Source organism: Oerskovia sp. USHLN155 (assembly GCF_037145535.1).
GTDB classification, from domain to species: domain Bacteria; phylum Actinomycetota; class Actinomycetes; order Actinomycetales; family Cellulomonadaceae; genus Oerskovia; species Oerskovia rustica.
Genome location: NZ_JBBCXG010000001.1, coordinates 57,672 through 114,936, shown reverse-complemented (window position 1 = coordinate 114,936; position 57,265 = coordinate 57,672). Strand labels below are relative to the sequence as shown.

General features: G+C 72.7%; 48 protein-coding genes, 1 pseudogene and 1 riboswitch (2 of these 50 only partly in view). Of the genes and pseudogenes, 26 read left to right on the top strand and 23 right to left on the bottom strand.

Annotated elements, in window-relative coordinates:
* A protein-coding gene (locus tag WFH32_RS00455) for a VOC family protein (RefSeq protein ID WP_336705897.1) crosses the window boundary here: on the top strand, positions 1–134 show its end. 349 nt of this gene lie to the left of the window's left edge; the window shows 134 of its 483 coding nt (coding positions 350–483); its start codon lies beyond the left edge, outside the window; its stop codon occupies positions 132–134.
* An 18-nt stretch (positions 135–152) separates the two neighbouring features.
* Here WFH32_RS00455 and WFH32_RS00450 read toward each other — a convergent pair whose 3' ends face one another.
* The 4 genes from WFH32_RS00450 to WFH32_RS00435 form a co-directional block, all read right to left on the bottom strand.
* Positions 153–1,934 (bottom strand): beta-N-acetylhexosaminidase, encoded by a 1,782-nt coding sequence (locus WFH32_RS00450; RefSeq protein ID WP_336705896.1) that lies wholly within the window; start codon positions 1,932–1,934, stop codon positions 153–155.
* Between the two features lie 242 nt (positions 1,935–2,176).
* Entirely contained in the window at positions 2,177–2,803 is a 627-nt protein-coding gene (locus WFH32_RS00445) for a MarC family protein (RefSeq protein ID WP_030150736.1), read from the bottom strand.
* Positions 2,804–2,822: 19 nt separating this feature from the next.
* Positions 2,823–3,662 carry a PHP domain-containing protein gene (locus WFH32_RS00440; protein WP_336705895.1) on the bottom strand — a complete coding sequence of 280 codons (840 nt, stop codon included), beginning with the start codon at positions 3,660–3,662 and terminating at the stop codon, positions 2,823–2,825.
* Positions 3,663–3,719: 57 nt separating this feature from the next.
* The gene (locus WFH32_RS00435) at positions 3,720–4,172 is read right to left on the bottom strand and encodes an Lrp/AsnC family transcriptional regulator (RefSeq protein WP_191795714.1); all 453 of its coding nucleotides are present in this window, start codon (positions 4,170–4,172) and stop codon (positions 3,720–3,722) included.
* Between the two features lie 118 nt (positions 4,173–4,290).
* Here WFH32_RS00435 and WFH32_RS00430 point away from each other — a divergent pair, with 118 nt between their 5' ends.
* Positions 4,291–4,908 (top strand): LysE family translocator, encoded by a 618-nt coding sequence (locus tag WFH32_RS00430; RefSeq protein WP_191795715.1) that lies wholly within the window; start codon positions 4,291–4,293, stop codon positions 4,906–4,908.
* A 74-nt stretch (positions 4,909–4,982) separates the two neighbouring features.
* On the opposite strand, the gene WFH32_RS00425 is transcribed toward WFH32_RS00430, so the two are convergent.
* Entirely contained in the window at positions 4,983–5,969 is a 987-nt protein-coding gene (locus WFH32_RS00425) for an aldo/keto reductase (RefSeq protein WP_336705894.1), read from the bottom strand.
* A gap of 239 nt (positions 5,970–6,208) precedes the next feature.
* Between WFH32_RS00425 and WFH32_RS00420 the strand changes: the two genes are divergently transcribed.
* Together WFH32_RS00420 and WFH32_RS00415 are read left to right on the top strand one after the other, a co-directional pair.
* Complete coding sequence (locus tag WFH32_RS00420) at positions 6,209–7,114, top strand: alpha/beta fold hydrolase (RefSeq protein ID WP_336705893.1); 906 nt, start codon at positions 6,209–6,211, stop codon at positions 7,112–7,114.
* Positions 7,115–7,211: 97 nt separating this feature from the next.
* On the top strand, positions 7,212–8,753 hold the full coding sequence (locus tag WFH32_RS00415; RefSeq protein ID WP_336705892.1) for an aminopeptidase P family protein: 1,542 nt from the start codon (positions 7,212–7,214) through the stop codon (positions 8,751–8,753).
* A 75-nt stretch (positions 8,754–8,828) separates the two neighbouring features.
* Here WFH32_RS00415 and WFH32_RS00410 read toward each other — a convergent pair whose 3' ends face one another.
* Positions 8,829–9,602 (bottom strand): class I SAM-dependent methyltransferase, encoded by a 774-nt coding sequence (locus WFH32_RS00410; RefSeq protein ID WP_336705891.1) that lies wholly within the window; start codon positions 9,600–9,602, stop codon positions 8,829–8,831.
* A 130-nt stretch (positions 9,603–9,732) separates the two neighbouring features.
* On the opposite strand from WFH32_RS00410, the gene WFH32_RS00405 reads away from it, so the two are divergent.
* The 3 genes from WFH32_RS00405 (at position 9,733) to WFH32_RS00395 (ending at position 12,656) form a co-directional block, all read left to right on the top strand.
* A complete protein-coding gene (locus WFH32_RS00405; RefSeq protein WP_191795720.1) occupies positions 9,733–10,740 on the top strand; it encodes an ATP-binding cassette domain-containing protein in 1,008 nt (335 codons plus the stop codon).
* On the top strand, positions 10,737–11,582 hold the full coding sequence (locus WFH32_RS00400; protein ID WP_191795721.1) for an ABC transporter permease: 846 nt from the start codon (positions 10,737–10,739) through the stop codon (positions 11,580–11,582). Before WFH32_RS00405 ends, WFH32_RS00400 begins: the two co-directional genes overlap by 4 nt.
* Before the next feature lie 81 nt (positions 11,583–11,663).
* Entirely contained in the window at positions 11,664–12,656 is a 993-nt protein-coding gene (locus WFH32_RS00395; protein ID WP_336705890.1) for a TetR/AcrR family transcriptional regulator C-terminal domain-containing protein, read from the top strand.
* A 1-nt stretch (position 12,657) separates the two neighbouring features.
* Here the strand turns inward: WFH32_RS00395 and WFH32_RS00390 are convergent, their stop codons facing one another.
* The 6 genes from WFH32_RS00390 to WFH32_RS00365 all read right to left on the bottom strand — a co-directional run bounded on the left by WFH32_RS00390 (position 12,658) and on the right by WFH32_RS00365 (position 18,407).
* Positions 12,658–13,527, bottom strand: a complete 870-nt coding sequence (locus WFH32_RS00390) for a general stress protein (protein ID WP_191795723.1) — start codon at positions 13,525–13,527, stop codon at positions 12,658–12,660.
* 146 nt (positions 13,528–13,673) lie between these two features.
* On the bottom strand, positions 13,674–14,510 hold the full coding sequence (locus tag WFH32_RS00385) for a class II fructose-bisphosphate aldolase (protein ID WP_191795724.1): 837 nt from the start codon (positions 14,508–14,510) through the stop codon (positions 13,674–13,676).
* Complete coding sequence (locus WFH32_RS00380) at positions 14,511–15,482, bottom strand: 1-phosphofructokinase family hexose kinase (protein WP_336705889.1); 972 nt, start codon at positions 15,480–15,482, stop codon at positions 14,511–14,513.
* Positions 15,479–16,555: an ROK family protein gene (locus tag WFH32_RS00375; protein ID WP_336705888.1), complete on the bottom strand. Its 1,077-nt coding sequence runs from the start codon at positions 16,553–16,555 to the stop codon at positions 15,479–15,481. Before WFH32_RS00375 ends, WFH32_RS00380 begins: the two co-directional genes overlap by 4 nt.
* On the bottom strand, positions 16,552–17,448 hold the full coding sequence (locus WFH32_RS00370; RefSeq protein ID WP_336705887.1) for an SIS domain-containing protein: 897 nt from the start codon (positions 17,446–17,448) through the stop codon (positions 16,552–16,554). The genes WFH32_RS00375 and WFH32_RS00370 overlap by 4 nt, the downstream gene beginning before the upstream one ends.
* 59 nt (positions 17,449–17,507) lie before the next feature.
* Positions 17,508–18,407 carry a DeoR/GlpR family DNA-binding transcription regulator gene (locus tag WFH32_RS00365; protein WP_191795728.1) on the bottom strand — a complete coding sequence of 300 codons (900 nt, stop codon included), beginning with the start codon at positions 18,405–18,407 and terminating at the stop codon, positions 17,508–17,510.
* Between the two features lie 249 nt (positions 18,408–18,656).
* Here WFH32_RS00365 and WFH32_RS00360 point away from each other — a divergent pair, with 249 nt between their 5' ends.
* Entirely contained in the window at positions 18,657–19,979 is a 1,323-nt protein-coding gene (locus WFH32_RS00360) for a magnesium transporter MgtE N-terminal domain-containing protein (RefSeq protein ID WP_138825306.1), read from the top strand.
* Positions 19,972–20,628: a DUF1003 domain-containing protein gene (locus tag WFH32_RS00355; RefSeq protein WP_191795729.1), complete on the top strand. Its 657-nt coding sequence runs from the start codon at positions 19,972–19,974 to the stop codon at positions 20,626–20,628. Before WFH32_RS00360 ends, WFH32_RS00355 begins: the two co-directional genes overlap by 8 nt.
* Before the next feature lie 22 nt (positions 20,629–20,650).
* On the opposite strand, the gene WFH32_RS00350 is transcribed toward WFH32_RS00355, so the two are convergent.
* Positions 20,651–21,448 (bottom strand): maleylpyruvate isomerase N-terminal domain-containing protein, encoded by a 798-nt coding sequence (locus WFH32_RS00350; RefSeq protein ID WP_191795730.1) that lies wholly within the window; start codon positions 21,446–21,448, stop codon positions 20,651–20,653.
* Between the two features lie 34 nt (positions 21,449–21,482).
* Between WFH32_RS00350 and WFH32_RS00345 the strand changes: the two genes are divergently transcribed.
* The 12 genes and pseudogenes from WFH32_RS00345 (at position 21,483) to galK (ending at position 34,907) form a co-directional block, all read left to right on the top strand.
* On the top strand, positions 21,483–22,646 hold the full coding sequence (locus tag WFH32_RS00345; protein WP_191795731.1) for an Mrp/NBP35 family ATP-binding protein: 1,164 nt from the start codon (positions 21,483–21,485) through the stop codon (positions 22,644–22,646).
* 390 nt (positions 22,647–23,036) lie between these two features.
* On the top strand, positions 23,037–24,062 hold the full coding sequence (locus WFH32_RS00340; protein ID WP_191795732.1) for an efflux RND transporter periplasmic adaptor subunit: 1,026 nt from the start codon (positions 23,037–23,039) through the stop codon (positions 24,060–24,062).
* Entirely contained in the window at positions 24,059–24,946 is an 888-nt protein-coding gene (locus tag WFH32_RS00335; protein WP_336705886.1) for an ABC transporter ATP-binding protein, read from the top strand. Before WFH32_RS00340 ends, WFH32_RS00335 begins: the two co-directional genes overlap by 4 nt.
* Complete coding sequence (locus WFH32_RS00330) at positions 24,943–26,142, top strand: ABC transporter permease (protein ID WP_336705885.1); 1,200 nt, start codon at positions 24,943–24,945, stop codon at positions 26,140–26,142. The genes WFH32_RS00335 and WFH32_RS00330 overlap by 4 nt, the downstream gene beginning before the upstream one ends.
* 118 nt (positions 26,143–26,260) lie before the next feature.
* Positions 26,261–26,605 carry a hypothetical protein gene (locus WFH32_RS00325; protein WP_191795735.1) on the top strand — a complete coding sequence of 115 codons (345 nt, stop codon included), beginning with the start codon at positions 26,261–26,263 and terminating at the stop codon, positions 26,603–26,605.
* Positions 26,606–26,685: 80 nt separating this feature from the next.
* Complete coding sequence (locus tag WFH32_RS00320; protein WP_191795736.1) at positions 26,686–27,663, top strand: hypothetical protein; 978 nt, start codon at positions 26,686–26,688, stop codon at positions 27,661–27,663.
* Complete coding sequence (locus tag WFH32_RS00315) at positions 27,660–29,306, top strand: hypothetical protein (RefSeq protein WP_336705884.1); 1,647 nt, start codon at positions 27,660–27,662, stop codon at positions 29,304–29,306. Before WFH32_RS00320 ends, WFH32_RS00315 begins: the two co-directional genes overlap by 4 nt.
* Positions 29,307–29,458: 152 nt before the next feature.
* Positions 29,459–30,115: an ABC transporter ATP-binding protein gene (locus tag WFH32_RS00310; RefSeq protein WP_246857901.1), complete on the top strand. Its 657-nt coding sequence runs from the start codon at positions 29,459–29,461 to the stop codon at positions 30,113–30,115.
* On the top strand, positions 30,112–31,401 hold the full coding sequence (locus WFH32_RS00305; protein ID WP_191795737.1) for an ABC transporter permease: 1,290 nt from the start codon (positions 30,112–30,114) through the stop codon (positions 31,399–31,401). Before WFH32_RS00310 ends, WFH32_RS00305 begins: the two co-directional genes overlap by 4 nt.
* Positions 31,402–31,560: 159 nt before the next feature.
* On the top strand, positions 31,561–32,415 hold the full coding sequence (locus tag WFH32_RS00300; RefSeq protein WP_225227910.1) for a DeoR/GlpR family DNA-binding transcription regulator: 855 nt from the start codon (positions 31,561–31,563) through the stop codon (positions 32,413–32,415).
* Positions 32,412–33,605: pseudogene (gene galT / locus WFH32_RS00295) on the top strand (galactose-1-phosphate uridylyltransferase); the annotation flags it as partial. The gene WFH32_RS00300 and the pseudogene galT, both read left to right, overlap by 4 nt.
* Positions 33,606–33,617: 12 nt before the next feature.
* The gene (gene galK / locus WFH32_RS00290; RefSeq protein WP_336706165.1) at positions 33,618–34,907 is read left to right on the top strand and encodes a galactokinase; all 1,290 of its coding nucleotides are present in this window, start codon (positions 33,618–33,620) and stop codon (positions 34,905–34,907) included.
* Here the strand turns inward: galK and WFH32_RS00285 are convergent.
* From WFH32_RS00285 to WFH32_RS00275, 3 genes are all read right to left on the bottom strand, one after another.
* Positions 34,884–37,073, bottom strand: a complete 2,190-nt coding sequence (locus WFH32_RS00285) for an MMPL family transporter (RefSeq protein ID WP_336705883.1) — start codon at positions 37,071–37,073, stop codon at positions 34,884–34,886. The two genes, galK and WFH32_RS00285, sit on opposite strands and share 24 nt — an antisense overlap.
* Positions 37,074–37,250: 177 nt before the next feature.
* The gene (locus WFH32_RS00280) at positions 37,251–40,550 is read right to left on the bottom strand and encodes a family 16 glycoside hydrolase (RefSeq protein WP_336705882.1); all 3,300 of its coding nucleotides are present in this window, start codon (positions 40,548–40,550) and stop codon (positions 37,251–37,253) included.
* A gap of 229 nt (positions 40,551–40,779) precedes the next feature.
* Positions 40,780–41,400, bottom strand: coding sequence for an ArsR/SmtB family transcription factor (locus WFH32_RS00275; protein WP_336705881.1), 621 nt, complete (start codon positions 41,398–41,400; stop codon positions 40,780–40,782).
* Positions 41,401–41,453: 53 nt separating this feature from the next.
* On the opposite strand from WFH32_RS00275, the gene WFH32_RS00270 reads away from it, so the two are divergent.
* Positions 41,454–42,749, top strand: a complete 1,296-nt coding sequence (locus WFH32_RS00270) for an MFS transporter (RefSeq protein WP_336705880.1) — start codon at positions 41,454–41,456, stop codon at positions 42,747–42,749.
* A gap of 72 nt (positions 42,750–42,821) precedes the next feature.
* On the opposite strand, the gene WFH32_RS00265 is transcribed toward WFH32_RS00270, so the two are convergent.
* From WFH32_RS00265 to chvE, 7 genes are all read right to left on the bottom strand, one after another.
* The gene (locus tag WFH32_RS00265) at positions 42,822–43,625 is read right to left on the bottom strand and encodes an exodeoxyribonuclease III (RefSeq protein ID WP_191795743.1); all 804 of its coding nucleotides are present in this window, start codon (positions 43,623–43,625) and stop codon (positions 42,822–42,824) included.
* 121 nt (positions 43,626–43,746) lie between these two features.
* Positions 43,747–45,195 carry an MFS transporter gene (locus tag WFH32_RS00260; protein WP_336705879.1) on the bottom strand — a complete coding sequence of 483 codons (1,449 nt, stop codon included), beginning with the start codon at positions 45,193–45,195 and terminating at the stop codon, positions 43,747–43,749.
* 97 nt (positions 45,196–45,292) lie between these two features.
* Positions 45,293–46,186: a bifunctional methylenetetrahydrofolate dehydrogenase/methenyltetrahydrofolate cyclohydrolase gene (locus WFH32_RS00255; protein WP_138825336.1), complete on the bottom strand. Its 894-nt coding sequence runs from the start codon at positions 46,184–46,186 to the stop codon at positions 45,293–45,295.
* Between the two features lie 111 nt (positions 46,187–46,297).
* Positions 46,298–47,581 (bottom strand): serine hydroxymethyltransferase, encoded by a 1,284-nt coding sequence (gene glyA, locus WFH32_RS00250; protein ID WP_191795745.1) that lies wholly within the window; start codon positions 47,579–47,581, stop codon positions 46,298–46,300.
* A gap of 79 nt (positions 47,582–47,660) precedes the next feature.
* A riboswitch (ZMP/ZTP riboswitch) is annotated at positions 47,661–47,751 on the bottom strand.
* A 307-nt stretch (positions 47,752–48,058) separates the two neighbouring features.
* The gene (mmsB, locus tag WFH32_RS00245) at positions 48,059–49,231 is read right to left on the bottom strand and encodes a multiple monosaccharide ABC transporter permease (protein ID WP_138825340.1); all 1,173 of its coding nucleotides are present in this window, start codon (positions 49,229–49,231) and stop codon (positions 48,059–48,061) included.
* Entirely contained in the window at positions 49,228–50,778 is a 1,551-nt protein-coding gene (gene mmsA, locus WFH32_RS00240) for a multiple monosaccharide ABC transporter ATP-binding protein (RefSeq protein ID WP_191795746.1), read from the bottom strand. Before mmsA ends, mmsB begins: the two co-directional genes overlap by 4 nt.
* A gap of 143 nt (positions 50,779–50,921) precedes the next feature.
* Positions 50,922–52,049: a multiple monosaccharide ABC transporter substrate-binding protein gene (gene chvE, locus WFH32_RS00235; protein WP_225227924.1), complete on the bottom strand. Its 1,128-nt coding sequence runs from the start codon at positions 52,047–52,049 to the stop codon at positions 50,922–50,924.
* 273 nt (positions 52,050–52,322) lie between these two features.
* Here chvE and WFH32_RS00230 point away from each other — a divergent pair, with 273 nt between their 5' ends.
* The 4 genes from WFH32_RS00230 to WFH32_RS00215 form a co-directional block, all read left to right on the top strand.
* Complete coding sequence (locus tag WFH32_RS00230) at positions 52,323–53,576, top strand: ROK family transcriptional regulator (protein ID WP_191795748.1); 1,254 nt, start codon at positions 52,323–52,325, stop codon at positions 53,574–53,576.
* 85 nt (positions 53,577–53,661) lie between these two features.
* Positions 53,662–54,429 (top strand): ATP-binding cassette domain-containing protein, encoded by a 768-nt coding sequence (locus tag WFH32_RS00225; protein ID WP_138825348.1) that lies wholly within the window; start codon positions 53,662–53,664, stop codon positions 54,427–54,429.
* 451 nt (positions 54,430–54,880) lie between these two features.
* Positions 54,881–56,944, top strand: a complete 2,064-nt coding sequence (locus tag WFH32_RS00220) for a glycosyltransferase family 2 protein (protein ID WP_336705878.1) — start codon at positions 54,881–54,883, stop codon at positions 56,942–56,944.
* Positions 56,908–57,265, top strand: the 5' portion of a protein-coding gene (locus tag WFH32_RS00215; RefSeq protein WP_191795750.1) for an STAS domain-containing protein. The gene runs 11 nt beyond the window's last position; 358 of the gene's 369 nt are visible here — the first part of the coding sequence; the start codon lies at positions 56,908–56,910; the stop codon falls past the right edge of the window. The genes WFH32_RS00220 and WFH32_RS00215 overlap by 37 nt, the downstream gene beginning before the upstream one ends.

Sequence of the window (57,265 nt, the reverse complement as noted above, 5' to 3'; positions counted from 1 at the left end):
GGGGCGGCTACTCGGGGTACTTCGCGGACCCGGACGGGTTCCGCTGGGAGGTCGCGCACAACCCGGGCCTCGTGGTGTCCGACGACGGACGGGTCACCTTCGTCGCGCCGGAACCCGACCCCGGGGCCTGGTAGGACCCGGGGTCGGTCTCCTCACGGGGTCCAGTCCACGTCCGAGACCTCGTTCCACCCGATGCCCGCCGCGGTCCAGCGGGAGGACACCTGGACGAGCCGGTCGCGGAAGTCCGGGTAGCTGCGATCGGCCTGGTCGGACCACGCGACCTCGGCCGTCGCGGGCAGGCGCGGGAAGAGCATGAGGTCGGCGTACTGGTCGACGGGCACGAACTCGTCGAGGCTCTGCGGGACGTCGGTGAGGCTGTCGGGGTAGGAGCGGTCGGACCACAGCAGCACCTCGACGCCGGCCATGTCGGACTCGTCGGCCAGGACGCTCTTGCCGTCCGGCGAGGTGAGCTCGGTCGCGGGGTCCCAGTCGTACGCCTCCTCGAGCGTGATCTGCGCGGCCCACTCCAGGCCGTACGGGGTGTCCTGGTCGTACTTCATGTCGAGGTAGGTGCGGTCGGCCGGGGACATGATCAGCCGCGCGCCCAGGTCGAGGGCATCCTGCACGTCGACCAGGTCGGCGTTCGTCGCCTCCCCGCCGATGATCGGGCGCAGCCGCTCCCCCACCCCCCAGTACTGGATGAGCGTGCCCGGCGGCAGCGCCTCGGCTCCGCCCCACTGGTGCCAACCGATCACGGTCTTGCCGTGGCCGGTCGCGATCTCGTTCGCGGCCTCGGCGTAGTTCTCGTACCAGCCGGGCGGGCTGGGCGCCTCGTCGCCGCCCAGGTGCAGGTACGGTCCGGGGTTCTGCCCCGCGACGGACGCGAGGACGGTCTGGAGGAAGGCCCGGACGTTGCTCATGTTCTCGTCGCTCGAGCAGACCACGGGGTTGTTGACCTCGGGCCCCCAGTACTGCGCCGTGGGGACGCCGTCGCACGTCAGCGAGCCGAGCGACGCCTGGGCCGCGAGCGTGTGCCCCGGGCCGTCGATCTCCGGGACGACCGTCATGAACTTCTCGCCCGCGTAGGCGACGATCTCCGCGTACTCCTCGGCGGTGTAGTACCAGCGTTCGCCCTCGCCGCTGCCCGGCTCCCACCACTCCTGCGTCGTGGAGCCGATCTCGGTGAGCTCGGGCAGGGCGTCGACGGCGATGCGCCAGCCCTGGTCGTCCGTCAGGTGCAGGTGCAGGGCGTTGAGCTTGTAGGTCGAGGCGTGGTCGATGAATCGCTTGACGGACTCGACCGGGTAGAAGCGGCGGGCCACGTCGAGCATCGCGCCGCGATAGGCGAACCGGGGCTCGTCGGTGATCGTGACGGCCGGGGCGGTCCAGCCGCCCGCGGGGGCCTCCTGGACCGTGGCCGACTCGATCTCCGGCGGGAAGAGCTGGCGCAGCGTCTGGACGCCGCGGAACAGGCCGGGGGGCGCGGCCGCCTTCAGGACGACCTGGTCGTCGTCGACCGTGAGCTCGTACGCGTCGACCGCCGGGTCGTCGAGCAGCCCGTTCCTGTCCCAGGCGACCTCGGCGTCCGGGACGAGCTCGATCCGGATCTCGCCCGCCGCGCCGTCGACGGCGGGGCCGAGCGGCAGCTCGAAGCCCGTCGCCGTCCCGAGGTACGCGGCGAGCTCCTCGCCGACGTGGTGGACGTCAGGGGCCATGTCCTCGGGGGTGACCAGGGCGATCGTCGAGTCCGCGGTGAGGGCGAACGCCTCGCCCTCGTCGACGCTCACGTCGCTCGGCACCGGTACGAGCCCGAGGCCGAGCGACGGGACCGTGCCCTCCTCGGCCGTGCAGGCCGTGAGCAGCGTGGCAGCGAGGGCCGTGGCGACGATCCCCGCGGTGAGGGTGACCGGTCGACGGCGACCTGGCGAGTTCATCAGCACTCCTTCGTAACTCATGACCGGAGAAGGCCACGCCCGCTCCTGACGTCCACCCTAGGGGCGGCCAGGGGTGCGACGAGGCGGGTCAGCCGTCTCGATGAGGTAACGAATCCGGTGGGATCGGTCCCATGGCGTCCGGCAGACCGTACCGCTGCCGGAGCGCGCCCCGCGGCCCGACAGCACGACGCCCGCGAGACCCGAAGGTCTCGCGGGCGCCGGAGCCGCGACGAGTACGAGCGTCAACCCGCCATCTGCACGAACGCCGTGACGGCGTCCGCGACGAGCTGCACCGCGATGGCCGCGAGCAGCAGGCCCGCGATGCGGGTCACGAGGATCGTGCCCGAGTCCCCCAGGACGCGGTGGATGACGTTCGCGAAGCGCATCGCCAGGAACAGCGTGAGGTGCACGGCGACGACGCCGGCCGCGATCGCGACCCAGTCGGCCGCGGACCCGTCGGCGCGCTGGACGAAGACCATGGTCGCGACGATCGCACCGGGCCCTGCCAGGAGCGGGGTGCCGAGCGGGACGAGGGCGACGTTGACTCCCTTGTTGCCCGACGGCGTCGGCTCCTCCATCTTTCCGGTCAGCAGCTCCATCGCGACCAGCAGGAGCAGGAGGCCACCGGACGCCTTGAGCGCCGGGAGCGAGATGCCCATGTAGTTGAGGATCTGCTGGCCGAAGACCGCGAACGACACGATCACGCCGAACGCGACGAGGATCGCCGTCCGGGCGGCCTGGTTGCGTTGCTTGGCGCCCATGGCGCTGGTCAGTCCCAGGAAGATGGGGACCGTCCCGGGAGGGTCCATGATCACGAACAGCGTGATGAACACCTCGGTGAAGAGGCGCAGGTCCATGATGTCGTTCACGACACCACCGCCCGCGCCGTCATCGGATCACGTCCAACGTGCCTAGCTCCTCGATCGTCTCCAGCACTCGTGGTGCTGTCGTGTTCTCGCCGAGCCGGTTCGGTTTGCCGGCCCCGTGGTAGTCGCTCGAACCCGTCACGAGGAGGCCCAGGGTGTGGGCGATGTCCTCGAGGCGGGCAACCTGCCGTGCGCTGTGGTCGCGGTGGTGCACCTCGAGCCCCAGCAGTCCTGCGTCGGTCATCTGCTCGATGACCACGTCCGGCACCACGCGTCCTCGTCCGTCGGCGCCCGGGTGGGCGAAGACGGGCACGCCGCCCGCCGCGCGCACCGCGCGCACGGCGTCCAGGACGTCGGGTGCGTAGTGCGGCACGTAGTAGCCGGTGCCGGGGTGCAGGATCGTGGCGAATGCCGCCGAGCGGTCGCTGACGTGGCCGGTGGCCACCAGGGCGTCCGCGATGTGCGGCCGCCCGATCGTGGTCCCCTCCTCCGTCTGCGACAGGACATCTTCCCACGTGAGCGGGTAGTCCTCGCCGATCCGCTCGACCATGCGCCGGGCGCGCGAGACGCGGTCCTCGCGCGTGCGCTCGGTCTCGGCCAGGAGGTCGGGGTGGGTGGGGTCGTGCAGGTAGCTCAGGAGGTGCACGGAGACGTGCCCGGAGCGGGCGGAGATCTCGGCGCCGCGCACCAGGGCGATGCCGTGGCGCCGTGCGGACTCGGCGGCGTCGGCCCAGCCGGCGGTCGTGTCGTGGTCGGTCAGGGCGACGACGTCGAGCCCTGCGGCGGCTGCGTCCGCCACGACCCGCGCCGGGGCGTCGGTCCCGTCTGACGCCGTGGAGTGGGTGTGGAGGTCGATGCGCACCGTCTCAGGATAGTGAGGGCGCGCGTCGCGGCCCGTCGTGCCGGGCGGCGCGAGCGCCTACAGCGGCAGCGCCCTGTCCTCGACGACGCTCTTCATGACGAGGGTCGAGCTGAGGCGCATCACGCCGGGCAGGGTCGAGAGCCGCTCGTCGTAGAGCACCTGGAAGCCCTGGAGGTCGCTCGCGACGACGCGCAGCAGGTAGTCGGGGTCGCCGAAGAGTCGCTGGGCCTGCAGGACGTTGGGGACCTCGACGACCGCGGTCTCGAAGGCCTCGAGCGTGTCCCGGGTCGCGGACTGCATGGTCACGAACAGGAGCGCCTCGAAGGTCAGCCCGACCGAGGCTGCGTCGAGGTGCGCGCGGTAGCCGCTGATGACCCCGGAGCGTTCGAGCGCCCGGAGCCGACGGTGGCACGGCGAGACGCTGAGGCGGACCCGTTCGGCGAGCTCGGTGAGCGTGAGGCGACCGTCCTGCTGCAGCTCGGCAAGGATCTGCCGGTCGATGTCGTCCATGCGCAAGATCCTTCCACCCGGGCGTGATCCGGGGCAAGAAGTTGGAAGCACCTTTGGCCGCTTCCGACCTAGCGTTTCTCTCGCGCCGGACGTCGGCGCCCACGCCCCGGGAGGAAGCATGTCCGTCGCCACGATCGCCGCGTTCTGGGCGGTGTCGCTGCTCTTCGTCGTGACCCCCGGCGCCGACTGGGCGTACGCGATCACGGCCGGCCTGCGGCACCGGTCCGTCCTGCCCGCGGTGGGCGGGATGCTGGTCGGCCACCTCGCGACCGCGCTCGTGGTCGCGGCGGGGGTCGGGGTGCTGGTGTCCCGTTCGCCGACCCTCCTCACGGTCCTGACGTTGCTGGGCGCGGCGTACATCGGGTGGCTCGGCGTGACCATGCTCGCCCGTCCGGGCGGTCCCGTTACGGCGGGGGACGACGTCGCCGGGTCGTGGGTGCGTCAGGCCGCGAAGGGGCTCGGGACGAGCGGGCTCAACCCCAAGGTCCTCCTGCTGTTCCTGGCGCTGCTGCCGCAGTTCACCGACCCGGCGGGTCGCTGGCCGGTCGGCGCTCAGATCGCGGTGCTGGGCGCCGTGCACATGGTCGGCTGCACGGTGGTCTACCTGCTCGTGGCGTTCGGGGCGCGGCGCGTCCTGCGCTCCCGACCGGACGCCTCGCGGGTCGTCACGCGGTTCTCGGGCGTCGCGATGATCCTCATCGGCGCCGCGCTGGTCCTCGAGCAGGTGGTGGGATGACCCGACGGCGCCGCGCGCCCCGCGCGTGACCCCTCGCCCGGGTGCACAACCCGGGCGAGGGTGGGCACCACGGGTCAGAGGCCGGTCATCTTCTGCATGGCCTCGTTGTAGCGGTCCCCGGCGACCCCGAGGCGGGCTGCGGCCTCCCCGAGGGACGTGAGGTCGGCCGCGGTGAGGTCGAGCGTGGTCGCACCGAGGTTCTCCTCGATGCGGGACAGCCTCCGGGTGCCCGGGATCGGGACGAGGTCCGGCCGCTGGGCGAGCAGCCAGGCGAGGGCGACGTGGGCGGGGGTCGCCCGGTACGCGGTCGCGACCTCGGTGACGAGGTCGACGAGCGCCTGGTTCGCGGCCCGGTTCTCCTCGGTGAAGCGGGGGATGAGGGTCCGGACGTCCCCGTCGGTGAACTCGGTCGAGGCGTCCACGGTGCCCGTGAGGAACCCCTTGCCGAGCGGGCTGAACGGCACGAGCGAGATCCCGAGCTCGTCGAGGGTCGGCAGGATCTCGCGCTCGATCTCCCGGGTCCACAGCGAGTACTCGCTCTGCAGCGCGGTCACGGGATGGACCGCGTGGGCCCGGCGGATGGTGCCCGCGCCCGCCTCGGAGAGCCCGAAGTGGGCCACCTTGCCCTCGGCGACGAGCTCGGCGACCGTGCCTGCGACGTCCTCGACGGGCACGGCCGGGTCCACCCGGTGCTGGTAGAACAGGTCGATCCGGTCGGTACGCAGCCGCTGGAGCGACGCCTCGGCGACACGGCGGATCTGCTCGGGGCGGCTGTCCACACCGACCGACCTCCCGTCGCGGATGTCGAAGCCGAACTTCGTCGCGAGGACCACCTGGTCGCGCAGCGGTTCGAGCGCCTCGCCCACGAGCTCCTCGTTGACGTACGGGCCGTACACCTCGGCGGTGTCGAAGAACGTCACACCGCGCTCGACCGCCCCGCGCAGCACCGCGATCATCTCGTCCCGGTCGCCCGGGTTGGGTCCGTAGCTCTGGCTCATGCCCATGCATCCCAGCCCGAGGGCCGAGACCTCGAGCCCTCGTCCGAGCGTCCGTGTCTTCATGCGAGCCTCCTGTGGTGTCGTGGGGGTGGGGTCGCGACGGCGGGCGCCTCGCACCGCCGCGTCGACGCCGCACAGCCGACGTTACGTCCGACGACCCGCCGCAGGCAGGGTCCAGCAGTACCTTCCTCGGCAGGTCACCCCGCGGCGGCCGACCGTCCCCAAGGCCCGCACAGGACGTTCACGTGAGCAGCGCCGGGCTTTCGCAGTGCTCCCAGGTGGCGCTGGCAGCATCCGAAGAGATGCGTAAGAGCCAGCCCGCCCTCCGGGCAACCGCCGTCCCGTCCGCCCCGTCGATCGACCTCCTCCCGAGCCTCGCGCAGGCGTCCGCGGCGGGGTCGCCTGCCGCCGTCGTGTTCGTGCACGGGGTGCGCACGTCGAACGCGATCTGGGGTCGTCAGCTCGCCCACGTGCGCGAGGCGGGACACCTCGCGGTCGCGGTCGACCTGCCGGGGCACGGCGAGCGCAGCGGCGAGCGGTTCACGCTCGCACGGGCCTTCGAGATCCTGGACGACGCGGTCGCGTCCTTCCCCGACGACGTCCCGGTCGTCGTGGTGGGCATGTCGCTCGGCGGGTACACGTCGCTCGCGTACGCGGCGAGCCACCCCGAGCGCCTGGCCGGGGTCGTGGCGTGCGCGTGCAGCGCCGACCCGCGCGGGAAGCCGGTCGCGCTGTTCCGCGAGGCTGCCGCCCTCGTGGACGCCGCAGGCGCCGCGACCCGCCGCGCCCTGGGGCGTGTGCAGGGCGTGCTGCGCGCCGGGCGTTCGCTGCCCGGCGGCGCCCGGGCTTCGGCACAGCTCACGGGCGCCGGGTCGTTCGCGGACCCGCAGCTCCCCGGCAGGCCGGCGTGGCAGGTCGTGACCGACGTGCTGCACGAGCTCGCGGGCCGCTCGTCGCGCGCGGACCTGAGCTCCGCGAAGGTGCCGGTGTGGCTCATCAACGGTCAGCGCGACCACCTGCGCGTCGACGAGAAGCGCTACCTCGACACGGCGCCGGGCACCGCGCTCGTGGTCGTGCCGCGGGCCGGCCACGACGTGAACCTGGACGCCCCCGACGCCTTCAACGCGGCGCTGACCCGAGCGCTCGGAGACCTCACGAGCCGCTGGTCCCCCGCGCGCGAGCAGACGCTCGTCGGCGCGGCCGCCTGACCGGGCGGCCACCCGCCCGCCGCGGCCGATGCCCGAGGGCGGGCGCCGCCGTCGGGCCGCACGCCCCTTCCCCGACACCGATGGGAGACTGGTACCCATGAGCAACGACACCACCCCTGTCAGCGCGCCGGCCGCGGAGTCCGAGCAGGAGATCGCCGCCCGGAACGACAACCGGTCGCACCGGCCCGACTCCGAGGCCTTCAAGGCGTTCATCACGAGCGGCTGGGCGCCGCGCGCGAGCAGCGACGTCGAGGCCGGCGTCGCCGCGCCGTACACCGCGGCACGCCGCGCCGAGCTCTCCGCGGGCTTCCCCGGTGCACGCCTCGTGATCCCCGCCGGGCCGCTCAAGGTCCGCTCGAACGACACCGACTACCGGTTCCGCCCGCACTCGGCGTTCGCGCACCTCACGGGCTTCGGCACGGACCAGGAGCCCGACGCCGTCCTGGTCCTGCACCCCGTCGAGCCCGGCACGGGCGACGACGGCTCGAACCACCACGCCGTCCTGTACGTGCGCCCCCTCGCGGCGCGCGACACCCAGGAGTTCTACGCCGACTCGCGCTACGGCGAGTTCTGGGTCGGCGCCCGCCCGAGCCTCGACGACGTCACCACCGTGACGGGCATCGAGGCCGCGCACATCGACGAGCTGCGCGACGCGCTCGCCAAGGACGTCGGCGAGCACGTCGTCCTGCTGGTCGTCACGGGGGCCGACGAGAACATCGAGGCCCTGGTCGAGGCCATCCGCCTCGAGAACGGCCAGACCGACGACGCCGCGGCGGACGCCACGCTCGTCGAGGCCGCCTCGGAGCTGCGCCTCGTCAAGGACGCGCTCGAGATCGTGCACATGCGCGAGGCCGTCGACGCGACGATCGAGGGCTTCGCCGAGGTCGTGCGCAACCTTCCCCGTGCGACCGAGCACCGTCGCGGCGAGCGCGTCATCGAGACGACGTTCGACGCGCACGCCCGCCTCGAGGGCAACACGGTCGGCTACGAGACCATCGCGGCCGCGGGCGAGCACGCCACGACGCTGCACTGGATCCGCAACGACGGCCAGGTCCGCGCGGGCGAGCTCGTCCTGCTCGACGCGGGCGTCGAGGTCGACTCGCTCTACACGGCCGACGTCACGCGCACCCTGCCCGTCGACGGCACCTACACCGACGTCCAGCGCCGCATCTACACCGCGGTGCTCGACGCCGCCGACGCAGCCTTCGCGGTCGCCGTCCCGGGTGCCCGCTTCCGCGACATCCACGCCGCCGCGATGGAGGTCATCGCCGAGCGCCTCGCCGAGTGGGGCCTGCTGCCCGCGACGGCCGAGGAGTCCCTGGCGCCCGAGGGCCAGTTCCACCGCCGCTGGATGGTGCACGGCACGAGCCACCACCTGGGCCTCGACGTGCACGACTGCGCGCAGGCGCGGCGCGACCTCTACGTCGACGGCGTCCTGGAGCCCGGCATGGTCTTCACGATCGAGCCCGGCCTGTACTTCAAGAGCGACGACCTCACGGTCCCCGCGGAGTACCGAGGGATCGGCGTCCGCATCGAGGACGACGTCCTGATCACCCAGGACGGGAACGAGAACCTCTCGGCGGCGCTTCCCCGCCGCCCCGAGGACATCGAGGCCTGGATGGCGTCGCTGCGCGACTGACCAAGCCCCTCAGCACCACGAAGGCGGCGGCCCCGAGGACACTCCTCGGGACCGCCGCCTTCGTCGTGCCCGGGGTCAGACGGCGCGCGCCACGACGAGCAGCTCTCCGGCGCCCTCTCCCACGGGCTCGCACCTCCACCCGCCGAAGACCTGCTCGAGGGCGAACCCCGCCGCCTCGACGCTCGCGCGCACCTCGTCCTCGGGGCGGAACCGGAGCGTCGCGGTGGACAAGAGCTCGTCCCCCTCGGGCATCTCGTAGCCGAGCGTGAAGTCGACGACGCCGTCGCGCTCACCCGTGATCTCGCACCAGGTCTGGACGACGCGCGCTTCGCCCGGCCGATCGCCCGGCGGGTCGCTCAGGACGACCGGGTCTCGCTCGTCGGGCGTGTGCCACGACTCCCACGCACGGTCGCGGGGGTCGCGGGTGTCGAACACGAGGATCCCGCCGGGGACGAGGGCCGCGCGGAGGTCCGCGAGGACGCCCGCCCACTCGTCGTCGGCGACGAAGAACTGGGCGACGTGGCTCGTCATGAGGGCGACGTCGAACGCGCCTGCGGGCGCGTCGGCGGACGTCCCGTGGACCCAGGTCACGGCCTCGGCACCGGGCCGGCGCCGGGCCGCGTCGAGCGACGCGTCGGCTGGATCGATGCCCGTCACGTGGTGCCCCGCGGCGGCCAGCGCCACGGTCAGCCGTCCTGTGCCGCACCCGAGGTCGAGCACACGCGGGCCCGGCCCCTCGGTCGCGCGGGCGAGGAAGTAGTCGTCGTCGGGACCCCAGGTGTTCTGGGCGTCGTAGACCTCGACGAGGCGGGCCTCACGGAACTCGGCCTGGTGCGTGGCGGTGTGCATGCCGGTCACGCTAACCGGCCACCTCGCGGGCGGTCACGAGAATTCCCTTCTTGTGTACGCCACACACAGTGCGTATGGTCTACACAGTGTAGGGAGTACACAACAGTCTGCGACGCACACGGAGGTAGCGATGCCCGACCCCATGATCGACGTCCGGGGGCTCACCAAGGCCTACGGATCCCACGCCGTCCTGCAGGGCGTGGACCTGACCGTCCGACGCGGCGAGATCTACGCGCTGCTCGGCCCCAACGGCGCGGGCAAGACCACCGCCGTCAACATCCTCACGACCCTCGTCCGGCCGGACGCCGGGACCGCGAGCATCGCGGGCCACGACGTCGTCCGCCAGGCCGCGAAGGTCCGCGAGGTCATCGCCCTGACCGGCCAGTACGCCTCGGTCGACGGGTTCCAGACGGGCGAGGAGAACCTCGCGATGATGGCCACGCTCGCCCACCTGCCCCGCGCCGTCGTCGCGGCCCGCACGGCCGAGCTGCTCGACCGCTTCGACCTGACCGACGCCGCCCGGCGCCGCGTCGAGACCTACTCGGGCGGCATGCGCCGCCGCCTCGACCTGGCGATCAGCCTCGTCGCGGACCCCCAGGTCCTGATCCTCGACGAGCCCACCACCGGCCTCGACCCGCAGTCGCGCACCGAGCTGTGGGACGTCGTCCGCGAGCTCGCCGCCGACGGCATCACGGTCCTCCTCACGACCCAGTACCTCGAGGAGGCCGACCGGCTCGCCGACACCATCGCGGTCCTCGACGGCGGGCGCATCGTGGCTCGTGGCACCGCGAGCGAGCTCAAGGCGCTCGTCCCCGGCCAGCACGTGCGGGTCGACGTCGAGGACCCCCGCGCCCTCGCAGCCGTCCAGGACCTCGGGCTCGAGATCTCCGGGATCGACCAGAAGGACCTCGCGGCCATGGTCCCCACGACCGACCCCCTCCGCACGGTCCGCGACGTCCTGGCGCTGGCCGACGAGCGCGGCATCCCCGTGACCGGGGTCAGCGTGGTCAAACCCTCGCTCGACGACGTCTTCCTCGCCCTCACGGGATCACGTGGCTCCCGGGCCGCGACCCCGTCCACGGCCCCCGGGCCCACGACCCAGCACGTCCCCGCAACGACCGAGGCAGGCCACCGATGAGCACCACCGCCCCCGAGACCGCACGGGCCGCGCGCCCCGCCCCCGGCCGGCGCACGACCGGCACCGCCCGCAGCGCCCGGCACTCCCCCGCGACCGCACTGCGCGACGTCTCGGCCATGACCGGTCGTGAGCTCCGCCGCACGCTGCGCAGCGTCGACGGCCTGGTCACGGCCCTCATGCTGCCCGTCCTCATCATGCTCGTGTTCGTCGTCGTGTTCGGCGGGGCGATCGAGGACGACGGCAGCTACGTCGACTACGTCGTACCGGGCATCCTCGTGCTCTGCCTGGGCTTCGGCTCGGCGACGGCCGCGCTCTCGGTCGCGCAGGACATGACGAGCGGCACGATCAACCGGTTCAAGACCCTGCCGATCTTCGGCCCGTCGGTCCTGTGGGCCCACGTCCTGGCCAGCACGGTCCGCAACCTCGTCTCGGCGACCCTCGTCCTGCTCGTCGCGGTCGCGCTCGGCTTCAGCCCCGGCGCGGACCTGGGCGGCTGGGTGGGCGTCGCCGGCTACCTCGCGCTCATGGTCCTCGCGTTCACCTGGTTGAGCTGCCTCGCGGGCCTGGTCCTGAGCGTGGACGCCGCAGCGAGCTTCAACATGTTCTTCCTGTTCGTGCCGTACCTGTCGAGCGGGTTCGTCCAGGTCGAGACCATGCCGACCTGGTTGCACGGCTTCGCGGCGCACCAGCCGTTCACGCCCATCATCGAGACGTTGCGCGCGCTGCTCTCGGGCACCTCGACCGCGGGGAGCCTCGTGCCCGCGATCGCGTGGCTCGTCGGGATGTTCGCGGTCTCGTGCGCCCTGGCCTCGGTGCTGTACCGCCGCCGGACCGCTCACTGAGCGCGCTCCCGAGAGGCGGTGCGACACGGGCGGTGCGACCCGTCCCGACATCTCCCCGACCGGACCCGCGATGATGTACCCATGACGGACACCACCGATCCCGGCCTGCCCCACGCCATCGCCCTGGCGTGGGGCGTGGCCGAGAACCCGCAGCGCGGCCCGCGCCGCGAGCTGAGCATCGAGCGGATCGTCGAGCAGGCCATCGAGATCGCCGACGCCGAGGGGCTCGCGGCGCTCTCGATGAGCAAGCTCGCCACGGCCCTGGGGTACACGACCATGTCGCTGTACCGCTACGTCACGAGCAAGGACGACCTGCTGCTCCTCATGCAGGAGCAGGCGATCGACGTCGACCTCCCCTCGGGCGCCCGGGCCGACGTCGACGCGGTCATGGAGGGGCGGATCCCCGACGGCGGCGAGCCGACGTGGCGGCGCGGGCTGCGCGAGTTCGCCCTCGCGACGCTCGCGGTCTACGAGGCCCACCCGTGGTTCCTCGACGTCGCCGTCCAGGGCGTGCCGCTCACGCCCAACAACCTGCGGTTCGTCGACCTGGGCCTGCGCGCGATGCACGGCACCTCGCTCACGGACGAGGACAAGCTCGCGATGATCATGCTCGTCACGAGCTACGCGCAGAGCGCGGCCCGGATCCAGCGCGAGCTGCGTGGCGCCCGGCAGGACCCCACGGGTCGCGACGTGAGCGGCGCCGCGTACGCCGAGGTCTTCTCCGAGCTCGTGACGCCCGAGCGCTTCCCGTTCCTGCACCCCGTCGTGGCGTCGGGGGCGTACCTGAGCGAGGACGACGGGGTCGACGACGTCGTGTTCGGCCTCGAGCGCGTGCTCGACGGGATCGGGGTCTACATCGACCGTTCGCCCGCCGAGCGCGCCGACTCGCCACTCCCCGCGCCCGAGGACCGCGTGGCGGCCGAGCTCTACGCGCGCGACCCCCAGGTCAAGGAGGCGTCCAAGGCGCGCCGCGAGGCGGAGAAGGCGGTCCGGGAGGCCGAGAAGCGGCTCAAGGAGGCGCGCAAGCGCGAGCGCGACGCGGCGAAGGCCGCCACCGAGCGGGCGAGGCGCTGACCTAGCGCGTGCCCGACGACGTCTCGTCGGCCGGGCCTTCGGCGGCGGCCTGGGCGTCGGCCGCCGGGGCGCCCTGTCCCTCGACCGGTGCACCGTCGGCCGGGGCGGTCGGCGTGACGTCGCTGCGCATCGCGCCGTAGCGGGGCGCACCCGACGGCGTGGTCCAGCGCGGGTCGGGCGTCCGGACCGGCGGCGCGGGCTGGGCCGGGGCGTCGGTCGGCTGGACCGGGCTCACGGCCGGAGCGGGCGCCTGCGGCTGCTGCGCCCCCCACGGCTGCCCCGGCTGTCCCTGCTGCTGTCCGGGCGCCTGGCCCGGCTGACCCCACGGGCCCGGCTGCGCGGGCTGCCCGGGCCGACCCGCGACCGGCGGGACCTGACGCGCGACGGCCGCGGCGCCGTCGGGCATCTGGGACAGGAGGCGACGCGCGTCGCCCGCACGCTCCGCGAGGCACAGCAACGAGTACGACGACGCGACGATCTGGCTCGACGACGTGAAGTCACGCTTGCCGCCCGTGAGCGAGTACGACAGGACCGAGAACAGCAGGCCGAAGCCCGCACCCAGGCCGATCGCGGCGAGCATCAGCCCGCCACCGCTGTTGAACATGTACAGCAGCAGACCCACGAACAGGCCGAACCACGCACCGGACGCGAGGCCCGCGAGCGCCACCCGCCCGTACGTGAGGCGGCCCATGACCCGCTCGACCATGCGCAGGTCGGTGCCGACGATGGTCACGTACTCGACGGCGAACTTGTTGTCGGAGAGGTAGTCGACGGCCTTCTGCGCCTCGAGGTAGGTCGCGTAGGACGCGACCTGCTCCCCGCTCGGCGGCGTCGGGACCTTGGGCGCGGAATTGGGACGAGTCATGCTCATCTGCCCAGTCTCCCGTACATGTCGGTGTGAGGCGAGGGGGTTCGCTCAGGGGGGAGCGCCGCGAGATCGAGGGCCCTCGCCGAGGTAGAGGGTCAGGTCCCTCTACCTCGACGACATCCCTCTGTCTCGCGGGCGGGCCGGCGTGCTCAGACCGCGTCGAGCACGGCCAGCAGGCGCACGACCTCGTCCCGCATCGCGTCCCGGCCCGCACCCAGGTACTTGCGGGGGTCGACGACGGTCGGGTGCTCGTCGAGGTAGGCCCGCAGCGCCTGCGTGAGCGTGTTGTTGAGGTGCGTCGAGACGTTGATCTTCGTCATGCCCTCCTTGACCGCGCGCGTGAGGTCGTGGTCGGCGACCCCCGACGAGCCGTGCAGCACCAGGGGGACGGGGACGGCGGCGCGCAGCTCGGCGATCCGCTCGAAGTCGAGCGACGCCGTCCGGTCCGTCATGGCGTGCGACGAGCCGACCGCGACCGCGAGCGCGTCGACCCCGGTCGCCGCGACGAACGCGACGGCCTCCGCGGGGTCGGTGCGCACCCCTGGCGCGTGCACGCCGTCCTTGCCCCCGACCTTGCCGAGCTCGGCCTCGACGAAGACCCCGCGGGCGTGCGCCTCGCGCACCACGTCGGCCGTGGCCTCGACGTTCTGCTCGTAGTCGAGCGCAGACCCGTCGTACATGACCGAGGTGAACCCCAGACGGACGGCCTCGCTCACGAGGGCACGGTCCTCGGCGTGGTCCAGGTGGACGACGACCGGCGCGCTCGACGCCCGCGCGACGGCGAGCGTCGCGAGGGCGATCGGCTCGAGTCCACCGTGGTACTTCGCGGCGTTCTGGCTGATCTGCAGGACGACGCCCGTGCCCGCGCGGGCGGCCGCGGCGACGAAGGCCTCGGCGTGCTCGACCTGGATCACGTTGAAGGCTCCGACCCCGCGGCTCTCGGCGCGGGCCCGGTCGACGAGCTGGTGGGCGGTGACGAGCGGCATTCAGTCCTCCGTGGTTCTGGTGTCGGTCAGGTTCTCGGTGAGGACGCGGGCGCCGAGACGGCGCACGTCCTGGGGGTCGACCTCGCCCGCGACCGGCTGCAGCACCGCCGCGGCCGACGTGGCGACGGTCAGGGCCAGTCGCTCGGCCCAGGGCCTCCCGGCGCTCACCGCGAGCGCCGCCATGGCCGCGTCGCCCGCGCCCGTCGGGTTGCCCTGCACGGGGACGTCGAGCCGTGCGCGGGCTGCCGGGGTCGTGGACCCGGGCTCGAACGCCGCGAGGCCCTTCTCGCCGTCGGTCACGACGACGGCGCGAGCCCCGAGCCCCTGCAGCGCGGCCACGCCCTCGGCGAGGCCCGGCACCCCGGTCGCCTCGGCGAGCTCGGCACGGTTGGGCTTGAGGAGGTCGGCGCCCGCCCGGGCGGCCCACAGCAGGCCTGGTCCCGAGGCGTCGACGTGGACCGGGCAGCCGGCCTCGCGCAGCGACCGCACCAGGTCGACGAACCGGTCCTGCGTCGTGCCCGCCGGCAGCGAGCCGGAGATCGTCACGACCGTCCCGTCCCCCGCGAGCCCGACCGCGGTGCGCACGAACAGCGCCCACTCCTGTGCGGTGAGCGGCGCCCCGGGTTCGTTGAGGACCGTGGGGTGACCGCCGTCGTCGGGCCCCGCGTGCTCCGGGACCACCGCGACCGCCTGCCGCAGCGCCCCCGCGACGGGCACGAGCGTCGCGGGCTGCCCGGCGGCCTCGAGGTCCGCCGCGAACGCGGGCCCGAGGAGCCCGCCCACGGGGGCGACCGCGACCGAGTCGCCGCCCAGCGCCCGCACGACGCGGGCGACGTTGACGCCCTTGCCGCCCGCACGGGCCGCGACCGAACGGACCCGCAGCGCCTCGCCCGGGTCCAGGCGGTCGACGCCGTAGGTCACGTCCCAGGCCGGGTTCGGCGTGAGGCACAGGACACGCCGGTCGCCCGTCACGTCGGCTCCAGGTCGCTCGTGGCCACCGCGTCCCACGCGAGGACCGTCGCGCCGTACGTGCCGGCGGCCGAGCCCAGCACGGCCGGGACCAGTCGCGGGGCCGGGTGGATCGTCAGGTAGGACCGCACCGCGGCGTCGAGGGGGACCATGAGGTCGTCGCCCGCGCGCACGAGCCCACCGCCGATCACGACGACCGGGAGGGCCAGGACGCGGACCATCGCGGCGACGAGCTCGCCGAGCCGGTCGACCGCGCGGTCCCACACCTCGCGAGCCACGTCGTCGCCGGCCTTCGCACGGGCCAGGACCTCGGCCGAGCCGGGCACCTCGTGGGCCGACGTGCCTGTGAGCTCGTGGTAGCTGCGCGCCATGCCGGCGGCCGACGCGTAGGTCTCGGCGCACCCGCTGCCGCCGCAGGGGCACGACGTCCCGCCGCGCACTCCCCCGTGACCCAGCTCGCCCGCGAAGCCGCGCCCGGCGTAGACCTCGCCGCGCAGCACGATCGCCGCGGCGATGCCCGTCCCGACCGACACGTACGCGTGGTCGGGCTCGCCGCGGCCCGCGCCGAGCCGGGCCTCCGCGAGGCCGCCCGCGCGCACGTCGTGGCCGAACCCCACGGGCAGCCCCGTCGCGTCCGCGACGACCTGCCGCAGCGGCAGGTCCACCCAGTCGAGGTTCTCCGCGTTGAGCACGACGCCGGCGTCCTCGTCGACCGTGCCGGGCACCGCGAGGCCCACGCCGCGCACCTGGTAGCCCGCCGGGACCTCTGCCCGCAGCGCCTCGACCGCGGCCAGCACCGCGGCGACCGAGGCCTCGGGTCCCTGCGCGGCGCACGTGGGCACCACACGCTCGACGACGATCTCGTCGGGCGCGCCCGGGTGGTCGCCGCGCGCGACCAGCGCAGACTTGATGTCGGTCCCGCCGACGTCGAGCCCGATCACCGCCGGGCGGAGCCCCGCCCCCGTCGCCGCCCTGCCGTGCGACGACGACGAGGGCGACGCGGGCGACGGTGGCCGGGACGGCGACGCGGGCTCCTGGACGGCGGGGAAGGCTACCTGCTCCTCCCCGGGCCTCATGATGCGACGTCCTCCAGGATGATCGAGCGCGTCAGGTGGCGCGGGGCGTCGGGGTCCAGGCCCTTGCGCTCGGCGTTCGCGACCGCGAGGAGCTGGCAACGCACGAGCGTGATCTGCGCGTCCTCGTCGAAGCGGACCACCAGGGCGCCCGTCCGGGCGACGTCCTCGACCAGCCCCGGGACCTCGGCGCCGAGCAGGAACACCGCGCTCGTCTCGTCGGAGATGCTGATCGGGCCGTGGCGGTAGTCCATGGCCGGGTACGACTCGGCCCAGGCGAGCGAGGCCTCGCGCATCTTGAGCCCCGCCTCGTTCGCGAGCCCCACGGCCATGCCGCGGCCCAGGAACGTGAACTGGGTGCGAGCCAGGACCTCTTCGGGGACCTGCCACCCCACGACGTCCTCGGCCGCTGCCGCGAGCGCCTCGACGTCGTCGCCGAGACCCGCGCGCAGGAGCGTGAGCGCGGCCGTCGCGAACCGGGTCTGGACCACCGACTGCTCGTCGGCGAAGGGCATCACGACCACGTCGTCCGCGGCCTGAGCCCCCGGGGACGTGGGGTCCCCCACGATCGCCAGGGTGCGCTGACGGCCGCCGAGCACGTCGAGGAGGTGCAGGATCTCGGTCGTGGTCCCGGAGCGCGTGATCGCCACGACCCGGTCGTAGTCACGGTCCACCGGGTACTCGCTGCCCGCGAACGCGTCGGTGACGCCCTGGCCCAGCTCCTCGCGGCGGGCCGCGTAGGCCTGCGCGATGAACCAGGAGGTGCCGCAGCCGACGATCGCGACGCGCTCGCCCGGCTGCGGGAGGACCGCGGCGCGCTCGGCCGCGAGGCTCGCGGCCTCGCGCCAGACCTGGGGCTGGCTCGCGATCTCGACGCTGACGTGGGAGGTGCTCATGGTGTCAAACCCTTCTGGTGGGGCCACCGGGCGCGCGGACCGCGCGCGCCCGGCGTCCGTCATGGTGCGGACGTCGTGGACGGGACGGTGGGCGGTGCGGGAGGTGCCGTGGGGACGACGACGACCTCGATCCCTGCGTCCCGCAGGGGGGCGAGCTGCTCCTCGGTCGCGCCCGCGTCGGTGACGAGCGTGGTGACGGCGGACAGGTCGCAGATCTGTGCGAACGAGCGGACCCCGAGCTTGTCCGAGGTCCCGACGGCGATCACGGCACGCGAGTGCTCGACCAGGGCGGTCGTGACCCCCGCCTCGTCGGGGTCGGCGCACGTGAGCCCGGCGTGCTCGTCGATGCCCACCATCCCGACGACGAGGACGTCGAGCCACAGGCTCCGGGCCATCGTCACGGCGAGGGGTCCGGTGAGCTCGTAGGACTGCGCACGGGCGGTGCCGCCCAGGCACACGGTCCGTACCTGCGGGCGCAGGACGAGGTCGGTCGCGATGTTGAGCGCGCTCGTGACGACCGTGTAGACGTGCTCGCCGTGCTGTGCCGCCTGCTCGGACGCCTGGTCGGAGATCTCGCCGAGCGCCTTCGCGACGAGGGTCGTGGTACGCCCGCCGTTGAAGCCGACGACGGGCTGGCCGGTGTGGCGCTCCGCGACCAGCCGCGCGGCGGCCTCTGCCACGAGCTGGCGGTCGTCGACCTGCCGGCCGTACCGACCGGGCAGGCCGTAGGCGACGGAGGCCGCGACGACGCCGCCGTGGGTGCGGTGCGCGAGGCGCCGGTCGGCCATCTGGTCGAAGTCCCGGCGCACGGTCGACTCGGAGATGCCGAACTGCTCGGACACCTCGGTCACGGACAGCCGCCGACGGTCGGCGAGCAGCGCGAGCATGCGTTCCCACCGGACGGACTTGCTGAGCCCGCCGGGTGCGTCACCGACGGTCGGGTCCTCGTGGCGTGCCATGCGTCTCTCCCTGCCTCGGGGCCGCGGCGCCTGCGCTGCGAGCCGGACCACCTCGTGGACCGTCTGACTGATTCTGACGGATTCACGTCTGTTATTGCCAGATTCAAGCAGACAACGCCACGGGCGTCCAGCAGGCCACCACCGCCCCGGCCGCTCGGCACACGGTCAGCACAGGGTCGGCACCTCCTCTCCGCCAGGTCCCCGGACGGTCGGGGCGCCACCGCACCGCGCGGTGCGTAGTCTTGCGACGTGAGTGCAACTACCCGCGTCTTCGTCGCGCGCCTGGCCGGTACGGCGGTGTTCGACCCCCTCGGTGACCAGGTAGGACGCGTGCGTGACGTCGTCGTCCTTCTCCGCCCCAAGGGGGCCCCGCGCGCCGTCGGCCTCGTGGTCGAGGTACCCGGACGGCGACGCGTCTTCCTGCCCCTGACCCGCGTCACGAGCATCGACGCGGGGCAGGTCATCAGCACCGGCCTGGTGAACATGCGCCGCTTCGAGCAGCGCGCCATGGAGACCCTCGCGGTGAGCGAGCTCCTCGACCGGACCGTGCAGTTCGTCGACGGCTCGGGGTCCGCGACGGTCGAGGACCTCTCGATCGAGAAGCAGCGCACGGGCGACTGGCTCGTCAACCAGCTCTTCGTGCGCCGTCACACGACCCCCAACGCGCTGGGGATCCGGCGGCGCGGGGACGCGTTCGTCGTCGAGATCGGCGCGGTCACAGGCCTCGCCGGGACGCCCGAGACCCAGGGCGCAGCTCGTCTGCTCGCGGCGTACGACGACCTCAAGCCCGCCGACCTCGCCGACGTCCTGCACGACCTCGGCGACACGCGCCGCCTCGAGGTCGCCACGGCCCTCGACAACGAACGCCTCGCCGACGTCCTCGAGGAGCTCCCCGAGGACGACCAGGTCGCGATCCTCTCGGGCCTCGACACCGACCGTGCGGCCGACGTCCTGGAGGCCATGCAGCCCGACGACGCCGCCGACCTCCTGCACGAGCTCCCCCAGGAGCAGGCGGCCGAGCTCCTCGAGCTCATGGAGCCCGAGGAGGCGCGCGACGTGCGCCGGCTCCTCGCGTACGACGAGGACACCGCGGGCGGACTCATGACGACCGAGCCCGTGGTCCTCGGCCCCGAGACCACGATCGCCACGGCCCTCGCGCAGATCCGCCGGCAGGACCTGCCGCCCGCGCTCGCCGCGCTCGTGTTCGTCGTGCGCCCGCCGCTCGAGACGCCTACCGGACGCTTCCTCGGCGTCGTGCACTTCCAGAAGCTCCTGCGCGAGCCCCCGCACGTGTCGGTCGGGTCGGTGCTCGACTCCGACATCGAGTGGGTGCGCCCCGACGCGCCGCTCGGGCGCGTCACGCGCCTGCTCGCGGCGTACGACCTGCTGGCCCTGCCCGTGCTCGACGACGAGAAGCGTCTGCTGGGCGCCATCAGCGTCGACGACGTGCTCGACCACATGCTGCCCGACGACTGGCGCGAGACCGACGACGACGCGGACGAGACGAGCCTCGGCACGCAGACCCCCGCGTCCTCCGCCTTCCCGATCCGCCGAGGAGGTCTCCGTGGCTGAGCGCCTCGACACGCCCAAGGCCGCGCGTCGCACCCTCCTGCCGCGCGTCCGCGTCGAGCAGGACGCGTTCGGCAAGATCTCCGAGGGCATCGCCCGCTTCATGGGCACCCCGCGGTTCCTGCTCTACATGACCGTGTTCTGCCTCCTGTGGCTGGGCTTCAACACGTGGGGCCCGGAGTCGCTGCGCTTCGACTCAGCGGCCCTGGGCTTCACGGCCCTGACGCTCATGCTCTCGCTCCAGGCGTCGTACTCGGCCCCGCTCATCCTGCTCGCGCAGAACCGCCAGACGGACCGCGACCGCGTGAGCGCCGAGCAGGACCGCCAGCGCGGCGAGCGCAACCTCGCCGACACCGAGTACCTCGCGCGGGAGATGGCCGCGCTGCGCATCGCGCTCAACGAGGTCGCGACGCGCGACTTCGTGCGCTCCGAGATCCGCAACCTGCTCGAGGAGCTCGACGAGAAGGAGTCGGAGCGCGCGGCCGAGGCCGCCGACGCCGGCCGCGCGGGGACCGCTGGCTCGTCGGGCTCGGCCCCCGGACGAGCCGGGCTCGACTCCCCGCTGCCGCGTTCCTCCGGTCGCGGCGCGAACCGCGACGGGCGCCGCGCGACCACGGGGCGCCGCGGGCCGGACTCGTCGGCCGAGCAGTAGGGCGGGTCCGGTCGGGCGGCGGCTACTGCATCCCGTCGCTCGCGACGGCCCGCAGCCGGTCCACGAGCGCCGGGTCGCCGTGCACCGTCAGCCCCTGCCGGTCCGCCCGGCCCCACAGCCACAGGTCCAGCGCCCACGCCGGGCCCGAGACCTGGGCCGTCGTGGAGCCGGGCAGGTCCACGACCTGGGCCGAGTCGAGGTCGTACGCCGTGCCGGACTCGGGGCCGACCCCCGTGAGCCGCCCGAACGCGAGCTCCCACGACCGCGGCGTCTCCCCCGGCCCGTCCACCGCGACCGAGACCGTGCTCCCGTCGGGCGTGAAGGTCCCCCAGGCGGGGATCCCGTCGACCAGCACACGCAGGACCTCGTCGACCCCGTCCGCCGCGACCTGAGGGTCCGCGCCCGTCACGTCGCGCCCCGCGGTCTGCTCGGCGTCGACCCGGTGCACCAGGGCCTCGTGGGCCTGGCGCCGGGCGACCCACCCCACGCTGCGCCCCGCGTCGTGCCAGGACCAGCACGGTTCGGACGGGTCGCGGCCCGTGAGGGCCGCGAGCAGGCGTGCCGTGACGGTCGCGGCGAGGTCGGGCAGCGCCGCGTCGTGCGCTGGGCGCGCGAGGGGGGCGACGTCGTCGGCGTCGAGGCCCTCGCCTGCCGCCGGCCCGACGACGGCGCTCCAGAAGGCCTGCACCTCGGCCAGGTGGTACGTCAGGTCCGCCACGCCCCACTCGGGGCAGGCCGGGACCCGCGCCCCCGGCGGCGCCGCACGCATCGCGTCGAGGAAGAGAGCCGAGTCACGCGCGATCGAGGCCAGGGCGTCCATCCTCGAACGCTAACCGGCCGCTTAGGATGGGGCCATGGCTGGCGGCTCTGCAACACCCACGACCGACGTACTCGAGGACCTCGTCCGGACGGCTCTGACGCAGGTGATGGACCCGGAGATCCGGCGTCCCATCACCGAGCTCGGGATGGTCCGGTCGGTCGAGGTGACGGGCGGTACCGGGGGCGGCGCGCGCGTCGTCGTCGGCGTCGACCTGACCGTGGCGGGCTGCCCCATGAAGTCGACCCTCGTCAAGGACGTCACGGCCGCGGCGCAGACCGTGCCGGGCGTGGACGAGGTGAGCGTCGACCTCGGCGTCATGAGCGCCGAGCAGCGCACCGAGCTGCGCACCATGCTGCGCGGCGGCGTCGGCGAGCCCGAGATCCCCTTCGCGAAGCCCGGCTCGCTGACCAAGGTGTACGCGATCGCGTCGGGCAAGGGCGGCGTCGGCAAGTCCTCCGTGACCGCGAACCTCGCGGTCGCGCTGGCCGCCGACGGGCTCAGCGTGGGCGTGGTCGACGCCGACATCTACGGCTTCTCGATCCCCCGCATGCTCGGCGTGGACCGCCAGCCCACGCGCGTCGACAACATGCTCCTGCCGCCCGTCGCGCACGGGGTCAAGGTCGTCTCGATCGGCATGTTCGTGCCGCAGGGCCAGCCCGTGATCTGGCGCGGCCCCATGCTCCACCGCGCGCTCCAGCAGTTCCTCGCGGACGTGTACTGGGGCGACCTCGACGTCCTGCTGCTCGACCTGCCGCCCGGCACGGGCGACATCGCGATCTCGGTCGCGCAGCTCCTGCCGACCAGCGAGATCCTCGTCGTGACGACCCCGCAGGTCGCGGCCGCCGAGGTCGCGGAGCGCGCCGGCTCGATCGCGACGCAGACCCAGCAGGGCGTCGTCGGCGTCGTCGAGAACATGTCGTGGCTCGAGCAGCCCGACGGGTCGCGGCTCGAGCTGTTCGGCGCCGGTGGCGGGGCGAAGGTCGCGGAGAACCTCACGGCCGCGACGGGCGGACCGGTCGACCTGCTCGGGCAGGTCCCCCTCGACATGTCGCTGCGCGAGGCCGGGGACGCGGGCACACCCGTGACGCTCTCCGACCCCGACTCCCCCGCGGCCGTCGCCCTGCGCGGCGTCGCACGGAGCCTCGCCGCCCGCAGCCGCGGCCTCGCGGGTCGACGGCTGGGCCTGTCGCCCGTCTGACGCGCGACGCCTCGCTGCCTGGGCGTCCACGAGGGCCCGCCCCCGCAAGGGCGGGCCCTCGTCGCGTCCGGCGACGGAGCCCCGGCACGGCCGGTGCCCGGGCGTGACCGTGCCCGGAGGCGAGCCTGGAGGTCCCGTGCCGTCCGGTGAACCTGGCACACCCGTCCCGGGTGTAGTGTGCCCTCATCGTTCGTCAGAAGCGCGACCAGTGCCGGTCGCCCAGGGGGGCATCGACAACGCATCACGGCAGGAACCACACCTGATCGTGATCTTCTGCGCAGACATCTCATACCTGAGGTGGATACGCGGGCCGAATCGGCCCCCCTAGGCTTCCCGGAGCATGCCAAGACCTTGAGCTTCCTGCTCATCGGATTCACCTGGAGACCTGCCGTGGGCGTCACCCGCCGGATCATCTTCCCAGCCCTTCGTATCGTGATCTGGGCGGTGATCGCCGTCACCCTCGTCGTGATCGCCTTCAAGTCCGCCCCACAGGCCGAGGGCGACACCGAGTCCCCCTCGGCAGTGGTGACGTTGCCGCAGGTGGCCGTGGCCAAGGGGTCCATCACCAACACCGTGACCCTCACCGGCCAGGTCGTCGCGGACGCTGCGAGCGCAGAGAAGGTCACGCAGCTCGGCAAGGTCACGGCGGTGCACGCCAAGGCCGGCGACGTCGTCGAGGTCGGCGCCCCGCTGCTCGAGGTCACCCTCGAGACGCCGCAGGAGCCGCTCGTCACCACGAACAAGGAGACGGGCGAGGAGAAGGTGACCGAGCGCAAGCCCAAGGTCACCAAGACCACCATGAAGGCCACCACGGCCGGGACGGTCGCGACGTTCACCGCGATCAAGGACCAGGAGGTCGCGGTCGGCGACACGTTCGCGACGATCTCCCCCGGCACGCTGTCCGTGTCCGCCTCGATGCTTCCCGAGCAGCAGTTCCGTCTCCTGACGATCCCCACCGAGGCGACGGTGACGGTCACCGGCGGACCGGCTCCCTTCACGTGCACCGGTCTGCGCATGGGGACGGCCGCCGCGGCACCCGCGGAGGGTGCAGACCCGACGGGCGCCGAGCCCGGCGCGACGCCGTCCGCGTCGATCACGTGCGCCGTCCCTGGGGACGTCACGGTCTTCGCGGGGCTCGCGGCCAAGCTCGAGGTCACCGCAGGTTCTGCCGAGGACGCGCTGCTCGTCCCCATCACCGCGGTCCAGGGCTCGGTCGAGACGGGCAACGTCTGGCTCGCGGGCGAGGAGGGCGGCGAGCCCGTCGAGACGGCCGTGAAGCTCGGCATCACCGACGGCACCCAGGTGCAGATCGTCGAGGGCGTCGCCGAGGGCGACCTCGTCCTCCAGTTCGTTCCTGGCCAGGACGTCGCCCCGGTCGACGAGGGCATGACGATGTACGGGGGCTCGGTCGGATGAGCCTGCTCGAGCTGCACGGTGTGACCCGGTCGGTCCGCCTGCCCGACGACCGGATCCTGGAGATCCTGCGCGGGATCGACCTCACGGTCGACGCGGGCGAGCACGTCTCGATCGTCGGCCGGTCCGGGACCGGCAAGTCCACCCTGCTCAACATCCTGGGACTGCTCGACACCCCCACGGCGGGCGACTTCCTGCTCGACGGCGTGCCCATCGGCCGCCTCTCGGGGCGGGTGCGCGCGCGCCGACGCGGCGCGGACTTCGGCTTCGTGTTCCAGCAGTTCAACCTGCTCCAGGCGCGCACGGCCCTCGAGAACGTCGCCGCTCCCCTGCTCTACGCCCAGGGCAAGCAGTTCTGGGCCCGCAGGCGCCTCGCGGCGGAGATGCTCGAGCGCGTCGGCCTCGGCGACCGCCTCGACACCATGCCGGAGAAGCTCTCGGGCGGCGAGCAGCAGCGCGTCGCGATCGCTCGAGCACTGGTCCGCGGGCCGCGCGTCATCCTCGCCGACGAGCCCACGGGGGCCCTCGACGTCGACACGGGTGGCGAGGTCATGGACCTGCTCGACACGATCGCCCAGGAGAACGGGTCCGCCCTGATCGCCATCACGCACGACCTCGCGGTCGCCTCGCGCGCCAAGCGTCACTTCCGGCTCGCCGAGGGCGTCCTCACGCCCATCGCGATCGGTGCCCGCAGCGCGGGCTCGCTCGACGGCCTGGGCTCCCGCGTGGAGCACGTGCCCGACGGCGAGGACCACCAGGCCGAGCACGTCGCCGTCACGCTGGGCGCGGTCGCGTCCGCTTCCTCGGCAGCGGCCGAGCCGGTCGGCGCACCTCGCCCCGGCACCGGGGTGGACGGGCTCTTCGGCGACTCGGTGGTGGCCTCGTGACCGGCTTCTTCGGCGCCCTGGCCGAGGCGTGGGACGAGCTGCGGGTCCACAAGCTCCGGGTGCTGCTCGCGCTCATCGGGGTGGCCGTGGCGGTCTGCGCGATCACCACCATCACCGCGGCGGGCGACATGCTGCGCCAGGTGTCGGCCGAGGCCAACGAACGCTGGAGCGGCCGCCCCGCGACGCTCAGCGTCTCGGCGTACCCGACGGGTCAGGAGATCCCGGGCGTCGAGGAGTACGTCGCTGCCTACGAGGACATCACGGCCCGCTACGAGGTCGAGTACTCGTCCATGGTCATGTGGTCCGAGACGACCTTCCGGTTCCCCGGCGGGACCATGCCGACGCAGACGAACGCGGTCAGCGCCGACTGGGCCACCATGCACCGCTTCGTGGTGGACGGCGGCCGGTGGTTCACCGAGAGCGACGCCGACAACCTCTCTCCCGCGCTCGTCGTCAACCAGGCGTTCCTCGACGCGCTCGGCCAGCGCATCGAGGACCATCCGACGATCACGATCGGCGGCGAGAACCCGGTCGAGGCGACGGTCATCGGCTCCTACGCCAACACCTGGCCGGGCGAGCCGCCGGCCGCGTACATGCTCGTCGAGTCCAAGCTGCGATGGAGCACCCCCGAGTCGCTCATGAACACGGGCCCGCCGTCGCTCGAGCTCTGGGTCCCGACCGACACGGTCGACGCGCTCACCGACGCGGTCCGCCGTGACCTGTCCGGTGCCATCGCCGGGGCGCAGGTCGACGTGGCCCGCATGGACAGCCCGGACATGAACATGATCGACGGGGCGACCAAGTGGGTCATCCTGGGCGTGAGCGCGGTCGCGCTCCTGCTGGGCGGCCTCGGGCTCGTCAACATCGCGCTCGTCACGGTGCGCTACCGGATCCGGGAGATCGGCATCCGCCGCAGCTTCGGCGCGTCCTCGGGGCGGGTCTTCTTCTCGGTGCTCATGGAGAGCGTCGTCGCGACCGTCGTGGCCGGCGTCGTCGGGGTCTCGCTCGCGATCGTGATCCTGCACAACGTCCCGCTCGACACGATGATGGGCTCGCCCGTCCAGGACCGGCCGGGCTTCCCGGTCTCCGCAGCCGTGACCGGCATGGTCGCGGCGGTCAGCGTGGGAGCCCTCGCCGGTCTGATCCCCGCGCTCGTGGCGGTCCGGGTCAAGGTGATCGACGCCATCCGGTACTGATCCGACGCTCCTGGGAGGGCGTGCCGCACCGCTGCGCACGTCCACCCAGGAGCCCGGCGAAACACCGCGGGTGAGACCGCGCGCAGTGTCGACACGAATGTCCTAGGGGGGACACCGCATGGACCGACCGTCATCCACCCGACCGTACGGGCGCGAGTGCGCCCGTCGAGCGCCCGCGAGGGCACCGCAGACCTCCCTGGCGCCGATCGAGGTCCGGATCGACCCGCTGCTCGCGGCCGCCCACGAACAGCGGTCCGACGGCATGTCCGACACCGGGATCGTCGGCTTCAGCCACCCCGACGACGCGCCGCAGTCGGTCATCTCCGGGCTCGAGGCGGACTTCTCGACCGTCGAGAGCACACCCCTGGACCGCGAGACGGACCTCCTTGCGTGGAAGCACGAGCTCGTCGAGCAGGCGGTCACCCGGTTCGGGAAGGTCTCGGGACGGACCTCCGCGCCGTGAGCGCGTCCGACGGACCGCCTCCGGGCTCGCCGCTCCTCTCACGTCATTCCGCCCCTCCCCACCGAACGAAGGAAAGCACCATGCGTCGACCCTCGACACGGCCCGCCGCGATCACAGCACTGAGCCTCACCGGAATGCTCCTGCTCACCGCCTGCGGGGGCGGCACCGACGCGCCCTCTGCCGACGAGGACAGCCCGCTCACCGCGTTCTACGAGTCCATCAGCGGCGACCTCGACTCGGAGGCGCAGCAGAAGAAGTGGGAGGAGCAGAACCGCAAGACCGAGGAGCTCACGGCCGCCTGCATGGTCGAGCAGGGCTTCGAGTACATCCCGGTCGACCAGAGCGGCGGCATGGTCACCTTCGACGAGGAGGAGCACGACCCGGAGAAGTACGCCGCGGAGTACGGCTACGGCATGACCATCTACCAGGAGCCGACCGAGGAGCAGCAGGCCGAGATGGACTCGTACGTCGACCCCAACCAGGCGTACGTGGAAGCGATGTCCGAGACCGAGATGAACGCCTACTACGAGGCCCTCTACGGTGCCATGAACTCGGCCGAGCCCGACGAGAACGGCGAGTTGCCGCAGTTCGCTCCCGAGGAGATGGGCTGTCAGGGCATCGCCCAGAACGAGGCGAGCGGTGGCGAGCAGGAACTCTGGGAGTCCGAGGAGATGACCGCGTTCAACGACGCCATCACCACGCTGTACGAGGACGTCGAGAAGTCGCCGAAGCTGACCGAGGTCGCCGCGAAGTGGTCCGACTGCATGGCTGAGGCGGGACTGGACCACACCACTCCGCAGGCAGCCATGGACTACTTCATGGAGGCGTCCAACGCCCTGTACGACAACGAGACCGGCGAAGGCCCCGGCGAGGACGAGCTGACCGCGCTCCAGGAGGAGGAGAAGAGCACGGCCGTGGCCGACCACGCCTGCCAGGAGAAGGTGGGCTACCAGGACGTCCACCGCACCGTCCAGTTCGAGCTCGAGAAGACGTTCGTCGACGAGAACAAGGACCTCCTGGACCGCGTGGCCGCCGCCTACAAGGAGCTCGAGAAGTGAAGTTCTCTCGCTCCCGCGGGGACCGCGCCAGCGGCACCCCGGCGACCGACGTCGAGGGCGCGCAGGCGGGTGGGGCGGCCGTCGCCGCACCCGGCACCGGGCTGCGGGGCCACCGCCTCATCTGGCTCGTCGCGGGGATCGCCGTGCTGAGCCTCCTGGCGGGCATCGTCGTGAGTCGCCTGGTCGTCTCGCCCGCCCAGGCCGCCGCCGACGCGAAGGCACCCGCGGCCGGGCTCATCACCGTCCCCGTCGAGAAGAAGGTCATCGCGAACGACGTGACGCTGCGCGGGGACGTCAAGTACGACGACGCCGTCCAGGTGAAGGTCGAGACCGCCGACCTCGGCGGCCCCGCGGTCGTGACCGGGCAGGTCCCCGAGCTCGGGGCCGAGCTCGGTCAGACCTCGATCGCGCTGGAGGTCTCGGGGCGTCCGGTCATCGTCCTCCCCGGCGACCTCCCTGCGTACCGGACCCTGCGGGTCGGGGTCTCCGGACCGGACGTCGCCCAGCTCAAGGTAGCGCTCACCGCTGTCGGGATCAACCCGGGCAACGGCGGCAGCGACGTCTACGACGCCGCGACGGCGACCGCCGTCGACAAGCTCTACGCCAACGTCGGGTACCCGTCGCCGACGAGCGGTGACGATGCCAAGGACGGCGTGGAGTCGGCAGCACGCGGGGTCAGGGACGCCGAGGAGGCGCTCACCTCGGCCCGTGCGGAGCTCTCTGCCTCGAAGGGGGGCGCGACCGAGGTCGAGAAGCTGACGGCGGACAACGCCGTGCGAGAGGCCGAACGGAACCTGGCCGCCGCGCAGGCCGGCACGCCGGACCCCGCGGCCGAGCCTGGGGCCGCGCCCCAGCCCGGGGACGTCGCGGGCGCCCAGGACGCGCTCACGCTCGCGCGCGCGGAGCGAGCCGCGCTCGACAAGCCGAAGGACGTCGCGGCACAGACGGCCGCGGTCACGAACGCGCAGCGTCAGCTCGACGACGCCAAGAAGGCCCTGGGCGAGGCCCGCACGGAGACGCTGACCGCGCTGCCGGCGAGCGAGGTGCTCTTCCTCTCCAGCCTGCCGCGACGCGTCGACGAGGTGCTCGTGGAACGGGGCGCGACCGTCTCGGGACCCGTCATGGCGGTCTCCGGAGCGACTCTCGTCATCGAGGCGTCGGCCGGTTCGTCCGACGCCGAGCTCCTCGCCCCCGGGGCCAAGGCGACCTTCGTGCTGCCGGACGACTCGCAAGGGGCGGCGACCGTGACCTCCGTCGAGGCCCGCAAGGCCGACGCCGAGGGCGGAGAGTCGAACGCCGACGCGAAGAAGGGCGCCCGCTTCACGGTCTCGCTCGCACCGGACGCACTGACGCCGGAGCAGATCACCCTCCTGCAGGGGAGCAACGTCCGCCTCACGATCCCTGTGAGCTCGACGGCCGGAGAGGTGCTCGCCGTGCCGCTCGCGGCACTGACCGCCGGACCTGGTGGCGAGTCACGGGTCGAGGTCCTGCGCGGCGCCCCCCGTGCGGAGAGCACCGGCAAGAAGGACCGGGCGACCGACCTCGTGCCGGTGAAGACCGGCCTCGCTGCCGGCGGGTTCGTCGAGATCGTCTCGTCCGACGATCCCCTCGAGCCCGGTGACAAGGTGGTGGTCGGCAAGTGACCGGGGACATCGACTGGCTCGGTCTGAACGGGTCGGGCGGTCCATCTTCGTCCGTCCTCGACGAGCCCCCGGGCGCGCTCACGACACCGGACGAGGAGGAAGGCACGGGGCCAGGCGCGGCGGCCGGGGCCCCGCCCGCGGTCGTCGAGCTCGTGGACGTGACCCGGAGCTTTCCCGGTCCCCCCGTGGTGGACGCCCTGACCTCGGTCAACCTGCGGATCGACCCGGGCGACTACGTGTCGATCATCGGACCGTCCGGGTCCGGCAAGTCGACGCTCCTGAACCTCCTGGGGCTCCTGGACCGCCCCACCTCCGGGGACTACCTGCTGGACGGCGTGGCGACCGGGCGCGCGTCCGAGTCGGTGCGCTCTGCCCTGCGGGGCGGCCGGATCGGCTTCGTCTTCCAGTCGTTCCACCTGCTCCCGCACCGCACGGTGCTCGACAACGTCCTCCTCGCGACGCTGTACAGCGGCGTGCCCCGGGGGGAACGGCAGGAGCGTGCGCGGGCGGCGCTCGATCGCGTCCACCTCTCGCACCGGGTCGACTTCACGCCGACCACGCTCTCGGGTGGCGAGCGTCAGCGTGTGGCGGTCGCCCGTGCCGTGGTCGCGAGCCCTCACCTGCTCCTCGCCGACGAGCCGACGGGCAACCTGGACTCGACCAACTCTGTCGAGATCATGGAGCTGTTCGACGAGCTGCACGCCGACGGGCTCACGCTCGTCGTCATCACCCACGACCCGGCGGTCTCCGCCCGGGCACAGCGCCGGGTGCGGATCGCCGACGGCCGGCTCACGGAGCTCGACCGATGAGGGCGTTCGACGCGTTGAAGACCCGTCTGCCTGGTCGGGCGGCGAACGAGCGGATCCACCGTGGCCGGGCTCGCGACCGGTTCAACACCCGCGACCTCTTCGCCGAGGCAGCGCACGGGATCGGCGCCCGCCCCGGGCGCCTGGTCCTGACGATCCTCGGCACGGTCCTCGGCATCGCGTCGGTCGTGATCACGGTCGGGCTCGCACAGACCGCCGCGGGCCAGATCAGCCGCCAGTTCGACGCCGTCGCCGCGACCCAGGTCGTCATCACCCCGGCGAAGGCCGGCACCGGGGACGAGGCGCGCCCCAAGGGGCGCATCCCGTGGGACGGCGCGGACCGCGTCGCCCAGGTCAACGGGGTCGTCGCGGCCGGGCTCGTCGCCCCGGTCGACATCGAGGACCGGCGGGTCACCGCCGTCCCGGTCAACGACCCCTCGGTCGCCGAGAAGGCCAGCCCCGTGGTGGTCGCGGGCTCAGACGGTCTGCTCGACGCCGTGCGGGGGCAGGTCGTGGCAGGGCGCTTCTTCGACAGCGGCCACGACGCGCGCAGCGACCGGGTCGTGGTGCTGGGCGAGCGCGCCGCCGCGCAGCTCGGCATCAACCGAGTCGACAGCCAGCCGTCGATCTTCATCGGCGAGGACGCGTACACCGTCATCGGGATCTTCGGCGACGTGAAGCGACGGGCAGACCTTCTCGACGCCGTGGTGCTCCCGGTCGGCACCGCGCGGCAGGACTTCGCCGTGGGGGCGCCCGAAGAGCTCCAGATCCACATCGAGACCGGCGCCGGTTCCCTGGTCGCGGAGCAGGGTCCCGTCGCTCTCGACCCCAACGCGCCCGAGTCCTTCAAGGCCCAGGCACCGGCGAGCGGCTCTGCGCTCCAGGAGAACGTCCAGGCGGACATCAACGCGATCTTCCTGGCGCTGGGCGGGATCGCCCTGCTCGTGGGTGGCCTCGGGATCGCGAACGTCACGCTGCTCTCGGTGATGGAACGGGTCGGAGAGATCGGTCTGCGTCGCGCCCTCGGCGCGACCAAGCGGGACATCGCCGGGCAGTTCGTCGTGGAGTCCGTGGTCATCGGGCTGCTCGGGGGCCTGGTCGGTGCGTCGCTGGGGGTGTTCACGGTGGTGATCGTCTCGGTCGCCCAGGAGTGGACCCCCATCCTCGACATCCGCATGGCGATCGGCTCGGCCCTCCTGGGCGGCGTGATCGGCCTGCTCGCGGGAACCTATCCCGCGCTCAAGGCCGCGGCGATCGAGCCGATCGCCGCGCTGCGCGGGGGCATCTGACCCCACGGCGCGCCAGCTGACGGTCGGTCCCCGTACGGGTGACCGACCGTCGTCGTTCGCCGGGGCGGGGACGGTCCGCGTCCGTCACCCGGAAGCAGGCACCCGACACCCCCATGTTCAACCTTGTTCGTTTCTGTTCGAATGTGTCACCATGGCTGCATGCTCGCCTCCCAGCGCCACGAACGCATCCTCGCGGGCCTCCGCGACCACGGTGCCGTCCGGATCGCCGACCTCACCCAGGAGCTCGGCGTCTCCGACATGACGGTCCGCCGCGACCTGCTCGAGCTCGCCGACCAGGGTCTGCTCCGCAAGGTCCACGGTGGCGCGGTCTCGCCGCAGGCCACGTCGCACGAGCCTGGGTTCGAGGCCAAGAGCACGCTCGCGCTCGACGAGAAGCGAGCGATCGCGCGCACCGCCGCGCGCCTCGTCTCCCCCGGGTCCTCGATCGCCCTGTCCGCAGGCACCACGACGCACCTCCTCGCCGTGGAGATCGCGGCGGACACCGCCCTGCGGCCGCTGACCGTCGTGACGAACTCGCTCCCCGTCGCCGAGGCCCTGCACCGTGCGGGCGACCCCCGGCTCGAGACCGTGCTCGCGGGAGGCTCCCGGACGCCGTCGGACGCCCTGGTCGGGCCCCTCACCGAGGCCGCGCTCGCGAGCCTGCGCGTCGACCAGACCTTCCTGGGCGCGCACGGCGTGAGCGTCGAGGCCGGGCTGACGACGCCGAACCTGGACGAGGCCGCGACCAACCGCGCGCTCGTCGCGATCGCCGGCCGGACGGTCGTCCTGGCCGACCACTCCAAGTGGAGCACCACGGGCCTGAGCGTCTTCGCCCGGCTCGACCAGGTCGACGTCCTCGTGACCGACGACGCCCTCCCGGCCCCCGACCAGGAGGCGGTGCGCGACGTCGTCGAGCAGCTCCTGGTCGCCTCGCGCGACGAGGCGCCTCACCCGACCCGGCCCACCCCGAACCCATCCATCCCCGCACCCCAGGACGGTCGTACCTCCCGATGAACCAGCACCTGCGCCGCACCCCGACCCGCCTGGCCGACGGCCGCGAGCTCGTCTACTTCGACGACTCGTCCGCGTACGTCTCGGGCGAGCTCACGCGTCGGCTCGACGACCCGCGCCCGCTGGGCGACCGGTTCGCCCCCGTGACCGGCCCCGACGGTCACGAGCACCCGTACACCGGTCCCGAGATGCGCCTCGACCCGCTCTCGGGCGACTGGATCCCGATGGCCGCGCACCGCATGAACCGCACGTTCCTGCCCGCGGCGGACTCGTGCCCGCTGTGCCCGGCCCGCCCCGGCGCGGCCTACTCGGACGGCGAGGTCCCCGACACCGACTACGACGTCGTGGTCTTCGAGAACCGCTTCCCGTCCCTGCAGCTCGTGCCCGGCGTCACTGACGGCACAGGCGCGCCGGACGGCTTCTTCGGTGGCGAGGGCACGCTCGAGACCCGTGCGCCGGCGTCGGGCCGCTGCGAGGTCATCGTCTTCTCGAGCGACCACTCCTCCTCGTTCGGCGCGCTGCCCCCGCAGCGCGTGCGCACCATCATCGACGCGTGGGCGGACCGCACGGAGGCCCTCGGGCGTGAGCCGGGCGTCGAGCAGGTCTTCTGCTTCGAGAACCGGGGCCAGGAGATCGGGGTCACGCTCCATCACCCGCACGGCCAGATCTACGGCTACCCGTACCTCACGCCCAAGACCCGCGCGATGCTCGCCCAGGCCCGCGCGCACCACGAGCGCACGGGCGGCAACCTGCTGCGCGACGTCCTCGACGCCGAGCTCGCCGACGGCCGTCGCATCGTCCTGGAGACCGAGCACTGGGTCGCCTACGTCCCGTTCGCGGCCCGCTGGCCCGTCGAGGTGCACCTCGCGCCGCGCCGCGACGTCCCCGACCTGCCCGCGCTCACCGACGCCGAGCGCGACGACCTCGCGGTCACCTACCTCGAGCTCCTGCGTCGCCTCGACCTGTTCTTCGAGGGGCCGGGTGGCACGCCCGTCCCCTTGCCCTACATCGCGGCCTGGCACCAGGCCCCGGTGCGCGAGGGGCGCGACCTGTCGCGCCTGCACCTGCAGGTCTTCTCGGTCCTGCGCGCGCCGGGCAAGCTCAAGTACCTCGCGGGCTCGGAGTCCGGCATGGGCGCATGGGTCAGCGACACCACACCCGAGCGGATCGCCGCGCGCCTGCAGGCCCTCGCCCCGGCCCCGGCCGTGCAGTGGGTCGAGTCCTGGCCCGACGACGTCGGCGCGGACCGTGTCCGGCGGGCCTTCGCGGAGGCGTTCCCGGCCGAGGACGCAGGGGACGTCCACGTCTACGCGGCCCCCGGCCGCGTCAACGTCATCGGCGAGCACACCGACTACAACGCCGGGCTGTGCCTGCCCGTCGCGCTCCCCCACCGCACGTACGTCGCGCTGCGTCCCCGGACCGACTCGGTCGTGCGCCTCGCCTCGGCCCAGGAGCCGGGTGCTGCGTGGACCGGGCGGCTCGAGGACGTCGCACCGGGGGCCGTGACCGGCTGGGCCGCATACGTGGCCGGCGTCGCGTGGGCGCTCGGGCAGCACCTCGAGGCGACGGGCGGGTCCGCGTCGCAGGTCCCCGGCTTCGACGCCGTGGTCGACTCGTGCGTGCCCTACGGTGCGGGCGTGTCGTCGTCGGCCGCGCTCGAGTGCTCGGTCGCGGTGGGCATCGACGACGTCGCAGGCCTGGGACTCGCGGCCACGGACGCCGGGCGTGCGACCCTCGCGGCCGCCGCGATCCGCGCCGAGAACGAGATCGCAGGCGCGCCGACGGGCGGCATGGACCAGTCGGCGTCGTTGCGCTGCGCCCCGGGGCACGCTCTGCTGCTCGACTGCCGCCCGGGGCTCGACCCGGCCCGCGCCGTCGAGCAGATCCCGTTCGACCTCGCGGCCGAGGGGCTTGCGCTGCTCGTGATCGACACCCGGGCCGAGCACGCGCTGGTCGACGGCCAGTACGCGCAGCGACGGGCGGCGTGCGAGGCGGCCGCCGCGACCCTGGGCCTCGCGAACCTGCGCGAGCTCGCGGACTCGGTCATCGCTGCTGCGGCGGGAACCCCGAGGGGCGACGCGGCGTTCGCCGAGGCCCTCGGTGCGGCGCTCGACCGCCTGCCCGACGACGTCTCGCGCCGCCGCGTCCGGCACGTGGTGACCGAGATCGCCCGGACCCAGGACCTGGTGTCGCTGCTGCGCGCCGGGCGAGCCTCCGACGTCGGGCCGCTGCTCGACGCTTCCCACGCGTCCCTGCGCGACGACTACGAGGTCTCCGCGACCGAGCTCGACGTCGCGGTCGAGGCCGCGCGCGACGCGGGCGCCCTGGGAGCCCGCATGACGGGCGGCGGGTTCGGCGGGTCGGCCATCGCGCTCGTCCCGGCCGACCGTGCCGACGCCGTCGCGGTCGCCGTGGCCGCGGCCTTCTCCCGCGCAGGGCTCGGCGCGCCCGGGTTCCTGCTGGCCGTGCCGTCAGCCCCGGCGGGCGCCTGCTGACGTCCCGCTGCCCACGAGGGTGCGCGGCGAGGACTCCTGGCCGCGCACCTCGTCCGGCCCGACGCCGCGACCGGGGCGCGGGCGCCCGCCCGGGAACCACCAGTTCCAGCGGCCCAGGAGCGACATCGAGGCGGGGAGGAGCAGCCCGCGGACGATCGTGACGTCGAGCAGGACAGCGACCGCCATCCCCACCCCGATCTCCTTCATGGCCACGAGGTCGCCCAGCGCGAACCCCGCGAACACGATCCCGATCGACACGGCCGCCACCGTGATGACGGGGCCAGACGCCACGATGCCTGCGAGGACCGCACGGTCGTTCGCGCGGCGGTCGTCCCCCGTCCGACGGCGCCACTCCTCGGCGATGCGCGCGAGGAGGAAGACCTCGTAGTCCATCGACAGGCCGAACAGGAAGACGAACAGCAGCGCGGGGCTCGTGGCGTCGATCGTGCCCGTGGGTTCGAAGCCCAGCAGCCTCGCACCCCAGCCCCACTGGAAGACCGCGACCAGCACGCCCAACGACGCGGTCAGGGCGAGCAGGTTCAGGACCAGCGCCTTGAGCGGGACCACGATCGACCGGGTGAGCCAGCCCAGCAGGAGCATCGCTGGCAGCACGACCACGGCGAACGCCCAGGGCAGCCGGTCGCGCGACTGCTGGGTCGCGTCGACGAGCTCGGCCGCGGGGCCCGCGACCTGCATCGAGAACGGGACATCCATCGCCTGGACGTGCCGGACCACGGCCTGCGCCGCCTCACCCGTCGCAGTGCCCGCCGGGGTGACCTCGGCGACCGTCACGTCGGGCGGGAAGTCGGTGAGGTGCTCGACGTCCTCGACGCCGGGCAACGCGTAGACCGCGTCGAGGAACGACTGGACCTCGGGATCCTCGACGGGCGCCCCCAGCACGAGCTCGACCGGCTGGACGCCCAGGATCTCGAAGTCCTGCTCGATCCTCTCCTGCGCGACCCGCTCGGGCGTACCCGGCGGCAGGGACCGCGCGTCCGAGGCACCCAGCGCGAGCGACGCCAGGGGCGCGCTGAGGAGCAGGAGGACCGCGGTCGACCCGAGCGTCACGGCCACGGGGCGCCGCTGGGCGAACGCCGCGGACCGCGCGAGCAGACCGGGGCCGTGACCAGTGCGGCGGCGGGCCCAGGTCCGGGTCCGCGGGGCAGGGATCGACGCGTGCAGCACGGCGACCAGGGCCGGCACGAGCGTGAGCCCGGCGAGCGTCGTGAGCCCGACCACGAGCAGGCCGCCCAGCGCCATGCTCGCGAGCAGAGGGTCCGCCAGGACGAGCAGCCCACCGAGCGCCGACGCGACCGCGAGCCCTGAGACGAGGACCGCCCGGCCCGCGGTCGACACGGTCCGGGCCAGCAGCTCGTCGAGAGCGACCCCCGGCGCCGCCTCGCGTTCCTGCCGGAACCGTACGATCACCAGGAGGCTGTAGTCGACGGCCAGGCCGAGCCCCAGGAGCGTCACGACGTTGACCGCGAACTCGCTCACGGGCACCGCGCCGGCGAGCGCGCTCAGCGCGAGGAGGGAGGCAGCGATCGACGCGAGCGCGGCGACGATCGGCGCCAGCCCGGCCCGCAGGCCTCCCAGCACGAGCACCAGGACGACGCACAGCACCACGAGGGCGACCGACTCCCCCACCACGGCATCGGCCGTCGCGATGTCGGCGAACGTCCGCTCGGCCATGAGCTCCCCGCCCACGACGACCTCGGGGGCGTCGATGGTCCGGAGGGCGGCCGCCACACGGTCACCGACCTCGAGCGCCTGCTCGTCCGTGAGGTCGTGGTCGAGCTCGACCACGACGAGCGAACCGAGCCCGTCGTCCGAGATCAGGCCACCGGACGTGAAGGCGTCCGAGACCTCCAGCACGCCGGGGATCTCACGGACCTCGTGCATCACGCGGCTCCCGCTCTCGACGAGCGAGGGCGTGAAGAAGTCGACCCCGCCGACGACCGCCGTGAGCGTCTCGCCCTGCGGGTCGAGCTCGTCGAGCACGGCCTGCGCCCGGGCCGACGGCGCGCCCGGCGGCAGGCTGTCGACCGTGGTCGTGCGGTCGAAGACTCCGCCACCGATCACCGCGCCCAGCAGAGCGAGCGAGCCCCACACGGCGAGGACGGCGATGCGGTGCCGGGCCATGACCCGTCCCAGGTGCGCGAGCATGGGTCGACTACCTCTCGACGACACGGTGGGACGTCGTCGTCGACGCCCCGGCAGATGGTGACAGACGCTGCACCGCCGCGGCAAACGAGGCTGCGCCTGTCGTGCGGGTGCGTGACTCGGCTGCGGCACGCCGGGCGTGCCGCAGCCGAATCATGCACTCAGCGAGGGGATGTCACGTCAGCCGCAGCTCGACGCGTCGTAGGCCGTCTCGACCACGACCTCCTTGTCCCCGGCGCTCGCCGTCACGGTCGCGGCCCCGGCCTCGACCGAGGTCGAGCGGGTCGCGAACGTCTGCTGAGCCGACTTGCCCGGCAGAACACCGGTCATGGTCTTCTTGCCGAACGGCGTGCTGAGCACGACGTCGACCGGCACCGTGTCGTCGTTGACGGCACGGACGGTGAGCGTGACCTTGCCCGCCACGCACTTGGGCTGGACGGTCACCGACACCGCGAGCTCGGGCTCGGGCTCGGCCGCCAGGTCCTTGACGCGGATGTTGCGGTAGGAGACCGTCTCACCGGCGCCGTGGTTCTGGATGCCGATGAACCCGCTCGACAGGTCGCGCGCCGGGTCGGTGCTCGTGAAGTCGTTGACGAGCACGTCGTTGAGGTAGATCCGGATGCGATCCCCCTCGACACGGATGTCGTACGCGTTCCACTGGCCCACGGGCTTGAGGGCCGCGCTCACGGCCGCCGCGTCGGCACCCTGGAACGTGTAGATCGCGCCCGTGGTGCGGTCCGCGGCGTCGCTCGCGTCGATCTGGATCTCGTATCCCTGGTTGACCGCGACCCAGGGGTCGTTGCCGGGGTTCGGGAAGCCGACGAACACGCCGCCGTTGTCGTCCTTGACGAGCTTCCAGTCGAGCTTGAGCGAGTACTCCTCGAGCTCCTCGGCCGTGTACCAGAGCAGACCCATGCCGCCGTTGGTGCGGATCGAGCAGTCGTCCTGACGACCGAACGTCCCGGAGCCCGCGAGCTTCCAGTCGGCGAGGCTCGCGAGGGTTCCGTCGAAGATGCCGCGGTAGCCGTCCTCGACCTCTGCCGGGGAGCAGATGTCGGGGTTCTGCCCGATCGACAGCACGTCGAGGTTCACGTTGCCCTGGTCCCCCTGGTCGTACCTGAGGGTGATCGTGTTGTGCCCCGCCGCGAGGTCGACGTCACGCGTGATCGTGTCCCACACCTTCCAGTCGCCGGTCGTGGGCAGCGTCCACGGGCCGACCTTCTGGCCGTTGACGTAGAGCGAGACGTTCTTGGCGCGCAGCTCGGTGTACGGGTGGATGCCGTTCGCGTAGCGCAGGTTGAGCGGGTAGGTGCCGGCCTCGGGGGCCGTCACCGCGAACGTGCGGCCCGAGCCGACGTTCTGCATCCCGGCGGCGAAGCCCGTGCCCGAGTAGTTGCTGTGGTCCGAGCCGAGGCTCGAGCCACCGAGCGGCTGCGCCTCCTCGGCCTCGTACCAGCCGCGGTCCGCCGGGGCGACGTAGCCCGGCAGCGAGTTGAGCGTGTACCAGGCCTCGGTGCTCAGGAGCTCGGCGCCCTCGTCCGAGGCGAACGGTCGCGGCGAGCGCAGGTGCACGACGTGGCCGGGCTTGAGACCGTCGACCGTGAGCGTGATCGTGGTGCGGTCCTCGGAGACGGTGGCGTCCGTGACGAACAGCGGCGTCTCGTCGACCTTGGGTCCGCCGTACTGCTGGGTCGGCACGTAGCGCCACTGCGTGAGGCGGTAGGCGTCGGCCAGCTTCGCCACGACGGCGTCGGACACCGGGTCGGTGTACTCGATCTCGAACCCGCCCTCGACGACGCGCATCTCCTTCATGTCGAAGGAGTCCTCGTTGACCTTGGCGAGCTTCTGCAGGCCGAACCGCAGCTTGCCGGACTCGCCCCAGTTGCCGCCCTCGCCCGTACCGCCGACGTACAGCGCGCCGTCGGGGCCGGTGATGACGCGGTTGGCGCCGACCTCGAGGCCTGCGGTGTGACGGAAGACCGCCCCCTGGAACTCGCCGTCGACCTTCTCGAGGAACGCGCGCTGGAGACCGCCGTACGTGACGTCGCCGAGGAGCATCTGGCCGGCGAACTCGCCGTCCTCGACGAGGATCGGGTTGCCCGGGGAGTTGGCGATCTCGTTCTGCGGGAGCCACAGCGCGGGCTGGGACACCGGGTTCGCGTCGAACGGCCCGGCCGGGGTGGTGAAGTGGTTGAAGAACTTGTCCTGCTCGATGTGCACGAGCTTGTTCGCGGGCAGCCACGCGCCCTGGTTGTCCGTCCCGAAGATCTCGCCCTCGGGGCCGAAGCCGATGCCGTTCGGGGTGCGCAGGCCGCCCGCGACGTAGGTGACCTCGCCCGTCGCGCGGTCGATCTTGATCGACGTGCCACGGTTGGCGGCAGGCTGCGGGGTGGTCGTCGCGCCGCCGTTGTCGATCGCGACGGAGAGGTTGACGTAGAAGTAGTTCTCGTCGTGGATCAGGCCGAACGCGAACTCGTGGAAGTTGCCGCCGTCGGGCCACCCGGCGATCTTGGTGTGCGTGTCGTAGAAACCGTCGCCGTCCGGGTCGGTGAGCTGCGTGAGCTGGTACCGCTCGGAGACGAAGATCGAGTCCTCGATGACCTCGATGCCCATCGGGTTGAGCAGCTTGTCCGCGACCTTCGTGACGGTGACGTCCTCGGGTCCGGTCGCGTCGATCACGCCGTCGAGGAGGTACACCTCACCGGTCGTCGGGTCGGGTCGCCAGCCGCCGGAGCTCACGTCGCCCGTGGTCACCACGGCCAGCTTCTCGTCCGGGGTGAACGCGAGGCCCGACACCTTGGGCTCGAAGCCCGCGGGGCGCAGGTCGACGAGCTCGTAGTTCGGGTTGACCGTGTCCAGGCGCAGACCGTCGCCCGAGGTGTCCGTGGCCCCCTCGCAGTACTTGTTGCCGGGTGCGGTGACCCGCACGACGTTCGCCTCGGTGCTCAGGGCCGACGTCGGGACGACCTCGAACGTCGAGGACCCCGGGGTCTTCCACGCGAGCGTCAGGCGCTGCTTGTCGGTGCCCTCGTAGTACTCGACCCGCAGGTCGTGCGCCCCTGCGGCGAGGGTGATCGCCCCCTCGACCGAGGTCGAGTCGTTCGGGCCGTCGTTCTCGAGGAGGAGCTGGTCGTCGACGTAGACGAGCGCGCCGTCGTCGTTCGTCACGCGGAACGTGTACTCGCCCTCGGTGGGGACCGTGAGCGTCGCGAGCGCGTGGGTGATGAAGCGGTCCGCTGCGCCGAACTGCTCGGGCGTGCTCCAGTCGATCGTCGGCATGAGCTTGTCGACGTTGGGCGTGGTGCCCGACTTGAGGGTGCACACGGACCCGGGGTCCTGGGCGAGCTGGAAGGTGCGCAGGGTGACGCCGGGCTCCATCTCGGTGTCGGCGGCCTGGGCCGACGGGAGTGCTCCGGCGAAGGCGAGGGGTACGAGCAGGGAAGCTCCGAGCAGGCCGGAGAGGCCTCTTCGATGGCGCATTGAGGTTCGCACGAGTGTTCTTCCTCCTTGAAGACGGGTCGGCAGTGACCACGTCGGAGCCTAAGGAGGCTTTTGACTGCTGTCAACCAAAAGTCGCATGTCGGTCAACAGATTCCGCGACCGCTCGGGGGCGGATGTGGGCGGTCGAGAGGGGCCCACCGGGTGCGCACGGCCAGGAGGGCCGCGCCGCGCGCACGGTCCGCCGGGAGGCCTCGGCCGGATCGTGCCCTCAGCGCAGGTCGCGGCTCGCGTCGTGGTGGATCGCGACGAACACCGACCACGGCTCGCCACCCGTCGCCGGTTCGCGCTGCCGGAAGTCCTCGAGGACCTCGTCGAGACGCTGCGACAGCTCCTCGCGCCCTGCGGCGTCGAGCCGCAGGCCGAGCCTGCCCATGTCGACGGTCGCAGGATCGGCGGCAGCCAGCTCCTCCAGGAACGCGTCGAGCAGGACCCGGTGACCTCCCGGTCCCAGGTCCGCGGTCCAGGACTTGCCCGTCGCGCGGTACGGCACCTCCCGCGCCCCCCTCGCCCCCACCCGCTCGGGCTGCGCCGCCAGGAACCCGCGGGCCACGAGCGTCCTGACGTGATGGAGCGTCGTCGCGGGGTTCTTGCCGAGCAGCTGGGCGATCTCCTTGTTGGTCCGCGCCTCGTCGAGGCAGATGCGCAGGATCCGCACCCGGAGCGTCGACGCGAGAGCGCGCGCGTCGGCGTCCCGCTCGGCGACCGAGCCGCCCGTCGTCGGCAGCTCCGCGGTCGGCGCGTGGACGCCGGTGCCTCGGGCGGGGGGCCGTGCGGGCGAGGGCTGCGCGGGCGAGGGCTGCGCGGGCGAGGCCGTGCGATCGGAGGTCACCCCCACAGGCTAACTGATTGACATTCCTCAATCGCTTGCAACAGGCTGACCCCATGACGTCCGACGAGCCCGCGGTGAGCACAGCCGCTCCCCCGCGCAGCCTGGTCCATCACCGCGACTTCCGGCGCCTGTGGGGCGGTGACGCGCTGGGCCAGCTCGGTGCCCAGCTCACGGGCTTCGTCCTGCCGATCTTCGCCGTGTCCCACCTGCACGCGACCGAGTGGCAGATGGGCGCCCTCAACGCCGCCGAGACCGCGGCCTTCCTCCTGCTCAGCCTGCCCGCAGGGGCCTGGGTCGACCGGATGCGCAAGCGCCGGGTCCTCGTCGCTGCGGACCTCGCGCGCGCCGCGATCCTGTCGGTCGTGGTCGTCGCCGCCCTGACCGGGCACGCGAGCATGGGCCTGCTCATCGGCGCGGCCGTCGTCATCAGCACGTTCAGCCTCTTCTTCGACGTCGCGCACCAGAGCTACGTCCCCGGGCTCGTCGGGCTCGACCACGTCGTCGAAGGAAACTCCAAGCTCCAGGCGACCCAGTCCGTCGCGATGATCGTCGGGCCCGCGATCGGCGGCGTCGCGCTGCGGGTCCTGTCCGCGCCCCTCGTCATGGTCGCGACCGTCGGCACCTACCTCGCGAGCGCGCTCGCCGTCTCACGGATCCGTCATCACGAGGACCTCCCCGACCCGGCTGCGCGACGCCCCCTGCGCACCGAGATCGCCGAGGGGGTCCGTTTCGTCGCGAGCGAGCCCCTGCTCCGCCGCATCCTCGCGTGCACGTCGCTCGCCAACCTGGGTGGCGCGATCGGCAACGCGGTCGTGGTGATCTTCGCGCTGCGCACGCTCGACGTCGGGACGGCGACCTACGGCGTCGTGCTGTCGGCGAGCGCGGCCGGCGGGCTGCTCGGTGCGGTCCTGGCCGACCGGGCGGCACGGTGGGTCGGCCCGGCGCGGGTCATCCCCGTCTCGGCAGTGTTCACCGGGGTCTCGTACGCGATCACGCCCGCGGCAGCCTGGGTGGCGACCACGGGCGCGGCGGACGCCCTCGTGCCGGTCGTCCTCGTCGTCGGGGGCTTCGTGTTCAACCTCGCCGTCGTCGTCTACAACGTCGCGCAGGTGAGCTTCCGCCAGCGGCTGTGCCCGCCCGCGCTGCTGGGGCGCATGAACGCCTCGGCCCGGTTCCTCGTGTGGGGCCCGATCCCGGTCGGCGGACTGCTCGGCGGGTGGATCGGGACCGTGTGGGGCGTGGCGCCCGCCCTGTGGGTCGGAGCGCTCGTCATGTCGCTCGGGGCGCTGCCCGTGCTGCTGTCACCGTTGTCCCGCACGACCGAGCTACCCGCCCCGGCCCGCGACTGACGCCGGACGCCTGGCACCGGGCACGAGGCGCGGCGGACGCCCTGGCCCCGCGCACCGGGCCAGGGCCTCCCGTCAGAGGTCGTACGTCGCGACCAGCGCGGCGTGGTCGCTCCAGCGGCTCTCGTAGTCGTCGGCGCGGTCGACCTCGACCTTGACCGCGCGCTCGGCGAGCGCGGGCGTCGCGAGCTGGTAGTCGATGCGCCACCCCGAGTCGTTGACGAACGCCTGCCCGCGCCACGACCACCAGGTGAACGGCCCAGGGCCCTCGCCGCCGTGCTTGCGGCCGAGGTCCACCCAGCCGAGCTCGTCGAACCAGGTGTCCAGGTAGGCGCGCTCCTCGGGGAGGAAGCCAGCCGACTTCTGGTTGCCCTTCCAGTTCTTGATGTCGACGTTCTTGTGCGCGATGTTCACGTCGCCCGCGACGACCGCGAGGCCGCCCGCGGCCGAGAGCTCGCGCAGGCGCTCGGTGACCTTCTCGAGGTAGGCGTACTTCTCGTCCATCTTGGGCGTGCCCGCGGTGCCCGAGTGGATGTACGTCGAGACGACCGTGAGCCTCTCGCCCGACGGCAGCTCGAGGTCGGCCTCGACCCAGCGGCCCGTGTCGACCGGAGGCTCGGGCTCGCCCTTGCCCAGCCCGACGCGCACGGCCGTCACGGGCAGCCGCGACGCGACCGCGACCCCCGCACGGCCCTTGATGTCGCACGCCTGGTGCGCGATGTGCCAGCCCTCGCCGACGAGCTCGTTCAGGATCTCGTCCGGGGCGCGGACCTCCTGCAGGAGCATGACGTCCGGGGTGCGGGACGCGACCCAGGCGTCCATCCCTCGGCGGTAGGCGGCGCGGATCCCGTTGACATTGGCTGTAGCGATCGTTAGCACCTCGACATCAAACCCCACGCAACCCACACGGGCGAAAACCGCGCGGCGAGACGCTGGTCACGGCCTGCCGCAGACGGTCCGCAGCCGCAGCACAGCCGTCAGAGCGAGCGAGGCTCCCGCATCACGCTGGTTCTGACACGTCCACGGGCAGCGCCACCTCGCGGAACCTCCCCGCGAGCAGCACCGTCGCGAGCGCGAGCACGGCCAGCACCCCGAACCCTGCCCGCAGAGCGTCGGTGGTCGCGAACACCCCGGTCATCGCGCCGCCGAGCACCGCGCCGACGTACGTGAAGACGTTGAGCCGGGCGACCGCGCGGTCGGTCGCGGCCTCGACCGTCGGGAGGTTCGTGCCCGTCCCCCCGGCGCCGTCCGTCGCACGAGCCGCCGCGACGGCCTCCGCCGCCCGGTCGCCCGCGGCCGAGAACGCCATGGGCGCCACGACGCCGAGCCCCAGCCCGGTCGCGGCGAACCCCAGCACCGCGAGCGGCCACACGGGCGAGACCGCGACGAGGCCGAGCCCCACGACCCCCACGGCGCCTCCGAGCGCCACGACCCGCACGCGCCCCCAGCGTTCGACCGCCCGGTCCCCGAGCAGCCGCGAGCAGATCAGGGTCGCCTGGTAGGCGCCGAACCCCAGCGGCCCGACGACGGCGCTCGCCCCGAGCACGCCCTGCAGGAACGTCGCACCCCAGCTCGAGACCGCGGAGTCCGCGACGGGGAAGGCCAGCATCGCGACGCCCAGCACGATCACGGTCCCGGCGCCCACCATGCCCGTCACGCCACGAGCGCCGGCCGCAGCAGCACCTGGCCCCGCATCTCCCGGCCCGGCCACCGCGGACCCGCCGCCCGACCCTGCGGCGGGAGCGTCGCCGTCGGGCACCTGGCCCCCGCTCCCCGCCGGAGGAGTCCCGGAGGGCCCCGCGACCGCGACCGCCGCGGTCCGCGAGAGCAGCCCCGCCCGCAGCACGAGCACCGCCACCGCGACCACCCCCGCGACGAGCGCGAGCGACACGGGCAGTTCGAGCCCGAGGGCCGCGGCCCCCGAGACCGCGAGCGACCCCACGACCCCGCCCGCCGCGTTGGCCGCGAAGAACGCGGCGATGAGGCTGCGCCCGTACGCGCGCTGCACGTCGATGCCCTGCATGGACGTCGACGCGTCGACCGACCCCAGCGCGAGGCCGTACACCGCGAACGCGAGGAAGAACGTCACGAGCAGCCCGGCACCCGCGCTCAGCCCGACCGCCAGGATGCCCGCGGCCGCCACGAGGAGCCCGCCGGTCACGACGCGCGCCGACCCGAACCGGGCCGCGAGCCACCCCGACAGCGCGCTGCCCGTCGCCGCGCACACGCAGACGCCGAGGATCACGAGCGTGATGACGTCGGGGCCGATGCCGAGATAGCGCTCGTAGGTCGGGACGTTGGTCAGCATCACGGCGAACCCGAAGCCCTGCGCCGCGTACGCGGCCGTGGCGCTGCGGCGGGCGCGCCGGACGGACGGGGGGACGGCGAGAGGCGCAGGGACGAGGGCCGCGATGCCGTCGTCTCCCCCTGCCCGGGACGCGGGGGTCATGGCGGAACACTAGTCCTGCGCAGCACCACCGCACGACAGGACGTCAGGAACGACAGGACGGGCGCGACCCGTAGGTCACGCCCGTCCCGGGAACGGGTCAGACGCTGGCGATCCCCGCCGCGCGCTCGGCCGAGTCCACGACGTTCGCGAGGAGCATCGCGCGGGTCATGGGCCCGACCCCACCCGGGTTGGGCGAGATCCAGCCCGCGACCTCGGCCACGGCCGGGTCGGCATCGCCCACGACACGGCTCTTGCCGGTCTCCTCGTCGACCTCGCGCGAGACGCCCACGTCGATCACGACCGCGCCGGGCTTGACCATGTCGCGCGTGATGATGCCCTTGACGCCTGCGGCCGCGACGACGACGTCGGCCCGGCGGACGAGCGCAGCCAGGTCCTGCGTGCCCGTGTGCGTGAGCGTGACCGTGGCGTTGACCGCGCGGCGCGTGAGGAGCAGGCCGATCGAGCGGCCCACGGTCACCCCGCGGCCCACGACCACGACCTCCTTGCCCGCGAGCGAGACGCCGTGGCGCTCGATGAGCTCGATGATGCCGCGCGGGGTGCACGGCAGCGGCGAGGTGACGTCCTCGTTGACGCGCAGCACGAGGCGGCCGAGGTTGGTCGGGTGCAGGCCGTCGGCGTCCTTGTCGGGGTCGATGAGCTCGAGCACGCGGTTGGTGTCGATGCCCTTCGGGAGCGGGAGCTGCACGATGTACCCGGTGCACGCAGGGTCGTCGTTGAGGCGGCGGACCGCGGCCTCGATCTCCTCCTGCGTGGCCTCTGCGGGCAGGTCCTCGCGGATCGAGGACAGCCCGATCTCGGCGCAGTCGCGGTGCTTGCCCGCGACGTACCACTGCGAACCCGGGTCGTCGCCGACCAGGAGGGTGCCGAGTCCCGGCACGACGCCGTGCTCGGCGAGGGTCACGAGACGGGTCTTGAGCTCGGCCTTGATGGCGGCGGCGGTGGCCTTGCCGTCCAGGATCTGCGCGGTCATGGGGGCTCCTCGGGGTCTGGCGGGGACGAACAGACCGCTGAGTGCGGAGTACTTGTCGTGGATCGGCCGGATCGGCGACAAGTACTCCGCACTCAGCGGGTCATGCGTGAGCTACTGCGACAGTCCCGGGTACAGCGGGAAGTCGGCCGTCAGCTTGCGCACGCGAGCGCTCAGGCCCTCGACGTCCGCGCCGGCGCCGGCCTTGAGGGCAGCCGCGATGATCTCGGCGACCTCCGTGAACTCGGCGTCCCCGAAGCCACGGGTCGCGAGCGCGGGCGTGCCGATGCGCAGGCCCGACGTGACGCGCGGGGGACGCGGGTCGAACGGCACGGCGTTGCGGTTCACCGTGATGCCCACGGCGTGCAGGAGGTCCTCGGCCTGCTGGCCGTCGAGCTCCGAGTGACGCAGGTCCACGAGGACCAGGTGCACGTCGGTGCCACCCGTGAGGACCGAGACGCCCTTCTCCGCGACGTCGGGCTGGGCCAGACGGTCCGCGATGATGCTCGCGCCGCGCAGCGTGCGCTCCTGACGGTCCTTGAACTCGTCGGAGCCCGCGATCTTGAACGACACGGCCTTCGCGGCCACGACGTGCATGAGCGGGCCGCCCTGCTGGCCCGGGAACACGGCGGAGTCGATCTTCTTGGCGTACTCCTCCTTGGAGAGGATGAAGCCCGAGCGCGGGCCGCCGATGGTCTTGTGGACCGTCGAGGACACGACGTCGGCGAAGGGCACCGGGGACGGGTGCAGGCCCGCGGCGACGAGGCCCGCGAAGTGCGCCATGTCGACCCAGAGCTTGGCGCCGACCTCGTCCGCGATCTCGCGGAACGCCGCGAAGTCGATGTGGCGCGGGTACGCCGACCAGCCGGCGATGATCACGTCGGGACGGGTCTCGAGGGCCGTCTTGCGGACCTCGTCCATCTCGATGCGGTACGACTGCGGGTCGACGCCGTACGCCGAGACGTCGTACAGCTTGCCCGAGAAGTTGATCTTCATGCCGTGCGTGAGGTGGCCGCCGTGCGCCAGCTCGAGGCCGAGGATCTTGTCGCCCTTGTTGATGAGGGCGTGCAGGACGGCCGCGTTGGCGGTCGCGCCCGAGTGCGGCTGGACGTTGACGTGCTCGGCACCGAACAGCGACTTAGCGCGCGCGATCGCGAGGTTCTCGGCGATGTCGACCTGCTCGCAGCCGCCGTAGTAGCGGCGGCCCGGGTAGCCCTCGGCGTACTTGTTCGTGAGGACGGAGCCCTGCGCCTGCAGGACCGCGCGCGGCACGAAGTTCTCCGAGGCGATCATCTCGAGGGTGTCGCGCTGGCGCGCGAGCTCCCCGTCGAGGACCGCGGCGATCTCCGGGTCCACCTCGAGCAGGGACTGGTTCAGGACGTTCGGCTGAGCGCTCATGCGTCTCCTTGGGTGCGTCTGCGGATGACGGTCTCGCGGGAGGGCGTGCCCCGTCCGGGCACGCTCCCCACAGGGGGCGACCCGGGGCCCAGGCGAACGACCCGTCGTCTACACAGCATGCCGCTCCCCGGTGGTGATCCACCATTCCCGTCCGTCCCGCGGCCTCCCCGGGGGGCGGCGTGCGGGGCGCGGGTGCGCCAGTCGCGACGTGCACGATCCTAGCCCACGTCCGCGTGCCGCGGCAGTGGCGGCCGTCACGCTGGGCTGGCCCCCCTGCCCGACGGCGGAGCGCACGTCGGGCAGGGGCGTCACCCTCGGCGGGACAGGGCGTCCCCCTCGGCGGGACAGGGCGTCACCCTCGGCGGGGCCGGGCACGACGCAGCGGGGTGCGCGCGGCCCCCACCGCGCGCACCCCGCTGGTCCGTGACCTCGGGAGAGGGTGTGCGCCCTCCCCCGCGTCACCTCCTGATCGCCGGCTCAGGAGAGCGCGGCACGCCTCTTGCTCAGCAGGTCGAACGCGACCGCGAGGAGCAGGACGAGGCCCTTGATCGCCTGCTGCCAGGCGGCGTCGACGGCCATGATCGACAGGCCCATGTTGAGCACGCCCATGATGAGCGCACCGATCATGGCGCCGGACACGCGGCCCACGCCGCCTGCGACCGCGGTGCCGCCGATGAAGCACGCGGCGATCGCGTCGAGCTCGTAGTTCATGCCCGCCGCGGCCACACCGGCACCGGCACGCGAGGTCGTGATGACGGCCGCGACCGCGGCCAGCACTCCCATGTTGACGAAGATGCCGAAGTCGACGCGGCGCGAGTTGACGCCCGACAGCACGGCCGCGTGGCGGTTGCCGCCGATCGCGTAGATGTGGCGGCCGAACACGCTGCGGTTCAGGACGAACGAGTACGCGATGATGAGGATGCCCACGATGAGCAGCACGATCGGCGTCCCGCCCGAGCTGAGCGACAGCCAGTACGTCACGACCCCGATCAGGACCGCCGCCAGGACGATCTTGACGACGAACGCGGGCAGCGGCTCGACGGCGAGCTCGTGGCGACGCAGCGAGGTCCGCGAGCGCCACTGCGCCACGGCGAACGCCACGATGCCGATGCCGCCGATCGCGAGCGTCACGACGTCGAGGTTCCCGACGAACCCGAACCAGTTGGGCACCGACCCGTTGCTGATCGCGATGAAGCCGCTGGGCAGGCCCGCGACCGTGGTGCCGACCAGGACGATCGCGAGACCGCGGAAGATGAGCATGCCCGCGAGCGTCACGATGAACGCCGGTATCCCGACGTAGGCGACCCAGAAGCCCTGCCACATCCCGACGAGCGCCCCGACCCCGAGGGACAGGACCACGGCGAGCAGCCACGGCAGCTCCCACTGGCTCATCATGATGGCGCACAGCCCCCCGACGAACGCGACGACCGAACCGACCGACAGGTCGATGTGACCGGCGACGATCACCATGACCATGCCGATCGCGAGGATCATCACGTACGCGTTCTGCTGGATGAGGCTCGCGACGTTGTTGGGGTAGAGCAGGCGCCCGTCGGTGAGGACCTGGAAGAGCAGGACGATCACGAGCAGTGCCGCGACGATGCCGTACTGGCGGACGTTGCGGCCGAGGTATTCCCTGACGGCGTTCATCGGACGTCGACTCCCTTGTCCATGGTCATGTAGTGCATCAGTGCTTCTTGGGTGGCGTCGGCTCGCGCCACCTCGCCGGTGATCCGGCCCTGGCTCATCGCGTAGACACGGTCGCACAGGCCGATGAGCTCGGGGAGCTCGGAGGAGATGACGACGACGGCCTTGCCCGCGTCGGCGAGGGCGTTGATGATCGCGTAGATCTCGTACTTGGCACCCACGTCGATGCCGCGCGTGGGCTCGTCGAGGATGAGGACGTCCGGGTCCGAGTACACCCACTTCGACAGGACGACCTTCTGCTGGTTCCCGCCCGAGAGCTTGCCAGCGATCGCCTCGACCGTGGGCGCCTTGATCCGGAAGTCCGTGCGGTAGCGCTCGGCGACCTGGGTCTCGGCCTGCGAGTCGACGACGCCCCAGCGGGACACCTTGCCGAGCGCGGAGGCGGAGATGTTCTCCCGGATGGTCTGGATGAGGTTGAGACCGTACCGCTTGCGGTCCTCGGTCGCGTACGCGAGCCCGTGGCCGATCGCCTCGGAGACGCTGCGCGTCCTGATGGGCGCACCGTTCTTGTAGACGGTCCCGGAGATCTTCGCCCCGTAGGAGTGTCCGAACACGCTCATCGCGAGCTCGGTGCGTCCGGCCCCCATGAGCCCGGCCATGCCGACGATCTCGCCGGCGCGCACGTGCAGGTTCGCGTGGTCGACGACGACGCGCTCGGTGTCGATCGGGTGGTGCACGGTCCAGTCCTCGATCCGCAGCACCTCCTCGCCGATGGTCGGCTCGTGCTCCGGGAAGCGGCTGTCGAGCGAGCGCCCGACCATGCTGCGGATGATGCGGTCCTCGGTCACGGGCTCGGCGCCCTGAAGGTCGAGGGTCTCGATCGTCGCGCCGTCGCGGATGATCGTCACGCGGTCGGCGATCGCGGCGATCTCGTTGAGCTTGTGGCTGATGATGATGCAGGTGATCCCGTGGCTGCGGAACTCGTCGATGAGCTTGAGCAGGTGGGCGCTGTCCTCGTCGTTGAGCGCCGCGGTGGGCTCGTCGAGGATGAGCAGGTCCACGCGCTTGGACAGCGCCTTGGCGATCTCGACGAGCTGCTGCTTGCCGACGCCGATGTCCATCGACTTGGTCGCGGGGTTCTCGGACAGGCCGACGCGCTCCAGCAGGGCCGCGGCCTCGCTCGTGGTGCGGTGCCAGTCGACGATCCCCGCGGAGGCCTTCTCGTTGCCGAGGAAGATGTTCTCAGCGATCGACAGGTGCGGGACGAGCGCCAGCTCCTGGTGGATGATGACGATCCCGCGGGCCTCGCTGTCGCGGATGGTCCTGAACTCGCACGTCTCGCCGTCCATGACGATCGTGCCGTCGTAGGTACCGTGCGGGTAGACGCCCGACAGCACCTTCATCAGGGTCGACTTCCCGGCCCCGTTCTCCCCGCAGATCGCGTGGACCTCGCCCCGGCGCACGTCCAGCGTGACGTCCTGCAGGGCCTTGACGCCGGGGAACTCCTTGGTGATCCCCCGCATCTCGAGGATGTTGCTCTCGCTGGCCATGGGTCAGCTCCTCACTCGTCCGTTCCGTGGTGGCCCGTCGCCGCGGCGGTGCCGCGGGTCGGGCGACCGTCTCGCCCGTCGTGCTGCGCGGACCGTGCCCGGCCCCAGGACTGCTGCCCCGGGGCCGGGCACGGTGCGTCCGGTCAGAGGCCGAGCTTGTCGGCCGTGTAGAAGCCGGAGTCGACGAGCGTCGTCTGGACGGTGTCGGCGGTCACGACCTGCGGGTCGAGGAGGAACGAGGGCACGACCTTCACGCCGTTGTCGTAGGTCTCGGTGTCGTTGACCTCGACCTCCTCGCCGTCGACGATCTGCTGGACCATCTTGGCCACCTGGTCGCCGAGCGTGCGGGTGTCCTTCCAGACCGTCATGGCCTGCTTGCCCGCGAGCATGTTCTTGACGTTGGCCTCGTCGGCGTCCTGGCCCGTGACGAGCGGCCAGCCCTCACCGGCGGCGTAGCCGCTGCCCTCGAGCGCCTGCTCGATGCCGAGCGCGAGCGAGTCGTTGGGCGAGAGGACGACGTTCACCTTCTTGTCCGTGTAGAACGAGTTGAGGCGGTTCTCCATCTCGGACTGGGCCTTGGCGGACTCCCAGCCCTGGATGCCGATCGTGGTCCAGTCGTCGACCGTGGCGGGCGCCTTGCCCGAGGGCACGACGAGCTGGCCCGACTCGACGTAGGGGGTCAGGACGTCCCAGGCACCCTTGAAGAAGAAGCGGGCGTTGTTGTCGTCGGGCGACCCGGCGAAGGGCTCGAGGTTGAACGGTCCGGCGCCGCCCGCGAGGCCGAGCTGCTCGGCGATGAACTCGCCCTGGAGCGTACCGACCTTCTCGTTGTCGAACGTCGCGTAGTAGTCGACGTGCTCCGAGTCGTTGATGAGTCGGTCGTACGCGATGACCGGGATCTCCTCCTTGGCGGCCGCGTCGAGGACCGGGCCGAGCGCCGTGCCGTCGATCGAGGCGATGACCAGCACGTCGGCACCCTGGTTGATCATGTTCTGGAGCTGGGTGATCTGCTGGTCGACCTTGTTGTCCGCGTACTGGAGCGTGGTCTCGTAGCCGGCGTCGCCGAGGAGCTCCTCGAGGTGGGCGCCGTCGTTGTTCCAGCGCTCGAGGCTGCGGGTCGGCATCGCGATGCCGATCAGGGGCGTGTCGCCTCCGCCGGTCTCGCCGCCGCCCGACTCGCTGCCCGCACGCTCGGAGCTGCATGCCGTGAGGGCACCGAACAGGAGCGTCATCCCAGCGGCAGCCGCGACCGCCTTGCGCATTGACGTCATCGTCATTCCCTTTCGTCGTCGAACCAGGGGGCGAGCCTCGGCTGTGAGGCCCGCGTCGCCTCCGAGCCGCGGAGGGGGATCCGCGTTGCCTCGGTCGGCACTGCAGCGAAACTAGTCAGGCTTGAGTTAGAGCGTCAAGCGCAGTAACCAGTTCGTGACCTAATTGTGTTCGAGACTCAAACTCAGAGTGGAAGCGGTACCACCGTCGCACCGCCAGGAAACCCCCGTGTCGCCTCGGTTCTCCGGCCCTCACCAGCGTGTACGCTGCTGCCTGTGAACAACGACCGGTCCACACCCGGCTCGCAGACCTCACTCCGAGAAGCGAACCGAACGCGCATCGTGGATGCGGTGAAGCGCTACGGCGGCCTCACCCAGGTCGAGCTCGCCGAGGCCACGGGGCTGTCCACGGCGACGGTCTCGACGATCGTCAAGGAGCTGACCCAGGCAGGGGTCGTCGACACCCGACCCACCTCGCGCTCGGGACGCCGCGCGCTCAAGGTCACGCTCGCGCGCCAGCTCGGCCTCGTCGCGGGCATCCAGTTCGGCCACCGCCACCTCAAGGTCGCGCTCGGCGACTTCGGCCGCACGATCGTCGCCGAGCAGCAGATGCCCCTGCCCGTGGACCACCGCGTCGACACGGGGCTGGACCGCGCGGCCCTGCTCGTCATGGACCTCCTGGAGCGCATCGGTGCCTCGACCGACGAGCTCCTGACGGTCGGCATGGCCCTGCCCGCCCCGGTCGACATCTCGACCGGGATGATCTCGGTGCGCGGCATCATGCGCGGCTGGGACGACCTGCACGTCGGCCAGGTCATGTCCAAGCGCCTCGCGCGCCCCGTCGTCGTCGACAACGACGCGAACCTCGCCGCGCTCGCCGAGGCCGAGCTCGGGGCCGCCCGCGCCTACCGCGACTCGGTGTTCGTGCGGGTCTCGTACGGGACCGGGGCGGGCGTCGTCGTCGGCGGGCACGTCCACCGCGGGTACGCGGGGACGGCCGGCGAGATCGGCCACGTCCAGGTGGACCCCGCCGGTCCCATCTGCCGTTGCGGCAACCGCGGCTGCCTCGAGACCGTCGTGGGGTCGGGCGCGCTGCTCGACCTGCTGCGCACGAGCCACGGGGACCTGACCCTGCGCGACGTCATCTCCCGGGCGCTCGAGGGCGACCCCGGGTGCCGCCGCGTCGTGGCCGACGCGGGCGACCGCATCGGCATCGCGGTCGCGACACTTGCGAGCGCCATGAACCCGCAGGTCATCGTGATCGGGGGCGAGCTCGCCGAGACCGGTGAGATCCTCGCCGGGCCCCTGCGCGACGCGGTGCACCGCCACCTCGTGCCCAACACGATCGCCCCGGTCGAGGTCGTGCTGGGCGAGCTCGGTGCCCGCGCGGAGGTCATGGGCGCGCTCGCGCTCGCCCTCCAGTCGACCGACGTCACGAGCGACGTGCGCCTCGCCCCGGGGGCACCCGGCCCCGTGGGCCTCGTCGCCGCAGGAGACTCCGGCCACCCGTCTCAGGGAGACCGACCATGACCGCGACCGCACGACCGTCTCGCCACGACGACGTGGCGGGCACGACGGCGCTCCAGGGCGCCCGAGCACGAACAGGTGACAGAACGTGAGCAGCTCCGCCCTCCCCGCACTGTCGTTGCACGGCATCGACAAGTCCTTCGGCGCGGTCCGCGCGCTCGAGGGCATCGACCTCGAGGTGCACCGCGGCGAGGTCGTCGCGCTCGTCGGCGACAACGCCGCGGGCAAGTCGACGCTCGCCAAGGTCATCGCTGGCGTCCTCGTCCCGGACGCGGGCATCATCGAGTCCGACGGCGTCCCGGTCACCATCCCGAACCCGGCGGCCGCGCACGCGCTCGGGATCGCGACGGTCTTCCAGGACCTCGCGCTGTGCGACAACCTCGACGTCGTGTCCAACCTCTACCTCGGGCGTGAGCTGCGCCACGGCCCGCGGCTCGACGAGGCCGCGATGGAGGACAACGCGCGCCGGATCCTGCGCGACCTCACGTCCCGCATCCCCTCGGTCCGCACGCTCGTCTCCGACCTGTCGGGCGGGCAGCGGCAGAGCGTCGCGATCGCACGCACGCTCCTCGGCGACCCGCGCATCGTCGTCCTCGACGAGCCCACGGCCTCGCTGTCCGTGTCGCAGACCGCCGAGGTCCTGACCCACATCGAGCGTCTGCGCGACCTGGGGCACGCGGTCATCCTCATCAGCCACAACATGACCGACGTGCGCGCCGTCGCGGACCGGATCGAGGTCCTGCGCCACGGCCGCAACAACGGCTCGTTCTCCGGGCCCGGCACGAGCTACGAGGAGATCATCGCGGCGATCACGGGCGCCGTCGCCGCTCCACGCCGGGCGGCCCGCCTGGCCTGACGCAGGGTGCGACCTGCCGCGCCGGCGGCGCGCCGACGCACCGGCACCCCGACACGCCCACGGCCCCGGCAGGCCGCGCCCGCGAGGGAAGGCTCTGGTCCGCGAGCGCCCCGACGTGTCGTCGCGATGAACAGGACAGGGACCGGCCCCACCCAGCGTTACGGCCGGGTTGCCGGCCTGTGGAGATGTGAGCACAGACCGGACGAACCTCGCAGACCGCCGCCCCCACCGCTTCCGCTGCGAACTTCACCCGCTCTACATTCGAGGCACGACACCACCGGGGGTCCCGCTCGACCGGACCGCCCGTCGTCGTGACCGGCACGCAGGGGTGTCGCTGCCCGTCCCGACGTCATCGCCGCCGCCGCTCTCGAGCCGCCGCGCGCCGACCTTCTCGCCGCTCGACGTCCCGGTCCCGACTTGCCGTCTCTCGTCGTCCGACGGAGGAGAACGCATGGGTAGCAGCAGACTGGCCGCGGTACGGCTCCTGGCCGTGGTCGCGGTGGCTTTCGGCCTCGTGTACATCGGATGGCGCTGGACGGGGACCGTGGCGTGGGACGCCTGGTGGATCGCTGTCCCCCTGGTCCTGGCGGAGACGTACAGCCTGGGCGAGACCGTCCTGTACTCGCTGACCATGTGGAACGCGAGGCGCCGGTCCCCGGCTCCCCCGGCCCCCGAGGGCCTGAGCGTCGACGTGTTCGTCACGACGTACAACGAGCCCGTGGACCTGGTCCTGCGGACCGCGATCGCGGCGCGCGACATGACGTACCCGCACGCGACGTGGATCCTCGACGACGGCAACCGGCCCGAGCTCGAGGTCGCGGCGTCCCGCGTGGGCGTCGGGTACGTCACGCGCGGTCCCGAGTGGGAGGGGCGGCCCCGGTTCGCGAAGGCGGGCAACGTCAACAACGCGCTGTTCCGTACGAGCGGCGACCTCGTCGCGATCCTCGACGCCGACCAGGTCCCGGAACCGCGCTTCCTGGACCGGGTGCTGGGCTACTTCGAGGACGAGGAGGTCGCGTTCGTCCAGACGCCGCAGCACTTCTGGAACGTGCCGCCGAGCGACCCGCTGGGCACGCAGGCCGAGCTGTTCTACGGCCCGATCCAGCAGGGCAAGGACGGCTGGGGCGCGGCATTCTTCTGCGGGTCGAACGCGGTGCTGCGGCGCGAGGCGCTCATGGCGCTGGGGCTGACCCGGTTCTCGCGGGACGCGCGCGGCGCGATGCGCGCCGCGCTCCGGGCGGGCCGGTCGCGGCTCCAGGACCTCCTGAGCCAGCTCGCGGTGCGCGAGCCCGCGGCGATGCCCGTGGCCGAGCAGGCGCTGGCCGCGGTGCGCCGGGCCGAGGGGCAGTTCCGGCGCGGCGACGTGCTCGCCGAGATCACCTCGGAGCTGCGATCAGCCTTCACCTCGGCACTGGTCCAGGCGCCCGGGGCCGTACCGGCCGAGGCGGCCCCAGGGGCCCTGGTGTCCCAGGAGTCCCCGCCCCTGCCCGAGGACGTGGCGGGCGAGCTGCTCGCCGAGCTCGACGGGGTCCTCGAGCGGGTCGACGTGGCCCGCACGGACCAGGCCCTGACGATCAACCCGCTCGACACGACCACGATCACCGAGGACATGGCCACGGCGATGCACCTGCACGCGATGGGGTGGACGAGCGTCTACCACCACGAGGTGCTGGTGCACGGGCTCGCGCCCGAGGACGTCGGCACGGCGCTGTCGCAGCGCCTGCGCTGGGCCACGGGGTCGATGCAGGTCTTCTTCCGGGACAACCCGCTCCTGGTCCGCGGGCTCTCGCTCGCCCAGCGGCTCATGTACCTGGGCACCATGACGAGCTACCTGAGCGGGTTCGCGGCCCTGGTCTACCTCGCGGCCCCCGTGCTCTTCCTGACGCTCGGCGTCTTCCCGCTGCACGCGGACCCGGCGCTGTTCTTCCTGCACTTCCTGCCGTTCTTCGTCGCCTGCCAGCTCCTCTTCCAGGTCTCCGGCAAGGGCAGCCGCGGGCTGTGGCGCGGGCAGCAGATGTCGTTCGCGCTGTTCCCCACGTGGATCGCGGCCACGCTCTCGGGGGCCTCCGCGGTGTTCCTCGGCCGACACGTCGCGTTCTCGGTCACGTCCAAGACCAAGCAGGCGACGGGCACGGGCTACCGGCACGTGCTGCCGCAGGTCGTCGTGACCGTGGTCCTGCTCGTGGCCTCGGGGGTCGGGGTGGCCCGCATGCTCGCGGGCGAGGCCTCGGCGCCGGCCACGTTCCTGACCCTGGGCTGGGTCGCGGTCGACCTGGCCCTCCTGTCCGCCGCGCTGCGCGCTGCGCGGTACACGGGGCCCGGCGACACCGTCGTGGACCCCGTCCCCCTGTCCGTCGCACTCCTCGCGGCCCAGGCCGTGGGCGACGTGCTCGACGGCGACGACGCACTCCCGACCACGTTCGACCCGACGGAAGTCCCGCTCGACCTCACCGTCCGCCACGTCCCCAGGAGCTCGCCATGGCCACCTTCGTCACCGCACCCGACCTCACCCTGACCCACCCCGTCACGAGCATCGACCTCCCGTCCGGCGGGCGGCTCGACGCCGCCGCCGTCCTTTCCCTCCGTGAGCCCGTCTCGTCGGCCGTGGCCGACGGTCCGGTCCTCGTCCTGCTCGACGTCTCGGGGGTCGACGGCGTCTCGCCGTCGGGCGTCGCGGGTCTGCTCGACCTGCTGCGCGTGGCCCGGTCTCGCGGCGGGGACCTGCGGATCTTCGGCGCCTCGGCCGCGCTGCAGCACGCGTTCACGGCGCTGCGGCTCGACGCCGTCACCCGCATCTACGGCGGCCACGACGAGGCGCGGGGTCTCCTCGCGTCCC

Excerpts from the sequence above, each read along its gene's own strand:
- WFH32_RS00255 (WP_138825336.1), bottom strand. The coding sequence starts at position 46,186 with ATGACCGCGCAGATCCTGGACGGCAAGGCCACCGCCGCCGCCATCAAG.
- WFH32_RS00270 (WP_336705880.1), top strand. The coding sequence starts at position 41,454 with ATGACGTCCGACGAGCCCGCGGTGAGCACAGCCGCTCCCCCGCGCAGC.
- WFH32_RS00280 (WP_336705882.1), bottom strand. The coding sequence starts at position 40,550 with ATGCGCCATCGAAGAGGCCTCTCCGGCCTGCTCGGAGCTTCCCTGCTC.
- WFH32_RS00385 (WP_191795724.1), bottom strand. The coding sequence starts at position 14,510 with ATGCCGCTCGTCACCGCCCACCAGCTCGTCGACCGGGCCCGCGCCGAG.
- WFH32_RS00305 (WP_191795737.1), top strand. The coding sequence starts at position 30,112 with ATGAGGGCGTTCGACGCGTTGAAGACCCGTCTGCCTGGTCGGGCGGCG.
- WFH32_RS00285 (WP_336705883.1), bottom strand. The coding sequence starts at position 37,073 with ATGCTCGCGCACCTGGGACGGGTCATGGCCCGGCACCGCATCGCCGTC.
- WFH32_RS00345 (WP_191795731.1), top strand. The coding sequence starts at position 21,483 with ATGGCTGGCGGCTCTGCAACACCCACGACCGACGTACTCGAGGACCTC.
- WFH32_RS00425 (WP_336705894.1), bottom strand. The coding sequence starts at position 5,969 with ATGAAGACACGGACGCTCGGACGAGGGCTCGAGGTCTCGGCCCTCGGG.
- WFH32_RS00300 (WP_225227910.1), top strand. The coding sequence starts at position 31,561 with ATGCTCGCCTCCCAGCGCCACGAACGCATCCTCGCGGGCCTCCGCGAC.
- chvE (WP_225227924.1), bottom strand. The coding sequence starts at position 52,049 with ATGACGTCAATGCGCAAGGCGGTCGCGGCTGCCGCTGGGATGACGCTC.
- WFH32_RS00370 (WP_336705887.1), bottom strand. The coding sequence starts at position 17,448 with ATGAGCACCTCCCACGTCAGCGTCGAGATCGCGAGCCAGCCCCAGGTC.
- WFH32_RS00320 (WP_191795736.1), top strand. The coding sequence starts at position 26,686 with ATGCGTCGACCCTCGACACGGCCCGCCGCGATCACAGCACTGAGCCTC.
- mmsB (WP_138825340.1), bottom strand. The coding sequence starts at position 49,231 with ATGAACGCCGTCAGGGAATACCTCGGCCGCAACGTCCGCCAGTACGGC.
- WFH32_RS00405 (WP_191795720.1), top strand. The coding sequence starts at position 9,733 with ATGCCCGACCCCATGATCGACGTCCGGGGGCTCACCAAGGCCTACGGA.
- WFH32_RS00325 (WP_191795735.1), top strand. The coding sequence starts at position 26,261 with ATGGACCGACCGTCATCCACCCGACCGTACGGGCGCGAGTGCGCCCGT.
- WFH32_RS00410 (WP_336705891.1), bottom strand. The coding sequence starts at position 9,602 with ATGCACACCGCCACGCACCAGGCCGAGTTCCGTGAGGCCCGCCTCGTC.
- WFH32_RS00420 (WP_336705893.1), top strand. The coding sequence starts at position 6,209 with ATGCGTAAGAGCCAGCCCGCCCTCCGGGCAACCGCCGTCCCGTCCGCC.
- glyA (WP_191795745.1), bottom strand. The coding sequence starts at position 47,581 with ATGAGCGCTCAGCCGAACGTCCTGAACCAGTCCCTGCTCGAGGTGGAC.
- WFH32_RS00395 (WP_336705890.1), top strand. The coding sequence starts at position 11,664 with ATGACGGACACCACCGATCCCGGCCTGCCCCACGCCATCGCCCTGGCG.
- WFH32_RS00335 (WP_336705886.1), top strand. The coding sequence starts at position 24,059 with ATGAGCCTGCTCGAGCTGCACGGTGTGACCCGGTCGGTCCGCCTGCCC.
- WFH32_RS00450 (WP_336705896.1), bottom strand. The coding sequence starts at position 1,934 with ATGAACTCGCCAGGTCGCCGTCGACCGGTCACCCTCACCGCGGGGATC.
- WFH32_RS00400 (WP_191795721.1), top strand. The coding sequence starts at position 10,737 with ATGAGCACCACCGCCCCCGAGACCGCACGGGCCGCGCGCCCCGCCCCC.
- mmsA (WP_191795746.1), bottom strand. The coding sequence starts at position 50,778 with ATGGCCAGCGAGAGCAACATCCTCGAGATGCGGGGGATCACCAAGGAG.
- WFH32_RS00260 (WP_336705879.1), bottom strand. The coding sequence starts at position 45,195 with ATGACCCCCGCGTCCCGGGCAGGGGGAGACGACGGCATCGCGGCCCTC.
- WFH32_RS00415 (WP_336705892.1), top strand. The coding sequence starts at position 7,212 with ATGAGCAACGACACCACCCCTGTCAGCGCGCCGGCCGCGGAGTCCGAG.
- WFH32_RS00375 (WP_336705888.1), bottom strand. The coding sequence starts at position 16,555 with ATGAGGCCCGGGGAGGAGCAGGTAGCCTTCCCCGCCGTCCAGGAGCCC.
- WFH32_RS00365 (WP_191795728.1), bottom strand. The coding sequence starts at position 18,407 with ATGGCACGCCACGAGGACCCGACCGTCGGTGACGCACCCGGCGGGCTC.
- WFH32_RS00350 (WP_191795730.1), bottom strand. The coding sequence starts at position 21,448 with ATGGACGCCCTGGCCTCGATCGCGCGTGACTCGGCTCTCTTCCTCGAC.
- WFH32_RS00435 (WP_191795714.1), bottom strand. The coding sequence starts at position 4,172 with ATGGACGACATCGACCGGCAGATCCTTGCCGAGCTGCAGCAGGACGGT.
- WFH32_RS00390 (WP_191795723.1), bottom strand. The coding sequence starts at position 13,527 with ATGAGCATGACTCGTCCCAATTCCGCGCCCAAGGTCCCGACGCCGCCG.
- WFH32_RS00430 (WP_191795715.1), top strand. The coding sequence starts at position 4,291 with ATGTCCGTCGCCACGATCGCCGCGTTCTGGGCGGTGTCGCTGCTCTTC.
- WFH32_RS00220 (WP_336705878.1), top strand. The coding sequence starts at position 54,881 with ATGGGTAGCAGCAGACTGGCCGCGGTACGGCTCCTGGCCGTGGTCGCG.